This window comes from Sporosarcina sp. HYO08, assembly GCF_001563475.1.
In the GTDB taxonomy this organism is placed as follows: domain Bacteria; phylum Bacillota; class Bacilli; order Bacillales_A; family Planococcaceae; genus Sporosarcina.
This window is the reverse complement of the sequence record NZ_LPUT01000001.1, coordinates 57,672-115,342: the sequence shown is the minus strand read 5'-3', so window position 1 is coordinate 115,342 and position 57,671 is coordinate 57,672. Positions and strand designations below refer to the sequence as shown.

Below are 57,671 nucleotides of genomic sequence, written 5' to 3'. Positions count from 1 at the left end.
AAAGAGCTGAACGAGCAATGGTGTACCCCGGATAGCAGACACATAAACTCTTGCAATGATTTGTAACAGCTTACTAGGAGAAAGCCGAGCGAGCGCTGTTAACACAGCCAGTATGATGCCGAATAAAAAAGACAGCAATGTTAAAGGAATCGTATAGAGAATAGTTCCCTCCAACAAAGGCCGGAGGGAACTAATGGCAATATCCATTAACTTTTGAACTCTTTCTGGGTCGGCAAAAATATTATTTAAGTACATTTTCACCAAACCATTTCTCGGAAATTTTGTCGTATGTTCCGTCTTCAATGATCTCATTCAACGCTTTGTTTACTTCTGTGATTAACGTTTCGCTTCCTTTTCTAAATAAGAAGCCACTTTGCGACGCGTCTTCTGAAGTTGCGACAATTTTAACGGCAGCATCCGGCTTATGCTTTTTAAAATCTAAGTACGATAGTTTGTCGTTAATCGTCACATCTACACGCTTCGTCAGGATCAGCTCAACGGCCTGGTTAAATCCTTCGATTGCTTCAATCTCTGCTCCGTAAGATCTCGCCAAATCACCAAAGTTACTCGTTAACGTCTGTGCCGATTTTAATCCCTTCATGTCCTCAAAGCTTTTGATGTCATTGTTATCTTCACTTGCAATTAAAACGGCAGCTGATGAAATATAGGGTTCTGAAAAATCATACTTCTCAATGCGATCCTCACGAATTCCTACCTGATTTGCCACCATGTCAAATCGTTTCGCATCAAGTCCCGCAAACATCGCATCCCATTGTGTTTCCAAAAATACCGGTTCAACATTGAGACGTTTTGCGACTTCAGTTGCGAGTTCAACATCAAATCCAGTTAAGTCACCTTTCTCATCATGAAAACTAAAAGGCGGATAGATTCCTTCGGTACCAATCACAAGTTTCCCTTCTTTTTGAACCTTTTCCCAAAGATCTCCAGTTGCTTTGCCATTATCTTCTTTCGAACTTTCTGTGTTGTTCCCATTATTGGCATTCCCGCATGCAGCTAACAATAACAGCAAGCTAGCAAGCAGAAGAAACCAGATACGGTTCTTTTTCATGTTGTTTCCTCCAATGTCTTGTACTTTACTTGGTTTTTTGTATCATACAACATTCAAAGAATTTCGTCAAAACAATTTTCCTAAGAGGAATTTTCTTACTCTAGAGGAGTCATCGAAATAGCCCAACTTTCACATCAAAACTTATCGTACATTTACAATTGAAGATATAATTGATACACTAACTCAAATGGATAGTAGATTGAATATTCGATGAAAAGAGGTTTTAATGATATGAACACATTCATCGAAGGTAAAAAATCACAAAGCACAATTGCAAATCTGTATTTATTAGTGATTGGCATTATTTTTCTTTCGGCGAATATGAGAGCCCCCATTACATCTGTTGGACCAGTTGCTGCATCGATCCGCGACCACCTTAGTCTATCTAATGCGATGACAGGGGCTTTGACTACCATTCCACTTCTAGCCTTTGCGCTCATTTCTCCCTTTGCACCTCGGCTTGCAAGAAGCTTCGGCATGGAAACCGTATTATTTTTTGTGCTCATTGTCTTAACTTTTGGTTCTCTTATTAGACCGCTTGGACATCTAACTGTCCTATATGGCGGAACGATTTTTATCGGTGCAGCAATTGCGATCACCAATGTGTTAATGCCAGCCTTTGTAAAAATGAACTTTGCAAATCATATTGGTCTCATGACAGGCATCTATTCCGTCGCCATGAATTTAACAGGTGCTATTGCCACGGCAATTAGTATTCCCGTTGCGATGGCAAGCGGTTTAGGATGGAAAGGTTCCATTGGCATCTGGTCAATCGTTGCCGTTATTGCATTAGTCGCTTGGATTCCGCAACTCCAAAAGAAAAACAATTCGTCATCCGATTCACAAACGGCAAAAAAAGCCCACTTATGGCGGTCTCCGCTTGCCTGGCAAGTGACGCTTTTCATGGGGCTTCAATCATTATTATTTTATTCACTCGTTGCTTGGCTTCCTATTATTTTACAAGATCAAGGCATGACCGCATCGCATTCCGGTTTCATGTTAGCGCTAGTACAGTTCACTCAAATACCATTTATGTTCATCATTCCAATCATCGCCGGGAAAATGAAAAACCAAGTGCCACTTATTTGGATTACTTTCCTATTCATGGTTGCGGGACTGTGCGGTATATTATTCGGCGGCAATCTCCTCATCTTGCCATCCGTCATTAGCCTTGGCATTGCAGGTGCTTTTGCATTTGCATTAGCGATGATGTTTTTTACATTAAAAACTGTTGACGCTCACCAAGCAGCAGACCTTTCCGCAATGGCGCAATCGTTTGGCTATTTACTTGCTGCCACAACGCCGCCCTTATTCGGCCTCTTATTCGACCTAACCGCAAGTTGGACAGTCCCGCTATTCCTATTAATTGGCGCTGCTTGTCTATTGTTGGTGATCGGACTTCAAGCTGCAAGGGATCGAACGGTTTAAAATTAGCAGATGGATTTGCAAAAGCTATAACAAAAAACTCAGCCGACAAGCGCTGAGTTTTTTAAGTCGTTTTTGTGATAGTTGCTTCCAGTTCTACTGCAACATTACCTTTGATTGCACGGCTGATCATACACGACTGCTCCGCTTTTTCGGCAAGTCTATAGGCTAGTGCAAGATCTTTTTCAGTTGCCTCCGACGTTAAAACGATATGAGGTTTATGAATAATTTTCTTATAGGTGATCACGCCATTCGTATAATCGACAACACCGACGGACTCCATTGTTAGTGCATCTTTCTCCAATTTACTGCGCTCCATTATCGCTGCAAGCGTAATAATATAACACGTCGCAGCAGCCCCTAATAACATTTCATCCGGATTTGTCCCAATACCAGGACCGTCCATCTCTTTCGGAATTGAAATTTCCGCTTTTAAATTACCGGCTGCCATCGATCCGACATCATTTCGAAGCCCCGGCCAGTCCGCTTTCAAATAAAAATAATGCTCTGCCATTTTTAAATCCTCTCTCCTCTACTATCTTTTACTTTAGTATACAAAAAAGCCGTCCACAACGTATGTGAACAGCTTTTGATAGCCAAATTAATTTACAATGACCGTAAATTCTTCATGCTCATGCAAATCATGTGCATCTTCCACATGTATTTGAATGTGATATGTTCCTGCTGCTGCAAATGTGTGCTTGCCGATATATTCTCCAGCTTTTGGTTCATCCGCCTCAATCCAGTCACGTTTGTCAGCATCTGCTTCATTCCAAATTTCATAGCGTACCCGTGCTTTTTCTAATGGCGTAGAATCTATTTCTATATGAACAACTAAGTCAGTAGATTCAGTTATAGAAATGCTTTCAGGCAGATCAAAATGCATTGAAAAACCTTCAGTGTGTCCATGTTCATCGCCTTCGTCATGCGCTTCTTCATAATGACCGCCGTCTCCGACAACAACTTCCTTTTTCGGCATCGTATGCATGCCTCTAGCATCTACATGAACTTGAATATGAAAGAGTCCATCGTGGCCAAAAGACGTTTCAGCCGTATAAAGACCATTTTCCTCATTCGTCGCATCAATCATGATGCTTTCATCTTTTTTGCCTTCTTCCCAAACTTCATAAACAACCTTATCTGCATCTTCGATTTTTTCTTCACCTTGTGTGACAAGAGCCGTCATTTCAACGGGACTATCCACATCTGCCTTCTCCGTTACCGTTAACTCGACTGCGATTGGCTGTGGCGCCTCTTCCGTGGCATTGTTTTGTTCATCTACTTTTTGATTGCACGCCGATAAGATGACAAGTACACTTACTAGTAGCAATAACCATAAATTCCGTTTCATCAAATCGCCTCCTACAAGTATTATGCTTAACTATTGTTTATAAATCTAGTATGATATGTCGTGAAATACCGTTTACTGCCAACGTCTTTCACAGCATTTTCATTTAATATTCATATTACTTTCACATTTTTAAGCGAAAATAGAAGTACTTAGTATTTATTTGAAACGAGGTTTTTTATCATGCACCCATCAACTATAATGATTATCGATGACGAACAACAAATGAGATCACTCATCCGTACATTTTTAGAAAAGGATGGCTATCATGTTGTTGAAGCGACGGATGGCATGGAAGCACTTGAACTCATTGAAAAAGTTTCTCCGCATTTATTAATTGTTGATGTAATGATGCCCTATATGGATGGATTTACGCTTGCAAAAGAAGTAAAACGAATGTCTAATACTCCTTTAATTTTTCTATCTGCAAAAGGAGAAGAATGGGATAAAATCCATGGCTTGAAACTTGGCGGGGATGATTATATCGTAAAGCCTTTTCAGCCCGGTGAACTGCTGGCAAGGGTAGAATCTGTTCTCCGCCGTACTTATCAACACAATTTCACGGCTGACACGTTGAAAGTGGGTCCTCTTGTCATTGATGATGACGCGCACTCCGTGACACTAAATGGGAAACCTATTTCGTTAACACTAAAGGAATTCGGTCTCCTACGGCTGCTCGTTAAAAACAAGGGCCGTGTATACACAAGAGAACAGCTACTGCAAACGATTTGGGGAGAAGATCATAAAGGCAGCGCCCGAACTGTAGATACACATATTAAAACATTACGACTAAAACTAGGGGCGGATGGCGAGCTTATTGAAACAGTTTGGGGCATCGGCTATAAATATGGGGGATAAGTATGAGGCGCATTAAATTTGGTACGAAAATGCTCCTTTCTCTCGTTGCCATTATTGGATGCACCGTCATTTTCTCATTCTTTTTTATTCATTTTTTATATTCCCGATTGTATTTATCGACAATTGAGGAATCGATTTTGTATCAAGGCAGCCAACTTGTCATGCTTTCCCAGCATGACACATCATTGATCGAATCAAGTGATCCTATTCAATGGCATAACTCCATGACGGAGTATGAAATCCTTCAATTGAATCACTTGGAAGAGCTTCCTGCACTCTTTCCGGATATCTTAAACGATCAGGATTTGTTGAAGGATACGATCGTTAAACAGTTGGAAAAAGAATCTTATGCGTTTGTTGAAGGTTTTCTAAATGAAAACAAGCAAGAAGTGTTAGGTGCTGTCTTTCCTATCGAAAAACAGGGAGCAACCGCCGGATATTATTTTATCTTTACAACGCTCGCTTCCATTCCAAATGCGTTTAGAGAAAGTCTGCCGCTGCTCGTTGCATTTGGGATTTTATTTTTCTTTATCCTTTTTCTCGTATTAAACCGCATTTGGTATTCCATTCTTGGTCCACTTCAAGAATTGCAAACCTTATCAAACGAAGTGTCACGCGGCAATTATTCAAGTCGGATTCAAACAGATCGGGACGATGAAATCGGAAAAGTGATGAAGGCATTTAATTCAATGAGCTACTCTCTTGAACAGCAGGAAGAGCGAAAAAAAGAATTTTCATCAAATGTTGTTCATGAGCTTCGTACACCGCTTACATACATTAGTGGCTACACACATGTATTAAAAGATAAAATACATTCATCCCCTAATGAAGCAGACAGTTATTTAACAACGATTGAAAAAGAAGCGGAGCGTTTAGGTAAATTAATAAATGACTTGGCGGAGTTAAATCATTTGCAAGAAGACATGTATGTGATCGATCGTCAGCCGATTGCGCTGGCACAGTTATTCTTGGATACGCTGGATTTGTTTAAAATTCATATCGCGGAAAAGAAATTGCGGCTTGCCTTGTCAGTTGAAGAAGATCTAATTGTGATGGGTGATCCGAAACGTGTTCAACAAGTTTTTTATAATTTACTTGATAATGCGATTAAATACTCGTCTATCGGTGGAATTCTTGCCATAGTCCTAAAAGAAGAGCACTCTTTTGTAGAGTTTAAAGTGCGAAACGAGGGCATTCACATTCAACAGGAAGATTTGGCACGCATCGGAGAACGGTTTTTCCGCACGGATAAAGCACGGACCCGCACAACCGGAGGCACAGGGTTAGGGCTTTCCATCGTGAAAGAAATTATTCGTCTGCATGACGGAACATTTTCTATATCAAGCGATTCAAAAATAGGGACAATCATCACTGTGAAATTGCCTGCAATGGAATGGGATGAGAAAGGTTGACTGGCTAGAATGCCAGTCAACCTTTTTATTTCAGATAAATGTAAGGTCGAATGATGATTCTGGCGGACTTTCTTTCTTTTCGGTATGATAGTCTGGAAAGTAGGTGTCGGATTTTGAGTCAACGCATGGGGAAGATTGGGTTATTTACTGGACTTATTTCGTTTGTACTATTAATTGTAAGTGTCCGAAATGTACTGGATCAAACACTTGTCTGGAAAAATTACTTAGCTTTTGGTGTTTTCGGTTTAATCGTTGGAACAGTAGCATTTCTTTTATTATTTTATGGCTTAAAAATTGCTTTTTGGATTTTTATGCCTGCCCTTGTGCTCGGATTTCTGGAACTTTTCCGAAATTTCATCTTCGTTGATAATGGATTTGGCGATTTAATCGGGATTTTGTCGTTGTTTTTATTTTCAACGTTTGGACTTGTTCTTGCGTTGGGTGTGCAGTTTGTTGTAAAACTTATGAGGAAAAACAAGTGATGTTGTAGCTTCTTACATAAAAGACGCGGCCGACTTTAACGCGGCCGCGTCTTTTATTTCGCTGATTCTTTTTTAATTTGCTTACTTCTTAACTGTCCGCAAGCCGCATCAATATCGGTGCCTTGTTCAAGTCGAACACCGCAAGGTATGCCTTTTTTCTTTAATGTTTCATAAAATGCTTTGATCGCCTCTGGTGTACTTCTGCGGTATTGATCGTGCTCATCAACGGGATTATATGGAATTAAGTTGACGTACGATAGGTGACGTTTGTTTTCAAGGAGTCTTGCGAGTTGCTGGGCTTCTTCAATATGATCATTAACATCATGCAGCATAATGTATTCGAATGTAATGCGACGGTTTTTAGATTGTAAATAGTAATCGATCGCATCCATCAGTTTTTCGATTGGGAAAGCTTTGTTAATCTTCATAATGCGTGAACGAAGCGCATTGTTTGGTGCGTGCAATGATACTGCCAAGTTAATTTGAATGTCTTCATCTGCGAACTCTTTTATTTTAGGCGTTAAACCACTTGTCGAAACAGTAATGTGACGTGCACCGATCGATAAACCTTTTTGGTCATTAATAACACGAAGGAAATTCATCAAGTTTGTATAGTTGTCGAATGGTTCACCAATTCCCATAACTACGATGTGGCTGACGCGTTCGCCCTGCCCTTTTGCATCGAGGTGGAATTGTACTTTCATAATCTGCTCGACAATTTCTCCAGCATCTAAATCACGGCTCTTCTTTAATAAGCCGCTCGCACAGAAACTGCAGCCGATATTACAGCCAACTTGTGTTGTCACACAAACTGAATAGCCGTACGGAAATTTCATGAGCACTGTCTCAATTAAATTGCCGTCCTCCAAGCGAAACAAAAATTTAATCGTCCCGTCTTTGGATTCTTGCTTCACTGTTTGCTCCAATGTTTGGATGACGAAATGATCCGCCAATAATTGAATGCATTCTTTATTTATATTTTTCATATCCTCAAAATTCGTCACGCGTTTCTTATAGAGCCAATCCCAAATTTGTGCGGCACGAAACTTCTTCTGTCCATGTTCGACAATCCATTCCGTTAACTGGTCGATAGTCAAACCGTATATTGATTTTTTCATTTGGATTCCTCTTTTCATTCAATCAATTGCGCCGTTGCGTAATTGCGATACTTACTTATACTACAGGAAAATTTTCAACCGAACAACAAAAAAATTAGACAACCTAGTTCTTCTTAGATTGTCCAATTCCCCATTATTCTGTCTTAGATTTTTCATTTGTCTGCTCTTGCTTTGCTTTCAGCATAAATGTCATCAGATTCAACAGTGCTAAAACTGCAAATAAGATGGCATAACCCGTGCGGCCATTACTGAATTGGGTCAAGGCAAAATACCCCATAAACACCATAAATGCAAGGTCTATATATTTTCTCATTGTTTAACTCTCCATTCTTTTAAATACAAAAACGCTACCATTCAATTTCCACATGAATTGTAGCGTTTTTTAAAGAATATTACAATGAACATGCATTCACAATCTGTTCTAGCTTTTCAAAAAATCTATTCATTTGTTCATCTGTCCCAATTGTAATGCGTAAATACTGATCAATCTCTGGCTTATTGAAGTATCGAACGAGTACGCCTTCTTGTTTTAGACGCTCATATAAATGCACTGCTGATTCCGCCCTATGCGTTGCAAACACAAAGTTTGCTTGCGATGGCAACACCGTAAATCCTAAACGATTGAGTCGTTCGATTGTTTGTTCTCGCGTTGCACATATTTTTTCCGTCGTTTGTCGAAAGTATGCCACATCTTCAAACGCTGCTGTCGCACCAACAAGTGCTAATCGGTCAATCGTATAAGAGTTGAATGAATCTTTAATGCGGATCAACGCCTCAATTAATGACGGGTGCCCCATGGCAAAACCGACGCGCAGACCCGCTAATGACCTCGATTTTGACGTCGTTTGAACGACGAGTAAGTTATCGTAAGTCCGCACCAATTTGACCGCCGACTCTTGCGCAAAATCTATATACGCTTCGTCAATAATTACAATTTTCTCGGGATTATTTTTCACAATCAATTCTATTTGATCCAATGTTGCATAAATGCTCGTTGGCGCATTTGGATTTGGTAAAATGACGCCGCCTTCGGATTGAAAAAACTGCTCGTGCGGCAAAGTAAAGTCTTTATTTAAAGACACTTCTTCGTATGGGATGTCAAAAATCTTTGCGTATACCGGATAAAAGCTATACGTAATAGCCGGAAATTTGATCGTCTGGCCCGGTTCAAAAAATGCCATGAAAGAAAAAGCTAATACTTCATCCGAACCGTTTCCAACAAAAACTTCTTCCTTAGATAAGCCGTTTTGCTGCCCGATCACTTCGCGTAAATGATCCGCTGTCGGTGAAGGATAAAGCTGCAAGCTGCGCTCCATTTCTTCATGGATGGCCGCAAACACTTTCGGGCTTGGCGGGTAAGGATTTTCGTTCGTGTTCAACTTAATGATAGTGGCATCATTCACTTGTTCCCCAGGTACGTATGGATCCGTCCGCTTCACCATACTGCTCCAAAATTTACTCATCCGTCTTCACTTCGCTTTTCATTCGTCTATTTCTTAAGACATTTTTCACATCATCCACTGCAACGTCCAATAATTCCATTAAGACAAGCGAGTGATACGTTAAATCCGCCAGTTCATTCGTTAGTTCTTCTTTGTCACGGTTTTTCGCACCAATGACGACTTCCGTTGACTCTTCACCAATTTTCTTTAAAATTTTATCGATCCCTTCGCGGAATAAATACGCTGTATAAGAGCCTTCGATCGGGTTTTCCCGACGGCGTTTAATTTCATCTACAAGATCGTGGATGACTTGTCGATTCGGTTGTTCTTCTTCAAATGCAGGTTCATAAAAACATGTTATTTTACCTGTATGGCAAGCAGGCCCCATCGGCTCCACTTGGATCAACAAAGCGTCTTGGTCACAGTCTACAGATAGTCGCTTGACGATTTGACGATTGCCGGACGTTGCACCTTTATGCCATAATTGTTGCCGAGAACGGCTATAAAACCATGTTTCTTTCGTTTCAAGTGTTTTTTGAATAGCTTCTTCATTCATATAAGCAAGCATGAGGACATTTCCTGTGCGATCATCCTGGATAATTGCAGGAATGAGTCCATCCTTATTGTATACAAGCTTTTCTAGTTCGATTGTCATTTTACTCATCCTCTGCGACATTTTCGCTTAAATACTTTTTCAAATCCGCAATGTGAATGTCTTCATAGTGGAATACAGATGCCGCAAGCGCCGCGTCCGCTTTCCCTTCAGTCAAAACAGCGGCAAAATGTTCTGGCTTTCCAGCGCCCCCGCTTGCAATGACAGGAATATTGACCGCTTCCGCAATCGTCTTCGTGAGCGCGAGATTGTAACCATCTCTTACGCCGTCTTCATCGATGCTATTCACAACAAGTTCACCCGCTCCAAGCTTTTCACCTTGGATCGCCCATTCGATCGCGTCAATACCGGTATCTTTTGTACCGCCGCTTGCGTAGACGACCCACTTAGAAGGAGCGATTTCTTTCACATCCATCGACAAGATGACGCGTTCCGAACCAAATTTCTGTGCCGCTTCCTTGATAATAGAAGGATTCGTTATAGCAGCACTGTTAATGGAAACTTTATTCCCGCCTGCATCGAAGATTTTTTGAATATCTTCTACAGTCCGAATACCGCCGCCAACGATGAACGGGATCGGCACTTCTTTTGCAATAGCTGCGATTAAATCGAGAAACATCGCCCGGTTTTTCGTAGATGCGGAAATATCATAAAAGACCAGTTCATCCGCTCCGTCCGCAACGTACTTTTTAGCAAGTGTCAACGGATCCGCAACGTCTTGCACGTCTAGAAACTTCTTTCCTTTTACGACCCTTCTGTTGTCAACATCCAAACATGGAATGATTCGATTACTTGTCATCATTGTCGTCCTCCAATAATTTTTCCAAGGATAGTTTGCCTTCATAAAGCGCCTTTCCGATAATCGCCCCATACATGTCTAATTTTCGAAGTTGCGCAACATCTTCCTCTGTCGTCACGCCGCCTGATGCCACGATGTCAATCGCTGTCGCTTCGTTCATCACTTGCAACTCATGGAAATTAGGGCCTTGCAGCATACCGTCTTTTAAAATGTCTGTATAAATAACAGTTTTGACACCGATTTCTGCTAACTCTTGAATAAGGTCCACCGCCTTCACATCGCTCGTTTCCGTCCATCCGTCTGTCGCAACGAGGCCGCCTCTTGCATCGATGGACACCGCAATTTGATCGCCATATTTATTGACTGCGTCTTTTAAAAACTGCTGATTTTGAATGGCCGCTGTTCCAATAATAACCCGGCGAACGCCTGCTTCAATATGTTGATCGACTATCTCCATATTGCGAATACCACCGCCAACTTGAACAGGAATCGATACAGCTTGGACAAGTGCACGGATCGCTTCTTTGTTTAATGAGTTGCCCGTTTTCGCTCCGTCTAAGTCGACAACGTGAATATATTCCGCCCCTTGCTTTTCCCATTCCTTCGCCATTTCAGTTGGTGAATCGTTATAAATGACTTCTTGATTGTAATCCCCTTGAACAAGACGGACACATTTACCGCCGCGGATATCAATTGCTGGAAATAAAATCATAATGCTGTCTCCTTTTAGATAACTTTTTAGTAACATCCATCTATTCCGACTTATAAAGAGCCTTTCGTCGAAGGAATCCCTTTAATATTCGGATTCAGTGCACTTGCCGTCCGCAAAGCGCGTCCAAATGCTTTGAAAATCGATTCGATGATATGGTGACTGTTTTTTCCGTACTGCAAGTTAATATGTAGCGTTACTTTTGCATGGCTTGTGAAAGCTTGGAAAAATTCTTCCACAAGCTCCGTATCAAACTGACCGACTTTATCCTTTAAACCTTCTACGTTATAAACAAAATACGGCCTGCCGCTAATGTCGAGCGAGACAGTCGACAGCGCTTCGTCCATCGGCACTGAAACAGTGGCATATCGCTCAATTCCTTCCTTGCCGCCAATCGCCGCATGGAATGCTTGACCGAGTACAATCCCAATATCTTCAACGGTATGGTGCTGATCCACTTCAATATCGCCATCGCATTTTACATTTAAATCAAATAGGCCATGCTTTGTGAAAGCCGTTAACATATGATCGAAAAAACCGACGCCTGAATTGACGTTCGCTGTCCCTGTGCCGTCGATCGCAAAGTCCAGTTCAATTTTCGTTTCTGACGTTTGTCTAGAAATTGTTTTACTCCGCATTACAGTCCCGCCTTTCGTATGTCGATTGAATTCGCGTGTGCTTGGAGCCCCTCCGCATTCGCGAGTTCAATAATATCTGCCGATACTTCGTCTAAAGCCTTTTTCGTATAATGAATGATGCTCGTTTTTTTCATAAAGTCGTAGACCCCTAGTGGTGATGAAAATACCGCTGTTCCACTCGTTGGCAATGTATGGTTTGGACCTGCCATATAATCTCCTAACGCTTCCGGCGAATAGTTTCCTAGAAAAACCGCACCCGCATTGTGGATTTTCGGCAATTTTTCTAAAGCATTTTCAACCATTAACTGTAAATGTTCCGGTGCCAGCTCATTGACGAACGTCCAAGCTGCTTCTAAATTTTCTACTAGAATGATGCGTCCATTATCCATAATTGACTGCTCAATGATCGCTTTTCGTGGGGCTTGTTCCATTTGTACCGCAACTTCTCGCTGAAGTTCCTCAGCAAATCTAGTGCTTGTCGTCACACAAATGGCTGTTGCACGTTCATCATGCTCTGCTTGAGCAAGTAAATCCGCGGCAGCAAACTGAGCAGGTGCGCTGTCATCCGCAACAATGCAAACTTCACTCGGACCCGCGATCATATCTATCGCAACATCCCCGTACACCCATTTTTTTGCACGCGCCACGAAGGCATTGCCGGGCCCCGTAATTTTCGCGACTTTTTGAATTGATTCTGTGCCGTAAGCAAGCGCTGCAATTGCCTGCGCTCCGCCGACTTTATAAACGATATCGACCCCCGCTTCTTTGGCAGCAACAAGTACGTGCGGATTTACTTTTCCATTTGGCTGGGGCGGCGTCACCATGGCAATCCTTTTGACGCCTGCAATTTTAGCCGGAATGGCATTCATCAACACCGTTGACGGATAGGCGGCTTTTCCTCCCGGAACGTAAATCCCGACACTACCGAGCGGAGAAACTTTTTGACCTAATAATACGCCGTGCGCTTGATCGATCAACCACGACTTTTCTTTTTGTTCCGCATGAAAACTTGAAATATTTTCTTTCGCCTTAGCCAATGCTTTTTGAAAACTGGATGAAACAAGTTGATCCGCTTCTTCATACTCTGCTTGTGTTACGGCAAATTGCTCCAGCTGAATGCCATCAAATTTTTCTGTGTATTTCTTTAAAGCAGCGTCGCCCTGTTCGCGTACTTCTCCAATAATTTCAAGGACTGCTTGATCGAGCCCAAAATCTGCTTGTTGCGTGTTTGTTTGCTGCATCTTTTCTTGCTTGTACTGTTCCAATGTCATGATTTGCATATTCATTTCACTCCAATACAGCTCTCAAATCCAAAATGAATTGTTGAATTTGGTTTGTTTTCGTTGCAAAGCTCGCTTTATTCACAATGAGTCTGGCACTGACGTCCGCGATATCTTGCAGAACGACTAAGCCGTTCTCTTTTAACGTCGTCCCTGTTTCAACAATGTCTACGATGACATCCGACATGCCGATGAGTGGTGCAAGCTCAACGGAACCATTTAATTTGATCGTTTTTGTTCGTATGCCATTCCGCTCAAAATATTCTTTTGCAATGGCGGGATACTTCGAAGCAACAGTGAGCGGTGCACTATTCGTAAACTGCTTATCTGGAAATCCTGCAACGGCAAGCTTACATTTTCCAATCCCAAGATCGAGCATTTCATACACATCAGCGGGATCTTCCATAATCGTGTCTTTCCCGACAATTCCGATGTCTGCAGCGCCATTTTCAACGTAAGTCGGTACATCCACTGCTTTGACAAAAATCAGCTTCACTCGCTCCGTGCTATCGATGAATACAAGCTTTCTACTTTTTTCATGAAAATCGGGGAACTTTATGCCTGACTGTTCCAAAAAATTCATCGCTTGCTTCGCCGTTCGTCCTTTCCCCATGGCAATTGTTAAATAAGACAAATTAGGCGCCTCCTTTCAATCCAACAAGCAGTGTTAAGAGCTCTTTTAAATCTTTGAAAGGTATAACCTGTTCTTGATCAGCTAATGAAAAGCTTCCTACTTGTAATCGTATTTCGTAAACCGTTTTTTGTAGATCGGCTTTTTCTTTTCTTATCGGAAAGGAAAGTACCGTATAATTTCTTTCACGCAGTTCATTGGCAATTGTGATCGCAAAGTTTAACTGTTCTTCTTCGTAAACGATTTTCACATCAATCGGGAACGCGGCAGAAACTTCTCTTTGCTCTGTCACTTGAACGAGCGATTCAATCTCACAGGCAAATCCGATCGCTGGAAGCACTGCGCCAAACTTTTCACCCAATTCATCATAGCGACCGCCCATTAATACCGGCTTCCCATATTTTTCAACAAATCCCTGGAAAATCACACCAGAATAATAGCCCATATGATTAATTAAGCCTAAATCAATAATGATATACTGTTCCAAACCATACGTTTTCAATGTAGCATGTAATTTCAGTAAATAATCAAGCGTTTTTTCCATATTTGTCGTCAACAATGTTTTCGATGCCCGTTTAACAACATCTTCAATATTGCCATATAAAAATGGGATCCGCTCAATCGCTTCCATCACTTCGGGATCTATTTGAAATTGTCGTAGAAATGGTCCGATTTCCACGACATTTTTTGCTTGAATGAGCGTTTTCAATTGATTGATTTGCTGCAGGGAAAGCGGAAGTCCTTGGACAAGCTCACTAAAAAATGCCGCGTGACCGATCTCAATTTTAATGTCTGTAAAGCCTAAGTCTTTCATTGTGTGACAGGCAAGCGCAATCACTTCTGCATCCGCTTCCGGTGAACTTTCACAAAAATATTCAATGCCTGCTTGTGTGCTTTCAATGGATGTATTGGTATCTTGCGTTTGACGGAAAACTTCTTGGACGTAAAAATATCGAAGCTCACTCGGTAATCGAGAAAAGTTTTGTGCCAACTCCCGTGTAATGGGGATCGTAACGTCTGGACGCAGCACAAGCACTTCCCCTGTTCGATCGATGACTTTCATCATCTCTGTTTGGTCAGTCGAGCTATTCACTTTGGAATATAGATCATATTGTTCAAAAGCAGAAGTTTTAATCCGCTTATAGCCGTAAGTCGTAAATCGTTTATTGATCGTTTTAATGATCCGTTCAAATTTTTCGTGATACTGTTGCATTCGTTTAGGATATAGTTCTTGATTGACCATTTCCACACCTCTACTTTATTACTTTACTAGACTAAAGTTATTTAGTACTATAATGGTATATTTCAGAATTGTCAACTAGGGGGATGAAAGATTTGTTTGATTATCATATGCATAGTGCTTTTTCAGCGGATTGCAACATACCGATGGAAGAAATGATTGAAGCCGCGATTCAAAAAGGTTTGACCGAAATTTGTTTTACAGATCATATTGATTATGAGTATCCAGACGATACAATTGTGTTCGATTTTGATCAAAAAGAATATGACGCGAAAATAAAGAATATGCAGCAGCAATTCGCCGATCGCATTCGGATTAAAAAAGGCGTTGAAATTGGGGTTCAGCCACATTTACTCGATCAATACGAAACATTAATGGAGAAGGGACAATTCGATTTTGTCATTTGTTCTATCCATACAGCGGACCGAAAAGAAATGCATTTTGGGGAATTTTTCAAAGGAAGATCAATTGAAGAAGCGTACGCGCTTTACTATGAGGAACTGTTCGCATGCGTTAAAAAGTACAAGCAATATAGTGTGCTTGGTCATATTGATCTTGTCAAAAGATATCGCAAGCAAGATTTTGAGTATCTGTTTCATGAAGAATTACGTGAAATTTTTAAAGTGATTATTGCGGATGGAAAAGGAATTGAACTCAATACGTCCGGAGTACGTTACAATATGCCGTCCGGAATGCCGAGCGATGATATTTTGAAGCTTTATAAGGAATGCGGCGGCGAAATTTTGACGCTTGGTTCAGACGCACATAAACCACAAGATATTGCATTTCAATTTCAGGAGTCATTGGAATTGTTTCAATCCATTGGTTTTAAATATATTGCTACGTTTGATCGTATGGAACCGACATTCCACGCGATCGATGAGCTGTTATAAAAATAAAAGCGAGTACACATTTTTGACTGTGTACTCGCTTTTACGTTTGGATATGACAGTTAGTTAATTCCATGTGCCACCATAGCGTCTGCGACTTTTAAAAATCCTGCAATGTTCGCTCCGACAACGATATTCCCAGGATGACCGAATCGTTCGGCCGCATCTATGCAGCTTGCATAAATATTTTTCATTACCGCTTGAAGTCTTTCATCAACTTCTTCAACTGTCCAAGAAAGGCGCATGCTATTCTGAGACATTTCCATAGCGGAAACTGCGACTCCACCCGCATTCGCCGCTTTTGCCGGTGCAAAAAGCACTTCATGCTCCTGGAAAAGATCAATTGCTTCAAGTGTACAAGGCATATTGGCCCCTTCTCCAATCGCTATCACACCATTCGCAACAAGCATATGCGCCGCTATTTCATCAAGCTCATTTTGTGTAGCACAAGGCAAGGCAATATCACATTTGATCGACCAAATTTTTGAACGGTCCTCATGATACTCTGCTTCTGGATGCTCTTTTGTGTATTCCCAAATCCGTTTGTTTTCCACTTCTTTTAATTGTTTAACGAGATCTAAGTCAATGCCATTTCTATCATAAATATAACCATCAGAATCACTGCAAGCAACGACTTTCGCACCAAGTTGCATTGCTTTTTCCATCGCATAGATCGAGACGTTCCCAGAACCTGATACGATGACTGTTTTGCCTTTAAAACTCAAGTTTTTAGCTTTTAACATTTCATCCACAAAGTAGACCGTACCGTAGCCAGTCGCTTCTTTACGGCCAAGACTGCCTCCATGATTCGGATCTTTGCCGGTGAAGACGCCTGCTTCATAGCCGCCTTTTAAACGATTATATTGGCCGAACATATAGCCAATTTCGCGACGTCCAACGCCGATATCACCCGCCGGAACATCCACATCTGGTCCGATGTATTTGCTAAGCTCTGTTGTAAAACTTTGGGTGAAACGCATAATTTCTCGTTCTGACTTACCCTTAGGATCGAAGTCAGCACCGCCTTTTCCTCCGCCGATTGGCTGGCCAGTTAAGGCATTTTTAAAGATTTGCTCGAAAGCAAGAAACTTCATGATGCTGCTATTGACAGAAGGATGAAATCGAATACCGCCTTTGTAAGGTCCTAAATCACTGTTAAACTGGACACGATACCCACGATTTACATGGACCTTCCCTTGGTCATCCTCCCAAGCAACACGAAATTGAATAATGCGCTCTGGTTCAGTGATCCGTTCAAGAATACCGTTTTTGATGTATTCGGGATGCTTTATAAATACCGGACGTAGTGAATCGAAAATTTCCCTTGTTGCTTGAAGAAATTCTTTTTCATCTGGATTTCTTTTTTTTACTAGGTCATATACTTCATGAACGTAGTCATTCGCTCTTTTTTTATAATCCGTTGTTACGCTTATTTCAATGTTTGTCATTCACCCTCATTCCTTTCCAAAAACATCCTATATCTATCATACATCGGCGCCATCGGAGTCATTTAAAAATTGGCAACAGCCGCCGAATATGAATCAGAGAAATTTTTGCTAAAGCAAAATATAGTATGATCGTATCCCCGAAAAAGTTATTGATAATTCGGAATCATAACTTCTTTTTAATTTATTATCACTGAAAATCGAATCATACACAACATTTTTTTATGAAAGAATGTATTAGCATAACAATTTGTGTCTAATTTATTAAAAATAATCATTTACATCATTGCGAATTAATAGTATTGTTTAAGTAGTCAGATAATAAGTCATAAGCACTGGAGTAAACCAGCCTCGCAAGGCAAATGTTTGGACACTTTGCACAGAAAGAGGGAGAGCGTTATGAAAGTGAAAAAGTTTTTTCGTGTTTCAATTGGTGGCATTGTAATGTTGGTCATGACATTTGCCTTCCTTCCCGCGCTACTCGTAAATCCTGACATCGAGATTCTGCAAAACTTTAGCAACTACTTAAACAAAGATTAATAGTTGAATCAGCCCAAAGTATAAAAAGCATCCGAATAGAAGTCATATTAAAACGAACCGCAGCAATTTGGCGGTTCGTCTTTTCTTTCCTTTTAAAGTTGACGAATATTGAAATTATCAGTGAGCAATAGCCAATTTTGAGGAAAATCCAAACCAAGTTTCCAATACATAATTCCACGTAATTGAAACTCTTTAATGAGATCGAATTTCGCCTGAATGCTTCGTGCGTCTTCAAACCATACTTCATGACGAACACCAGCGTCATCAGTATACGTAAAATGCGGTGCTTGCGCACGATAATCATATTGAATGGCAACTCGCTCATTTATTGCCCGCATAACAGCATTTTGCGGGCTAATCGCTCTTGCAGGCGGACCTCCTTCCGGCGGAAAAGGGGCGGACCAATCGTAGCCGTATAAATTTTGCCCGAGGAAAATTTTATGGCGCGGAATTTTCGTGACCGCGTATTCAACGACCCCGCGAACTTGGGGCAGCGGACTTACTGGTCCAGGATTACTAAACATATAGCCCCATTCGTACGTCATCAAAGAAACAAAATCAACGATTTCTCCGTGGGCTGCGTAATCATGCGCGCCGTAAATACCTGTTCGAACATCACTTGCCATCGGTGCAAGGGCTGTCGAAATGGTAAGACCTTCCGCATGAAAACGGTCTCTCGCTTTTCGTAAAAAACTATTATACAGTTCTCGGTCTTCTGGATGCATGATTTCGAAATCAAAGTGAATGTCCCGATACCCGACTTCTTTTGCAGTCTGTACGAGATTGTCAATCAAACGATTTTGAACTGTTTGATCCGTAAACACAACATGCGCCAAATCTGCACTGAACGCAAATTCTTCTAAATTACTGCAAACGAGTGCATTTGTAGCACCTGCTGCCCTGGCTATCGAGGGAATATCATCGATGTTAGGCGCTTTTAACGATCCATCTCGCTGTACTTCATAACTAAACATCGCCAAATAAGTAATCTGCGGCGACCGTCTTCTCACCTCTTCGATCATCGATGGTGCAATCGGTGTTCTTGGCTCAACGTAAAGCAATGCTTCTGCTGATCTTTTCGGTCTTGGTGGAATATAAAGCCTCTGCCCTACTTGCAATCCTTGACTTGGTGAAATGTTATTAATGCGCGCAAGTTCATTGACAGATACACCGTACATACGCGCAACAATTGTTAACGTTTGTCCGGCTTGTACCCAATGATAGCTGCCATCAATCGGAATCACCAATGCTTGCCCAACTGCTAACCAATAAGGTGCAGGAATTTCATTTGCTTCGGCAATCTCTTGATATGTTGTCCCATAAACTTGGGCAATACCACTTAATGTTTGACCCTGTTGTACAACATGGATCTGCACGTTCATCATCTGCCTTTCAAAAAATAAGGTATCCTCTCTACCTAGACTATTTTTTGAAATTGAAAAATATGCCTATCACGGAACTTTGCGGGCCCTCAATAAGCTGTATAGTTACAGTTCTTCAAACCATACTATTTTCGATTACATCATTAGGAGGATATGCAGTGACGCAAAATCAATTCGACAGTCAAACGCATCAAAATATGCACACAGGTTCGGTATCACAGCAAATGAACCACGGCGGGCATGAACTATTCGACGTTCACGAAGCGCTCTCTTGTACGGTCGCTTCTTTAAATCAGGCCATACTTCTACGCCCTCACGTCAAAGATCCTGAGCTGCTTGATATTTTAGATCGTCAATACCGATTTACATTAGACGAATACAATATTACGGTCGAAAGCTTTAAAACAGGTCGCGATCCTTCCCATCCGACTGGATCTTATCAAATGAAAAGCGGGAATGACTTTGTTTATGGTATGAAACCTTCTCAACCGAAAAAACCCATTCACTCGGATAGTGAATTGACCGATGAAATTATCTCTGGTTTTCTTCTGAGCAACTGTAAAGCTGGAGCTTCTGCAAAAACAATGGCGGCATTGGAAACATGCAATCCCGTCGTTCGAAGAGTACTCGCCGACTCAGTTCCAAACTGTATCGAAATGGCATATGAATTGGCCATTTATCAAAATAAACATCATTATTATCAAGTGCCGCAACTTGCCCAACAAGACATGCAGCAAATCTTAAATTCCTTTGCCTCTTCCCAAGGCCAGCCAGGCATGCCAACAGACAACACAATTCAATAAACTCCGACAACAAAAGAGATACCTTCTATATGTATAAATATAAGAGGTATCTCTTTTGTCACAAGTGGTTGAAGTTGAAATTCAATGTAATTATTTCAAATGATGAAACCCCTAAAAATAATTTCCAGTAAATTTATCCTTTAAGAAATGCGATAGCTATCGCAATGAAACCGCTTAATTAATTTAAATTTTCGGACAACTGGAAGTGCTCATCCCTTGTAATTTTTCTTGAATGTGTTTATATTATATAACAGAAACACAATATACTGAAGAAATGGGGTAATGGCTTTGACAAGTTCTTATCGTACATCCCTAGAAATGCATCAAGTGAACAAAGGGAAAATGGAGACAGTCTCAAAAGTGCCGCTTGAAAATAAAGTGGATCTGAGCTTAGCTTACTCTCCGGGTGTAGCAGAGCCATGCATCGAGATCGCAAATAACCCCTCCGCAGTATATGACTATACGATCAAAGGGAATCTAGTTGCGGTCGTCACGGATGGAACTGCTGTTTTAGGGTTAGGCGACATCGGATCCGAGGCAGCACTGCCAGTAATGGAAGGAAAAGCATTGTTGCTCAAACGTTTTGCAGATATCGATGCTGTTCCGATTTGTTTGAATACGACAGATGTCGATGAAATCGTTCAAACAGTAAAAAACATTAGTCCAACTTTTGGCGGTATTAACCTTGAAGATATTTCCGCGCCTCGGTGCTTCGAAATTGAAGAAAGGTTGCGCGAAGAATGTGATATCCCTGTCTTTCATGACGATCAGCACGGAACTGCGATTGTTGCAGCGGCTGGGTTACTCAACGCATTAAAAGTTGTTAAGAAAGACGCGAAAGACATTAAAATTGCTGTCAACGGTGCTGGAGCGGCCGGCGTAGCGATTGTTAAACATTTAAAGAATCTTGGATTCGATCATATTGTCATTTGCGATTCCAAAGGGATTATTTACAAAGGACGTCCAACTGGCATGAATCCAGTTAAAGAGGAAATTGCGGAGATCACAAATCCACATCATCAAACAGGCACTTTGCAAGATGCAATGACGGGCGCTGATGTCTTTATTGGCGTATCTGTCGCAAATCTCCTAACAAAAGAACTCATCAACTGCATGAATCCTGATCCAATTATTTTTGCTTTGGCTAATCCAAATCCCGAACTTGATCCTTCAAAAGCAGAAGAATACGGAGTTCGTATTATAGCAACAGGACGCTCTGATTATCCAAACCAGGTGAATAACGTACTAGCCTTCCCTGGCATTTTCAGAGGGGCACTAGATGTTCGCGCGTCAGAAATTAATGAAGAAATGAAACTTGCGGCGACTTATGCGATCGCTTCCTTAATCGATGAAGCAGATCTTAGGGAAGATTATATTATTCCAGATCCATTTGATGATCGTGTTGCAAAAATCGTTGCAGATGCTGTTGCAATTGCAGCAGTTGAATCAGGCGTGTGCCCCACCAGAAAAGAATTGGTGCTCCAATAAAAAAATAGAATAAAAAAAGGCGTCGTAAACGAAGTTAATTTATGTTTATGACGCCTTTATTCATTATTTTTCTGTTTGTCCTTTTAGATCAACATGAAGACTTCCATCGGCTTGTATTTCTGCATAAAAGACCTGTTCGATTTTACCTATCCCTTTTTTCTTTAATTGTTCAAATACCCACTCTTCCGTTAAATTCAATTCATGCAAATTCTTTTTATCAATTTGACCATTTACAATAATTTCAGATGGCATATATTTAGGTTCAGGCGCCGGGGCGTTCACATCTTTTTTCGTTGCATTTTCTTGTCCAGCTTTTTTTAAGACGCTTAAGTTTCCATTCGTTTCCAGTATTGCATAGTGCACATCTGTAATCGAAAATATGGACTGTTCACGAAGCATCATATTCAAATCGCTAAGATGCAGCCTTAACTTCTTCATCGCTTGTTCTATGATCTTCCCCTCATAGATTACAATAGTCGGCCGATCATCCAAAACAATGCGTGCTTTTTTTGATTTAAACGCGATAAAACTCATTAAAATCGTTAATAATGTCCACCAAATCATAGATATGAGTCCGTTCAGAAAAGGGGTTTCGGATTCCCCTGCAATATCTGCGGCAATTGAACCAATTGTAATCCCCGTGACATAATGGAAAAATGTCAATTGAGAAATTTGCTTCTTCCCCATTAATCTTGCAAGAATAAGAAGCACGATAAAAGCAACGGTCGTTCTTAATATCATTTCCCAAAAATCCATTTTCAATATTTCATCCAAATTCATATAGATCCGAGCCTCCTCATTACGAAGAGTGTGCCACCATTAAAAGGAGACTATACATCAGGATCAGAATAGAAAAATACCGGAAGCTTTTAAAGTGCTAAGTATTATCAACTACAAAATTGAAATCTATGGTTCTAATCAAAAAAAATCCCAAAATGAGAAGTTTCCATTTTGGGATTACTTTGTTAATCGCGTTTCACTCTTAAAATCGCACCCGTATTGGCATCTACTTTCACTTCGTATTTCTGCCCTTCTCTTGTGCGAATGTTAATTTCATAAATTAATAGGCCATCATCATATTCCAATTCGGCTTTAACGGCATGACCAGGGACTCGTCGCAAAGCAATTCCAATTGCCTCTTCCATAGAAATCCTTCGATATTGTGGATTTCGCCAATTGCTATTCCACTGATTTTGCTGATCATATCGCTGCTGATTTGTCACTTAATCTCCCCCACTCTTCTTTCCTCATCTTTATTGTATTCTGGAACAACGAAGATGTGAAATTTAATTGGAGGGATCTTCCGAATCATGTCGACTCCCCTTTGCCCACCGCGCTCCTGTTTTATTCGGATCAATGAGTAAATTTGTCATAGGGGAAGATATTGATCGATAACCTTCCTCAATTTTGTCGGTTAAATGATTTGTCCGCTCATAAAGAATGAAACGAAAATAATCAAGCCGTCTTACTATTTTTTCAATTAAACCTTCTTGTGCATCTAGGCGCTGAAGCATGTCATGCTGTGTGGCTTTTTGCTCGTTCATTTCATCAGACAACTGTTTTTGTTTCGTTAGCTGCTCGTTCAGTTTGTTGACGTGATCCTCATTCAACCGAACGATTTCATCTAGATGTTTGACAATCGAATACGTTTCTTGTTTTAACTGATGAACATCGGCGACCCATTGATCAGTAGACAAACGATCTTCCGTCACTTGTTCCTGAAGTGCTGTGTGATTTTTTTCCAGTTTTTCAATTGAGTCCATCACCGAATGCTCAAATAGATCATGCCGCTCGCTATGATCAACTAGTTCTTGCAATTGTTGACGTATCGCTATCAATTGATACAATTGCATTTTCTTTTGATCCGCTAAAACAGTATCGAGCGTTTCTAATCGCTGCTGAACTGCACGATTCTTTTCACGCTGTTCATGCTTCCATTCCTCCAAAGGCTCTATTTTCGACTGCATTTGATTATGTCCAACGACTGCCGACGCATTTTGGAAAACTTCTGGATGACCATCATGATTGAAAAACACTGGCACTTCAAGCACCTCCTATCGTCTAGCTTATGCAAGACTCTATAAGGAAGTCCTTACAACACCCATTCATACGGTGTTTCTTGGTAAACATAATAGTTTAGCCAGTTTGAAAACAACAGGTGGGTATGTGAACGCCATGTATTCAAAGGTTGTTTCGTCGGATCATTATCCGGAAAATAGTTTTCCGGCATTTCAATGTCGAGACCTTTGTTTAAATCTCGGGCATATTCCTCGCCAAGAGTTTCCGCATCATACTCCAAGTGACCGGTAATCATCACATGCTTTTCATCTTGGGATAGAATAATGAATGCCCCTGCATCTTCAGAAGTTGCAAGTAATAAAAGTTCCGGATGACTTTCAATTTCTTCAATGGAGACAGCCGTGTTCCGTGAATGCGGTGCACTAAACACATCATTAAATCCACGCGCAAGTTTAACTGTCGGGTCCGAAAGTGTATGCGTATAAACACCCGAGCATTTTCGGGGCAAATCGAACTTATCAATCCCATAATGATGGTAAAGAGCTGCTTGTGCGCCCCAACAAATATGTAAAACGGACGTGACATTTTCCTTTGACCAGTTCATGATATCCGTCATTTCTTGCCAATAGTTGACGTCTTCAAATGCCATTTGTTCGACGGGCGCTCCGGTAATTATGAGCCCATCGAAACGGCGATGCCGGATCTCTTCAAATGTCGTGTAAAACGTATCGAGATGTGTTTTGCTGACATTTTTAGATTCGTGTGTTGCCGTATGCATGAACGTAACATTCACTTGTAATGGTGTATCGCCAAGCAGTCTTAAAAGCTGCAATTCTGTTCGTTCTTTTTCCGGCATTAAATTAAGTATAAGAATATGAAGCGGTCGAATATCTTGTGAAAAAGCACGTTCTTCATCCATAACAAATACTTTTTCCTTCTTCAATATTTCACGTACGGGTAATTCCTTTGGGATTTTAATCGGCATAATATACTTCTCTCCTTTTTCTATCTTACAATTCCGCAATAAAACACCCTCTTTTCCGATAGATAAGAAAAGAGGGTGTTGAAAGCGCTCAAACCTTATCTCTCAAGACCTAGGTCTTGTTGGAGGTAGCACCTTTCTGACAGTGTCAGAGGTTGCTGAAGCTTCACCGGGCCAGTTCCCTCTGCTTCTCTTGATAAGAATATTCAGTTAGAAATAAGTATACCACTAAAATTTCGAATGTAAATACCGTTTCAAAGATTGCTAATATTGGAACTGTACAGTGACAACAGCAATTATTTCGATCTGCCCTTGCTCAATCGGGGTTGCCGCCGTCTCCTTGGCAGCAAAAAGAAGCCGGGCCGACCTCCCACCCTGGCTTTCTTCACTAATTTTAATAGGTGTTGGATTCAGCTGTAGCTGCATCGTTTCGGCAATCGTTTGCGCCTTACTATATGCATTTTTTAGCGCAAGGCTTAATGCCTCCTCGTAAGCTGTTTGTTCATCCTGAAGGCCAAATTGTAACTGCGTGACACGATTAGCGCCATTTTGGATAGCGATGTCAATAATTTCTCCTATACTCTCGACCGATTCCGTTTTCACGGTAATTTGATTGACCACTTCATAGCCTCTAAATCGTTGCTGCCCTTCCACATAGTCGTATTGCGGTTGAACTGTAAATGCAGTTGTTTGCATATCTTCCTTCGCTATTCCTGCCGATTGAAGTGCCCCGATCAATTGTTGCATCGTTTGTGCATTTTGTTGCTGTGCAGTTTGCAACGATGGATTTTCTGTCCGCACTTCAAATTGGATATGGACAACGTTTGGCGTCTTGGAGATTTTCCCCGTTCCGGAGACGGTCATCGTCCGCTGTCTAAAACGAGGTGTCGGTTGGGCGTATGGATAATACAACTACTTGCCCCCCTTTCAAGGTCTATTATTCATTGTATCGATTTTTTCAATAAAAAATGACCCATAGCTATTTTTGCTACAGATCATTTAAACTTATCATTTCATTCCTTCATCATATCTTGCAATTGAAAATCCACGGCCCAAAATTTCAGATGCATTTAGGAATATGACAAATGATGTTGGCTCATGTTGCAAAAGTAATTTTTTAAAGTAGATGGCTTCTGATTGTTCGACGACACATAGGATCATTGTTTTTTCCTCATTGGAATAACCACCAATCGAACGGATTTTTGTGAGCCCACGATTAATTTCGTCTTTAATAATCGCTTGTACTTTTTCCTCTTGATCTGTGATGATCATAACTAGCTTCGTCGGTGAAGTTCGAAGCTGCACAAAATCAATCACTTTGCTCGTGACATAAATGGACATTAGTGCATACAAGGCAAGTTCAAAATTAAAGACAAATGCGGATGCAATGACAACTACACCATCTACGAACAACTGTGAAAAACCGCTCGACAAGCCCGTATACTTTTTCACCAACTGCGCGATTAAAGCAGTACCGCCTGTTGAACCATTTCCCCGGTAAACGATCCCAAGGCCGATGCCGAGCAGTATGCCCCCATAAATGGAACTCAGTAAAGGGTTGTCCACCGACAGTTGAAGATCGGCTGTCAACCAAATGACAAATGGTACAAAAAAAGTTCCAACTAATGTTTTCATGCTAAAATCTCGTCCAACGAGAAGGACGCCTAGAATGAGCAACGGAATGTTAATAAGCCATTGCACATAAGCGGGATTAAATTGAAAAAGCTCATACAATATCGTACTAATCCCTGAAACTCCGCCAGCTGCAATTCTAGACGGCAATAAGAAAATATTAAAGGAAAGCCCAACAAAAGCAGCCCCCACAATAATCTGTAAATAATCGTAGACAATCGCCTTTTTCATCAATAACCATCACCTTTCATCCATTCCATTCTATCAAATGAAGTGGCATCTACTATTCTTTTTCAATAGTGGGAATAAACACTACATTCGGACTCCCCTAACCGTTTTTCCTATACTGACTTTAAGTTATACTAAAATAATATATATGTAACCTCACGAGGTACCTAAATTTTCTTTAGGACAATTAATAATGCTAAAGCGGATCCGTTATTGAATCTTTAAAATGCCGATTTGATTTTTCCACGACTTTATATTATAATCAATATACAAGCTGCGTTGTACGTATGGATTTTAAGTTTTAACCTTTAAGCTGTAAAAGGGAGTTTTATCTAGAAATTGGAATGGCATGCCTAACATTTAGATTAGGACAAACAGGAATATTTCTGCGAACACCCACTTTGAGGAGTGGTGGTTTAAAACTTTCTAAACAATATACGGCAAAGGCGGCTTTCTTTTTTTATTAACTATTCAACCAGTTTCCATGGGAAGCTGGTTTTTTTATGTTCAGGAAATTGTGGAGGTGGACGCCATGTTAAAGCGACTTGTCATCACGGGATACAAGCAACACGAACTCGGTATATTTGATGACAAACACCCTGGTATTCATTATATCAAAAAAGCAATTACCGCCCGATTGATTCCACTCATTGAGGAAGGATTAGAATGGGTCATTATAAGCGGTCAACTCGGCGTGGAAACGTGGGCAGCAGAAGTCGTCATCGATTTGCAGGAACAGTACCCCCATTTACAGTATGCCGTCATTACGCCTTTTTTGGAGCAAGAAAAAAATTGGAACGAGTTAAAAAAGGAAAATTATGAACGGCTTGTATCCTTAGCCGATTTCTACACAAGCTTAACGAAAAGACCGTACGAAGCCCCGTGGCAATTCATCGAAAAAGATAAATTTTTACTCCGTAATTCAGATGGACTTTTAATCGTTTATGACAATGAAAATGAAGGCTCCCCAAAATTCATGAAAAAAATGGCAGAGACATTTGCAGAACAAAAAGATTATGAAATTATGATCATAACGGCAGATGATCTGCAAATGATTGTAGAAGAAGAACAATGGAATCATTGGCAGTAAAGAATGTGCTGGCACCTCTAATCGGCACCAGCACATTCTTTATTTTTGTCGTTTTTGATCATTTCGATTATGTTTTTTCGCGGCGTCATTTTGACCGATGACGTTTAAATCGTCTACACTGCGATCATAGCCATAGCCGTATTCTTCGCGGTCGTTCTTTTTTTGCCCACTCTTTTTTGTCGGCATGATGTCACCTCCATTTTCAATTAGAGTGGGCAAAAATAGTGGTCTTATCCATCCCTTCAGACTGCAAACAAACTTCAGAAATTATGAAAGTCAGTCGAATGAACTAAGAGAGGGACAACGATTAATATTAAATAATTGGGGTAAGATATTTTTATGTTCATTACATCAACTTAGAAAAAGGAGATTAAGGTTGTGAAAGTAAAAAAATTATTTTACTCGTTTTTTATGTCTTGTCTCGTTTTATCCCTAATGGCTTGTGGGACTACTTCACCCACTAAAAATGATGCTACAAATGAAGATACTTCCAAAAATGAAGATACTTCCAAAGAAGAGAAAAAATCCAATGAAGCACATACAGCCCATTGGTCTTACGAAGGGGAAACTGGACCAGAACATTGGGGTGACTTAAGTCCCGATTATGCAGCATGTGCAACCGGGAAAGAGCAGTCCCCGATCAACATCGAAACTGCACAAGTTATAGAAGATAAAAAAATTGCGAATTTAGATATTAAGTATAAACCTACTGAGTTCTCCTTAAGTAACAATGGACATACGATTCAGGCTAACCCTACAACCCTGGATAACACTTTTGTTGTTGACAATAAGGAATATAAGTTAGCACAACTCCATTTCCATACACCAAGTGAACACCAAGTTAATGGGAAAAATTTTGATATGGAAATACATTTTGTCCATAAGGATGAGAATGATCAGTTAGCAGTTCTTGGCTTAATGGTTAAAGAGGGAGCAGCAAATCCTTATCTTGAAAAGACTTGGAACGTCATTCCTACAGAAGTAACAACAGAAGATGTTAAATTGACAGAGCCCATTGATTTAATGAGCTTATTGCCAAAAGATAAAGATTCATTTCATTATAATGGTTCTTTAACGACTCCTCCATGTTCAGAAGTTGTTAAATGGGTTCTGTTGGAGAACCCTATGGAAATGTCTAAAGAACAAATCGATAAATTTCAGGAAATTTTCCCTGATGACCATCGACCTCCCCAACCTTTAAACGAACGTGAAGTAAAAAAGAAGACTGAATAGGTTTCTTAATGAAATAGCAGAAAAAAGAAATTGGCGAATTAACAAAACCCTATGGGGATTCCTTTAAGGAAAAACAGGGCTGTCCAGAAAGTCAGTGAAAATTGACTTTTCGGACAGCCCGTTACTTTTTAAACAGTTGTTACTGGACTTTCTTTTTTGCATTCCTCAATAAATTTCTCGAAAATGCGAAGTGAGACCGCATCATCTTTTTTCAAAAGTTGTTCAGGATGCCATTGTACGCCGAGGATAAATCGATGGTTTTCACTTTCCAGCACTTCGATAATGCCATCGGAAGCAACTCCTGTCACGCGGAAACCAGGCGCAGCATCTTTTAACGCTTGATGGTGAAAAGAGTTGACGACAATCTTTTCTTTCCCTGCGATTGTTTCAAGTAAGCTCCCCTGCGTCAATTGCACAAAATGTGTTGCATGATCATTTGGCGCTTGTTGAATATGCTGGATTAGCTCACCAGTACTTTGTTTGTAAATGTCCTGAAGGAGCGTCCCCCCAAATGCTACGTTAATCACTTGAAGCCCTCGACAAATACCAAGTATCGGCTTATCAAGCTTAGCCATTTCCTTCGCAAGAACAAGTTCACTCGCATCTCTTTCCGGTGATACGCCCCCTAAAGCACGATGCGGTTCTTCATGAAACAACAACGGGTTTATGTCATGACCGCCCGATAATAATAACCCATCCAGCATGCCCGCAATTTGCGCAGCGTTTTCTTCAACGCCTACTGGTACAATGAATGGTAGTCCACCCGCTCGAATAATTGCTTGAACGTATTCACTTTTCAAAATCTGTCTTCCGTCATCTTTCACATCTGTTGTAATCCCAATGACAGGTTTCATACGTATCTCATTCCCCTTTTATTCTCTATACTATGCGGATAAGCTATTGATGAACGCTTCAATTTCCGCTTGTGTTTTACGATCCTTACTGACAAATCGGCCCGCTTCTTCCCCGCTATGGTAAGCAATGAAGCTTGGAATGCCAAAAATATCTAGTTCCGCGCAAAGATCGATAAACTCATCACGATCGACATAGACAAAATGATATTCCGGATAATCTGCCATAATCCCCGGTAAAATCGGCTCAATGACTGTACAATCAGGACACCAATCCGCCGAAAACATAAAAATTGTACGCTCCTCGTTTTTCAGTTGTTCAAATTGCTCCATTGACTGCAATTTTTCCATCTTGTTCACTCCTCTGTAAAATAAACGACTACTCTAGTATTGTATCAAAAAAATTCCGCATTTTCTTTTTATTTGTTTCTTGCTGGAAATACTCATGAAAATAAGCAATCAGGGAATTCTAAAGAAACGTATCGTACAGGAGGTTTTTACATGCGTCATTTGTTTGGGATTCCGATCTATTTACTTGCCTGGACATTTCTGTTTTATACGGTTGTATCGGCAAATGAAAAAAAACCGGAAGAGGATTTGATGGACGAGCGGATGTCTCTTTATGTGCAATTCGAAAGTCCCCAAGTGCCTTGGTTTCATTTAGCTGCCGTTGACCAATATGAACGGAACATACAACAAGTGCGAAATGATCTTCCGAAGAGTGAAGGATCCATTGCCATCCAATTCCCCGCTGATTACTGGGTCGGTCCTTTAAATCCAGATCGTACGGATACTTCCATCGAGTCTATTGCGTTTTTTAATGGTTACGGATTAGATGGAAATGGAGATCGTCTGGCGGATGCTACTCATCCCGAAGATATTTTGCATACAATGGCTACTTTCCTGGGCGAACATGATTCATTTGAATCTGCTTTAATGGCCTATTACGATAAAGAAGAAACTGTCAACCAAATCGTAACGATCGCCAAACTATACGAGCAATTTAAAACGATCGCATTGGATGAACACGCGTTTCCAATTCCGGTTCAACACCATTACTCCTACAGAAGCACATGGGGGGCAAGCCGCGGCTGGGGCGGCCGAAGAATTCACGAAGGGACTGACCTATTCGCGGGATACGGTACACCTATACAATCTACTTCTTACGGCGTCATTGAAATTATGGGTTGGAATGAATTTGGCGGTTGGCGTGTCGGTATCCGCGATAATCATAATTCCTATCATTATTTCGCACATCTTTCCTCTTTTAACAAAGACTTAAAAGAAGGAGATGTTGTTGCACCGCGTACCATCATTGGCTATGTTGGCAGCTCTGGATATGGTAAAGAAGGAACTTCAGGTCGTTTCCCACCGCATCTGCATTATGGTATTTATAAATACAATGGCCGTACTGAATGGGCTTTTGATCCCTATCCTGCCTTACGTTCGTGGGAACGAGAAGATCGTCTAAATCACAGAAAGTAATTAATTTGTCGCATTAAAAATTAAAATATTGTTGACATTTCAAACCGATCTGTTATTATGAATTTTAAATTAATAATCAAACTATTTTGATGGAGACACACTTTGTGAATGGAAATCTTCAGAGAGCTGATGGTTGGTGGAAATCAGCGGTTTTCGCATAAAGTAGCACTCCGGAATAGATAGGCTGAACACTGAGTAGGCCTATACGATAAATGCACGTTACGCATATTCATGAAGACTGTCTTCGTTTTGAATTAGACAGTGAATTAGGGTGGTACCGCGTGAGCAAATTAAAGCTTCTCGCCCCTTACGAAAGTAAGGGATGAGGGGCTTTTTTTATATTTCATAAAATCTAAAGGAAATGGGGAAATGTCAATGTTACAAGATCAGCAATACTTAAGAATTCCAGGTCCAACACCTATTCCACCGTCTGTCGAACGAGCGATGGGTCAGCCAATGCATGGACACCGAGGACCGGAAGCTACTGCAATGCTCGAAAACATTCGAACAGGATTGAAAAAAGTGTTTGGTACGAAAGAGGAAGTTGTCATTGTTGCCGGAAGTGGAACGGCTGGACTTGAAACTGCTGTTGTCAATGTTGCAAAACCTGGGGATGAAGTTTTAGTCCTTGTCACGGGGGCATTTGGAGATCGATTTGCTAAAATCTGTGAATCCCACTCGATCAAAACACACCGTCTTGACGTTGAATGGGGGCAAGCTTTTGATCCGGAAAAAGTGAAGCAATTTGTTCAGCAACATACTGATATTAAAGCCATCTTTTCTACTTATTGCGAAACGTCAACGGGCGTTTTAAATCCTATCCACCAATTAGCAAAATCTGTTCGTGAAGTATCGGATGCATTGATCATCGTAGACGGCGTTTCTTGCGTTGCTGGTGTTGAAACGAATATGGACGAATGGGGCATCGATGTGATGGTAACTGGTTCACAAAAAGCATTTATGCTTCCGGCCGGTCTTACTTTCATTGCCGCAAGCGAGCGTGCATGGAACATCATTGAAGCCAATCCGCATCGAGGATTTTATTTTGACTTGAAGAAATACCGTGATCAGTTACTGAACAATACGACACCATTTACACCCGCCCTCTCTTTATTGTTCGGACTCAAACAAGTCCTCCAGCTATTTGAAGAAGAAGGATTGGAGCAAGTGTACGAACGCCATACGCTCATGATGAAGATGACACGCGAAGCGTTTAAAGCATTGGACATCCCGTTACTCGCAACGGACAAAGATGCTGCTCCGACAGTAACGGCCGTACAGCCAATTGACTTTGACGCAGATGCATTTCGTAAACTATTAAAACAAGAATTCAGTTTAACAGTTGCGGGCGGACAGCAGCAGCTTAGCGGAAAAATATTCCGCATCGGTCATATGGGCTACTGCTCCCCTGCAGATATCTTGCAAACGATTAGTATGATTGAAATTGCTTTAGTGAAAATCGGCAAAAAGATTACACTGGGCCAAGGTGTTGCTGCCGCACAAAAAGTGTACGTAGAAGGAGAGAATAACGAATGACCTATAGAGTATTAATAAGCGATCCACTAAGCGAGGATGGCATCTACCCATTAAGACAAGCTGAAGGTTTTGAAATTACAATTGACACGGAGCATACACCTGAAGAATTGGCGGCAAAAATTGCCCCTTATCATGCGCTCGTTGTCCGAAGCCAAACGCAGGTGACACGGGAAATTATTGAAAGCGCGAAGAATTTGCGAATCATCGCAAGAGCGGGTGTCGGCGTCGACAATATTGACTTGGATGCCGCGACGGAACAAGGCATTATCGTCGTCAACGCTCCTGACGGCAATACAAACTCCGCGGCTGAGCATACAATGGCAATGATTATGGCGTTGGCGCGTAAAATTCCGCAAGCCTTTAACTCATTAAAAAACCAAATATGGGACCGCAAATCATTTATCGGTGTAGAGTTGAAAAATAAAACGCTAGGCGTCATTGGCCTTGGTAGAATTGGCGCAGAAGTTGCCGCACGTGCAAAAGGACAACGAATGAGTGTCATTGCTTACGATCCGTTTTTAACGGAAGACAAAGCAAAAAAACTAGGCATTCGCTGTGGTTCTGTTGAAGATATCATAAAAGCCGCTGACTTTATCACGGTCCATACGCCGCTAATGAAAGAAACGAAGCATTTACTGAATAAAGAAGCCTTTGCCATGATGAAAGACGGTGTCCAAATTATTAACTGTGCACGCGGTGGAATTATTGACGAGGATGCTTTATATGATGCGATTGTTGAAGGGAAAGTTGCGGGTGCTGCATTAGACGTTTTTGAAACAGAGCCATTCGTAGACCATAAATTGTTAACTTTGCCTGAAGTTATTGCTACGCCACATTTAGGGGCAAGTACAATCGAAGCACAAGAAAGTGTCGCAATCGATGTCAGTAAAGACATTGTCAATTTCTTGAATGGTGGATCAGTTCGAAATCCCGTCAATTTACCTTCCTTATCAAAAGAGGCACTTGCCAAAGTCGAACCCTTCTTCGATTTAGTAGACAAGCTGGGTGTCTTCGTTTCACGATTAGCAGAAGGTGTTATTGAAGAAATTAATATCTACTATTCCGGTGAACTTGCGGAATCCGACGTTCGTCCGCTCACAAGAAACACCGTGAAAGGTATTTTAAAACGAAACTTAGGCCATCACGTAAATGACGTCAATGCTAGATTTCTAGCTGAACGTTTCGGCATCAAGGTCAATGAGCATAAATCGACTACACCGAAAGGCTTCTCTAATTTAATTACGGTAGAAACGACGACGGAAAAAGGCGTTAGAAGCGTAGCCGGCACTTTGCTGAACGGCTTAGGCGCCCGTATCGTTCGTGTCGATAACAACTTAGTAGATGTCAAACCAGCCGGCCACTTATTATTCATTAAACATATCGACCAGCCAGGTGCAATCGGCCGTGTCGGTACACTGCTTGCCAAAGAAAATATCAACATCGCGACGATGCAAGTGGGTCGTTCCACAGTCGGCGGAAATGCAATTATGATGCTCACCGTCGATAACCAAGTCAACGAGGAAAACGTGGAACACTTGAAGATGCTAGAAGATATCTTCGACGCCATTCCGATTGACTTGTAAATATAAGAAAAGATTGGTTAAGGGGAACTGATTAGGCGTTCAGGGGAACTCATGAGACGTTTCGGGAAACTCGTCGGGCTTTCCGGGAAACTCGCGAGACGTTCCGGGGAACTCAGTGAGCATTCAGGGAAACTCGCATTTCAAACACGAAAAAACCTCCGGCGCACAAATACGCTGGAGGTTCTTTTCCCTGCCAATTACTTCAATTCATCCAAAATCGGCAGCAATTTTTCCAAATGATCGATTTCATACGTCGGGGCATGTTCGGCAGTCATTTCATCGCCTTCACGGTTAATCCACACAGAGCGAATCCCCACACGTGATGCGCCTAAAATATCCGTTAATAAATTATCACCGACCATGATCGCTTCATCAGCCGTTGTTTCACACGTATTTAATACATGCTCAAAAATGGATGGATCCGGTTTACCGACCCCAAAGCCGCCTGAAATGACGATATGACTGAAATACGGCGCAATTTCCGGTGTAATTTCAAGCTTTGTTTGCTGTAAGCTTGGTGAACCGTTTGTGAGTAATACGAGTTCGTATGTATCTTTTAATGCATCCAAGACGCGAAACGTTTCTTCATAAACAAATGGATGCTTTCTTCGTTCTGCTGGAAACAGCTCCGCAAGCTCTCGTCCCAATGCCTCATCTTCAATACCGAGACGCTGCAACCCTTTCGTCCATGCATCCTGGCGATACCCAGGCATCAGCTCTTTCATTTTTTGAAAGGATTCCCCTTCATCATTAAAAACGCCCCAAATGCCTTCAAATGGATTGATGCCAATTAACTTCGTAAACTCGAAAGTTTCATAAGAAGCATATAGTTTTCGCGCTTCATCGCGCACTGCTTCTTCGAGTACCATCGGATCGACATCAACTACTTGCGCCGCCCGTTTACATGTTTCATGAAATGCGGTTTCCACACTTTTTCGATCCCAAAGTAACGTATCGTCCAAATCAAAAATCACAACTTTCACCATACGACTCTTCCCCCTTTGATTCTGACTATAAGTATACAGCAATTCTGAATCATCGCCAGATTCATTGTACAAAATTTGGGATACAATAAAAAGACAATGAGCAAGGGAGGCATTTCCAGTGCAATCACACTACTTCATCGGCATTAAAATGCCAATATCCATAGAAGAACAAGTAGAAGCTTTTCGGGATCAATATCAATTGCGGTCACATTACAAAGTCATCCCGCATGTGGAAGATTTGCATATCACTTTGTACTTTTTAGGTTCAGTCAATGACAATGATCTGCCTGCTTTACAACAACGTTTAGCAAGCATCGCCGAGCAACATTCAGCTTTTACTTTACGATTAAACGAACTCTCTTTTTTCGGTTCTGCATCAGGTCCGCGGGTTGTCTATATTGCTGCAGATGAAAACAATCTGTTAACAGCTTTACAAAAAGAAATTGCACAATCGGTCACAAAACAGCTTCAATTACAACCGGACAATCGATTTACGCCGCATGTAACGATCGCCAAGAAAAAGAAATCGCAAGACAAACATCCGGTTCAAAAAGAAACAATGGAGCCGATTAACATCCCAGTCGATGCTTTCTCGCTCTTTAAAATCGAGCCGCAACAGACGCCTAAGTATAAAGCAATCGCGACATTCACATTAAAGACAAAAAGTTAGAAAAAGCACGCTGCTTTTTCTAACTTTTTATGTCGCCTCTTTTTCTGTAAAAACATAGTAAACAATAAAAATCATAAAGCAGATCGCCATTGTTAAAAAGCCCCAGCCAAGTGTCAATTGGTCGATTAATAAATAATTATTACACAGTTGAACAGGTGCTTTAATATATAAAACGCCGAGCGCAAAAAATAGTAATGTAAACGTTGCGAACACGATTTTTTTCACAAACAAACTAATTTTAAACCAGCTGTCCCGCAATGGAACACCACATAAAAATGGCAAGCTGATGAATTTGAACACTTCCACCGCTGGAACCGTCAATGCCTCATCCATTGTCCGCGGAATCATCCAATAGGAAAAAACAATTGAAAATAAAAGAATGCCCGGAATACCGTCTTCATTCCACTTCTCAAAAAATCCAGGATACCTTTTTTGAAAAAACGTAGCGATAAAAAATCCGGAAATGACCAACAAAGGCATTTGCATATGCATATGAATAATCATAATTGATTCAAACAAATGCGCGATTGGCGGGATGGCTAAAAAGAGCAACAGCGCAAGTCCATAACCAGCTTGTGTCATAGCGAATCACCCTTTTCATCACCGACGATTTGCACAATCTTTTGCGCAGCTTCTTCGATTTTCGTATAATCCATCACTTCGATTAAAGTGCCTTCTGGATCGATCAAATAAAACGCAGAGTTATGCGCGTAATTTCCATATTCATCCGGTATTACGATCACGCCGAATTCGTCGAGTAATTGTTTCAACTCATTAGGGTCTTGAATTCTTGTCATGCGCCATTGATCCCCATCCGCATTTGGAAACATCGTCTTATACGTGTCCAATGTTTCCGGATCATCTTTTTCCGGATCAAAGCTAATGCTTAAAAACTGTATATCCTTGCCGATCATTTGTTTTGGGAGCAGGTCATACACTTCTGACATATTCATTTCCAAATCAATACAAACGGTCGTACATGATGTATAAATAAATGTTGCCAATACATACTTCCCCGCAAATTCATCCATTGAATATTGTCGTTTATTACTATCCTCAAATGTGACATTAGGAAACTGCGGCTTTTCCGCCATTAGTTTATTAACCCGAGCCGTTTCAGCCGTATAGGCCGTAAAACCATCCGTACCGATGTAAAAAAGTGCAAACCCGAATAACAAAACAACAATGACAGCGATCGTATGACGTTTTTTTGCTTGCATGAAACCCACTTCCTTCTGTCATTTTGTCCCTTTTAAAAAAGCAAAGAAGAGATAACTGCGATTAGCTATCTCTTCTTAGTGAATGTTCATTACCAAGTTCGAATTGGCGGTGAACCTGGAGGCGCATTAACAATCATATCCACTAATGGAATGACATAGCCCATTGAAACGACTAATAGCATAAGAACAATCCAAAGTCCCCAACGATCTGCCCAAAGTGCTGGTTTTTTCCCTTGCGGCTCTTCTTCAGTCTCTGCAATTGGGAATTCAGTTTTTCCTTTTGGTGCAAAGAACATCATATTAAATACTGCGTAAACTTGAATGATGACGCCGACGATCAATAACGTGCCGCCGATTGCCAATAGAATCATATACGGATCCCATCCCAGTGCAACTGCATGGTCACCATACGTTGTGTACGATGTACGACGCGGTGAACCGAGTAATCCAACGTAGTGCATCGCCCCCGACATGAAGAGCATACCAACTGTCCAAATAATTGTTTGGATAATCCCAATTCTATTCATTTGCGGTGTTAGGACACGTTTTGAAATATGTGGAATCAACCAGTAACTAATTCCGAAAAATGTTAGGACAACTGATGTTCCGACAGTTAAGTGGAAATGTCCGACAACCCATAATGTGTTATGCACAACTTGGTTCAATTGGTTCGTAGTTTGAGCGATTCCGCCCGCCCCAGCCGGCGCAAATGCTGCCATCGCAATGAAAGGAGCCAAGAATCGCACATCGCCCCATGGCAATTTTTTAAACCATCCGAGTAAACCTTTTCCACCTTTTAAGCGCCCTGTACGCTCAAACACCGAGAACATTGCGTAAGCAGTCATTAAAGATGGAAAACCAATGGCAAGACTCATAAATACGTGCATGTATTTTAGTGCTTCTCCCATTCCCGGGTCAACGATTTGGTGGTGGAATCCACCTGGTATGTTTGTAATAACGAGCAGGATGACAACGACGCGTGTTAACGTATCGCTAAAACGTCTGCCGCCAATAATTTTTGGAACGATTGTATACCATGCTGAAACAGCTGTTAAGTACCAAATGTTAACGAGTGTGTGACCGAAAGACCAGAACAATGTACGGCTCACCATAACGTTTATCGTTTCAAGAATTCCGGCTGACCAGAAGATCAGCATAATGACTTCAATCGTAACGCCGATGCTTCCGAAGAACAATAGAACAAATACACCTGTCGCGAAGAAGGCAAAGATTGGAATTTGTTTTCCAGGATTTTGCTTTCTCCATGTGGCTACATTGATAAATGCGCCGAATGCGCACATCCAAACTCCGATGACGATTAAAGCCAGCCCGATATAAAATAATGGGGATGCAGCCATTGGCGGATAAAACGTGAACATGACAGTTGCGTCATTCATAATAATTGGAATAACCGCGCAAACAAACCCAACAATTTTTAACCAAAAACCAATCCATGCCATCCGTCTAACATGGGGCAATATACCGCCAAGCACTTGCGATAGCCCTGCGTAAAAATAACCGATTGTAAAGAAGGCTGTTAAGACGAGTACGAGTAAGATCCCGTGCGCTGTTAATACCTGATAATACGTAAACCACGAAGGTAATTGAATAAGTCCTGCGCGCTCCAACCCTTGAAATAATCCTAAAAACCCACCGATCAATAATGCGATAAATGCAACAGTCATATATGACTTCGATAATTTAGCGTCTTCAGCAACGACTCCCAATGCCTGTTCTACCTTTTGCTTAAGTGATCGTTCCGAGGCGCCTACATTCACTGTTGTCACATTTGGTCCCTCCCTTATTTAACCGTGATGGTAGTCCCCATAATTTGGTGACCGATTCCACAATATTCGTTACAAAGCACTAAATACTCGCCTGGTTCTTTGAACGTTTGTGTAATTTTTTGAATATGCCCTGGAACTACCATTGCGTTAACGTTTGTTCTTGCGATTTGAAAACCGTGGATAACGTCTTTAGTTGTTAACGTAAACGTTACTTTAGCCCCTGCAGGCACTTCGATTTCATGCGGTGTGTAGCTAAATGCTTGCAAAACCATGACAACTTCATATTCATTGTCGCCCGTTTGAAAAACACCCGGGTTATCGAATGGTGCCGTTTCATCCACTTTTTGCGGATCAATTGTTTCCTTGTGACTTGGCGGACCTAATTCTAGCGCAAACGCTTGATAACCAACGATTAACATAAAACCCATAATGATTCCGAAACTTAAGGTAAGCCAGATCTTTTCACTGCGTGGCATTTTCTTTCCCCTCCTTAAACTCTAGCATTAAAGACAAACATGAGAACAAGATACGTAAATACGATGATTGCCATAACAATACTTAATGAGAACATTGTGCCGCTATGCGATAGTTCTTCCGGTTGATTTGATGCTTTCTTTTTGATGTCCACTTCTCTTGCTTCCATCAAATTTCACCTCCGTGTTCTTCTTACTTCTATAGTATTTGATAATCATTCTCACCGATGTGATATTTATCACAAAGGAAATTCACATACGCAGCCTTTTTATATTTTCAATAAATAACACCGATTTCTCCGGTAATACCCCTAAGTGTCTTAAGGCTTATAAATGCTTTCGTTACGGCGTTCCTAAGCATTGCTCAATTCATAACAGGTATAATTTAATGAGGACTTTTCTGCAAAATATAAAAGTGACAATTTTCCGAACGTGGATGCTTTTTTATTGAGAATAAAAAAATCCCATCGTGGAAGAGTATACGTACTCTTCCACGATGGGATTTGAAGGTTTATTGATCTAATTCTTCCTTTATTTTTGGTGGATAAATATAATAGCTACCCTCTACTTGTTTCACTTTCCCATCTTTCCGCAAGTGTGAAATCATACGGTTGACGGATTCCCTCGTTGTACCGATCATATTGGCTAAATCGGTATTTGTAAATTTAGTATTTAACTTTAACCACCCATCCTTTTGCTCTGTTCCATGCGATTCACTTAAACGCAATAACAGCAACAGGATGCGTTCATTTGTACTGCGAAGGGCCATTTCTTCTAATCTTTTATTTGTATCTACGATGAGATCACCCAGCATTCTGAATAATTTCACCGAAATATGTGGATTCGCTATGAGTACTGCTTCAAAATCCGTAATGGAAATGGAATAGAGTGCCGTATCTTCAATCGCTTGTGCATGCGCCGGATAATTTTCTTTCCGGAAAAAACCAACATTCGGGAACATATCCCCACGCTGCTTCACACAAATAATCTGTTCTTTTCCAGCTAAATCATTACGGAACACTTTTACTTTTCCCGAAGCAACGATATATACATGAGTGATAGGTGTGTCATGTAAAAAGATCATGCTTTTATCTGGATAATCTTTTTTTCTCATTAATTCCAGAAATGGCTCGATTTCCTCTTCGGATAAATCTTTAAATAACGAGATATTTTTAACGATGTTTTTTAATTGATCCAAATTAATGCGCACCTCCTAAACGATCACCTTACTATATGCTTATTTTAACATATTTACTTCTATTTAACTTTCTTAAAGGCGTAAAATCATCAAGTCTTTAAGAAATAATACTATAGAAAGCATAATATTCATGCGAAAAACTCGTTGCTTTGCAGGAGTATCAAAACTAATAAATGCTATTTACTTCCGATCCAGGCTGAAATGGTTATAATTTGTGATAGATGATCATTCGATTTAACAAAGAGGAAAAGGGGGACGGGTGCATGTGTTTAATTACGCTACATCTGAAAGAACATCCAATTTATAAACTGATTGTTGCCGCGAATCGAGATGAATTTTATAATCGTCCAACTGCGCCGGCACATTTTTGGGAAGATGAACCGACGATACTCGCGGGACGGGATTTATTGAAAGGCGGTACTTGGCTTGGCGTAACAAAAACGGGGAAATTTGCTGCGCTGACAAACTTTCGGGCACCGTCCGAAATGATGCCAAAAGAAAAATCTCGCGGTGAAATTGTCAGTAACTATTTAAAAAATCAGATTGCACCGAAAGATTATCTTGAAAACATACAAAAAGACCAACATCTTTATCCAGGTTTTAACATTTTAGTCGGGAATCCGGATGACCTCTATTACTATTCTAACCAACTGCCAACTATTGAAAAAGTAACCCCCGGCACTCATGCTCTTAGCAATCATTTACTGAACACACCTTGGCCGAAAGCCTTGAAAAGCCGATCCAATTTGCGGAATTACGTGCTCGCCAATAAATCGATTGACACTGATGTTCTGTTTGACCTATTGACGGATCAGGAACAAGCACCGGATGAGCAACTGCCAGACACCGGGATCGGTTTGAATCACGAACGCCTTCTCTCTCCACTATTCATCCAAATGCCGGAATATGGTACACGCTCATCCTCTGTATTGCTGATCGATCAGAACAACACCATCACATTCGTTGAACGAACGTATCAAAATGGGGCATTTGCTAATGAAAAACGCTTCGAATTTCAAGCATAAAAAACATCTTCAGCTATTCGGTTGGCTGAAGATGTTTTCATTATTTCTTATAGTGGACAATCCATTCTCCGTGCTGTTGTTCAATCGCTACACCGAACCATCCATCTTCAAGCAGACGTTGCTGGCCTTCTGTATCACCCATCGGCAGTAGATGGGATTCCTGATCCCCCTTCTTACTAGAAGAATGCATTAAGTCCTTCATTAAAATATAACGCAGCTTTCCGCCATATTTCATTTTAAGAGAAACAATTTGCATTCCTTGTGCAAACTTGTCTTTTAAGCTTGCGATATTATAGGGGGCAACTGTTGTACAAATATAGCGGTAGCGATTGGGATCGACTTCCCCAAAAATAATTTTCCCAAGCAACTGCTGTAGCCCATTGCCGCGATATGCCGGATCCACATTCGAAATTTCCGAGTAGAGAACAAGAGACAGCTCATCTGCTGTAAGTCCCGCATCAATGCCCAAATGCTCCTTGTCATTTCCTGGATCCAGCATCGCACGAAACGCAATAAGCCGATTCCCATCATAAGCGCCGATCATTTGCCCATTGCCCTGTAAGATATGAAGAAACTCCTCTTCTGACAAAGGTTGTAAAATTGCATTTGTCGTTAACGCGGCAATTACTTTTTCTTGTAATGCCATGATTTCCTTCAACTGTTCAGGAGCCAATCGACGAATCGAAATTTCTGCTCCATTTTTCAATACATGCTTTTCGTTCATCCGCTCACCTTCTCTGAAAACACCGTCAATTCTTTCAACACTTCCTCATCTACATCGACGCCGAGACCGGGCTTGTCTGTCAAGCGGATGAACGGCACGTCGTAATGCAAGTTGCCGACATCTTTACTGAATTTTAATGGTCCTGTTAATTCCACGCTCGTAATGACTTTTTTCGCGAATGAAACGTGGAAACCTGCTGCTGAACCGACGGACGATTCAACCATCGATCCGACTTGGCATTCAATGCCAGCCATTTCTGCCATATGGGCAAGTTTTGTCGCTGGGTAAATACCACCGCATTTCATCAGCTTAATGTTCACTTTATCCGCAGCACGTTTCGCAATAATTTCACGCATTTCACGCTTGCTGCGCAATCCTTCGTCAATCATAACCGGCACCGTACATTTCGACTTCACTTCTACCATGCCGTCAAAATCATCGGCAAGTACCGGCTGTTCGATCCAGTCCAAGTCACAATGCTCAAGTTTTTTGAGTCCTTGCAACGTGCTGGCACTATTTTTCCATCCCTGATTCACATCGACGCGAATCGCAATTTCTTCGCCAACACGTTCACGAACCGCTTCAATTCGCTTCACGTCTTCCATCACTCGTGTGCCGACTTTCATTTTCAACGAACGGTATCCTGCCGCCACACGTTCTTCCGCTTCGTTCGCCATATCTTCTGGCGATGCAATGCTGAGTACGTGCGTAATCGGAAATTCTTCATGGTATCTTCCGCCAAGCAAATCATAAACCGGAACACCAAGTGCTTTCCCGACTGCATCGTAGCACGCAATGTCGATCGCAGCTTTCGCAGTTGGTACACCGTAAATTTCAGCATCCATGATTTCATGGATTTTTTCCATTTGAATCGGATTTTGACCGATCAGTTTTGGCGCAAGTGTATTTTTCAACACTTCAAACGTGCTATGCCAGCTTTCCCCTGTCACGTGTTCATCCGCTACCCCTTCCCCGTAGCCGACGTGTCCAGTGTCCGTTGTGATTTTCACAATGATAGAAGGCATATAATCATAGCTTGCATAGCTAATGATGAAAGGTTCATATAAAGGCAAATGGATTGCAAAAATTTCAATTTCAGTTATTTTCATCTTTTTCTATTCCTTTCTATTGGCAATTCTCATGACCCATTGTATCATTGTCGTTAAATAGTCGCTATATATGGAGGAGAAATTTTTGATTATAAAAATCGCCATGATTGGTCCAAAAGATTTTTGTGAACGAGCTGAACAACTTGTGTCAAATTTAACAGATCTTGCACTCGAATCTTATATATATGAAAAACCGGAAGAAGCGGCAGGTCTCATTCGGACGTTAAAACCTTGCGATGCAATACTGTTCTCAGGCTCACTGCCGTATCACTACGCAAAAGAAGCACTGCAAGCCATTTCAGTTCCTATCGTTTATTTACAACAAGACGAGACAGCGATTGTCTTAACACTGCTGCGAATGTCCGCGGAGAAAAAACTAAACATGAGTGAAATTTCAATAGATATTCGTGATCAAAAACATCTTCAACATATTTGGCATGATTTAAACGAGGCAATTGCTTTGCCATCTGTCCATGTATTGGATCGCCACGCAGCTGTCGAAGAAGTGACTGCTTTTCATGAGGAACAATTTACAAACGGACAAGTAAAAATGGCCGTTACAAGTATTCATGCCGTCTATGAACAGCTTGCCTTGCGTAATATTCCCACTTTTAAAATGATCGACCCAGCCAGTTCGATTTTGCGTTGTATTGAAGAAGCGAAGCAGAAAGCCATTTTACATAAAAGTAAAGCTGCACAAATTGCGGTTGGAATGGTGAAAAGTAAAACGGAAGAAGTACTCCCCGCAAAGTTCGTTCAACAATTAACAGTTAACTTGCAGGCACATACAACCGACAATGAAGGTGTTTATTCTCTATTCACAACGATGGGCAATATTGACGCTTCATTGAAAGACATGGCATTCTTAATGCTGTTAAAAGAATATGCAGGACAAATGAAACTTGCTTTCGGCTGCGGAGAAACCTCTATCGAAGCGACTGAAAATGCGCGGCTTGCCTTACAGTTTGACCATTTGGACGATGCATCTGGCTTTTATGTATTGGATTCGCAAAAAAAGCTGCACGGTCCATTTCCACAAGACCCGCAGACAATCGCGTTAAAAGTGCACGAACCGCTCCTTGTTGAAATGGCAGAGAAAACAAAGCTTAGTTCAACGAACATTTCAAAGCTCATCCTATTTAACCAATCACGTCAAACGAAGCAATTTACAGCGAATGACTTAGCCCTTTATTTGAACGTCACGCGCAGAACGGCGGAGCGTATGTTAAAGAAACTTGTTGCGTTTGAGTATGCCAAAATCGTTGGAGAAGAAATGGCTTATAAACAAGGACGGCCACGGGCTTTATATGAATTGAATTTTGCGATGTATAGATGAGGGAGCATAGCTTTCATGACCTAGCAAATCTGCTATAGTTAAAAGAGAGATAGGAGGTCTGCCTGGTGAAAAGAAAAAATCTGATCATAACAATAAGTACTTTAACTTTTATTGGTTTGTCATTTTCAGTTTGCTCGCTCTCGTATTTTAATAATCAAGAAATTAACCTCGCAGTGGAAAGATGCTTTGCAACAGGCGGCATGCCCATCATAGAAAGTGATACTTTTGCGATCAATTACTCATTTTCGTGTGAAACTAACAAATAAGCCAAAAAAGAGCCTCCATAGAGACTCTTTTTTTCATTCAGGATTCTAAACCAACATTTTCGTTTTTCAGTTCTTGTTCTTTCAGTTCTTTCTTCTCTTGTTCCGTTAACTTCACGATTGTTAAACCAGTCATCGCGTAGAAAATCGAAATAAGCGGAACGACTAAGTTTAAGATTGCATATGGTCCATATTGAACAACACTGACGCCAAGCGTTCCGAGGATGAAGACACCGCATGTATTCCACGGAATGAAAACCGACGTAAGTGTACCGCCGTCTTCTAATGCACGGGACAAATTTTTCGAATGAAGTCCTTTCTCCCTGTACGCTTTACTAAACATGCGCGCCGGAACAACGACAGAAATATATTGTTCTGAACAAGATGCATTCGTCAAGAAACAAGCACCGATCGTTGATGCGATTAAAGAACCTGTAGATTTTACAATTTTCATTAATTGTTCCATCAATGCCTTCAACATGCCAGAAAACTCTAAAATACCGCCGAAAGTCATCGCAACGATCGTCATAGAAACGGTGTACATCATCGAATCCAATCCGCCGCCATTGAAAAGTGCATCGACCATTTCATTCCCCGTAGCGATCGTAAAACCGCTTTGCAATGCTTCAAGACCACTAACAAGTGTGTCTCCTTGTACGAAAACTTGAGATAAGAATCCTAAGATAATTCCGATGATCAATGCCGGAACAGCAGGCACTTTCGTTGCGACAAGTACAATGACTGCCAATGGAATAAGCAATAACCATGGTGAAATAAGGAAGCTTTCCTGCAAAACTTTCGCCGTTTGCGCGATTTCAACTGCTTCCATTTTCGATGTCGCAAATTTATTCCCTAAAAATGTATAAACACCGAGTGCGATCGCTAGACCCGGAATTGTCGTGTATAACATATGTTTAATATGGTCAAATAAGTCCGTTCCAGTTAATCCGGCAGCTAAGTTCGTTGTATCGGATAACGGGGACATTTTATCTCCAAAGTATGCCCCAGAAATAATCGCACCTGCAATCATCCCTGCCGGAATCCCCATACTTAGACCGATTCCCATTCCTGCGACACCGATCGTTCCCATCGTTGACCAAGAACTCCCGATTGCAAGTGAAACGATACAGCAAATGAGGCAAATCGCAACGAGGAACCAGGATGGCGTAATAATTTGCAACCCGTAATAAATCATCGTTGCGACAATTCCGCCGCCCATCCAAGAACCAATCGTGAGTCCGACTAACATAATAATGACGACAGCTGGGAGTGCCAGCCGAATCCCTTTATACATCATTTCCTCAATTTCTTTCCAAGTGAAACCGATCTTCCACGCAACGAGTGCAGCCGTCGACGTTCCGACGATGAGCGGCATGTGAGGCCCTTGCTCCAACTTGACAACTGTTATAATCATCACAACGATCATGAGTGCTAATGGAAGTAAAGCTAACCAAAAACCAATTTTTTTCTCACTCTGCCGTTCCATCCTACTCTCCCCCTAGAATAGAGTTTTCATAAAATTAATAAGTGTCGCTATTTAGTCGTTATTAGCATAATAGTTGTAAGAGAGAAAATTGTCAATCAGTTTTCACAAAAAGATGTAAACGGTTTCAATTCACCCCTGAAAAAGAAAAACACGGAAGATCGCAGCCTCTTCCGTGTTCCTTCATAATGGTTCGTGCTCCCTGCCAGAATGATCCATAAAAACGTTCTGTAACAAATATAAAATCATCGCCAACGTAATGGCCAAAAACCCCCAGCCCAATGCTTTTTGCTCTAACTCCAAGTAATTGTTGCACAATTGAATCGGTGCATCCATGTATAACCAGCCCATTAATCCAAACATCGACAGGAAGTTTAAAAAAACAAAGCTTTTTCCATTCGTTTTTAGTTTAGTCCAACTATCTCTAATGAATAGTCCAGCAACGGGCAGGCTAATAAATTTAAACAATTCTATCCAACCGCCTAACAATGCTTCGTCCATCGCACGCGGTAGCATCCAGTACATTAAAATAATCGATACTAGTAAAATACCCGAAACGCCATTGCCATTCCAATTTGCAAAAAAACGTGGGAACTTTTGTAGCACGCCTGCCCCCATCAACCACCCCGCAAGTATGAGCAATGGGATTTGAACGAGCATATGGATCACCATCATCGACTCCAAAAAAACAATCGTAAAAGGAATTCCTAACAATAGAAACAAAATCCCCCCGCCAATCATTTGTTTCATCTTGAAACTCTCCTTTCACGATTGTTGCGCCACTTATTTCAAATCATACCTTGCTGCGCACGTCCGGTTGTAGGCAATGCCTTTCTTCGAACAACAAGATAACGTACAAAATGAATGATAAAAATAGACAATGCAAGGGCAACTAAAATACCGGAGTAGGCGCCAAATTGTGCCGGGCCCATCCACTCTGGAATATGTGTTGCAAAACGTCTTGGTGTACTGATTGCACCCGAAACAAGAAACGATCCGCTTACGCCCAACATGGATAATAAATAAACGACGAAAGCGAATCGATCCATGCCATTTGTTTGAATGCTGCTATCGTTTTTAGCTAAATAATACATAAAGCCGAATACCATCGCGACAACCCCAAGCCCCATATACAAATGGAAATGACCCGGCACCCATTTCGTGTTGTGCATGACATGGTTAACGACAATCGTCGCATCAACAATTGCAGGAATCGCCCCCGAAGTCCAACCGAACATTGATAAAAACATCAGAGCAGATGGCATTTCCCACTTAATGCCAGATTTATAGACGATCATTAATGCGCCGTATGCGGTAATGATTAAGACTGGCAATCCGTTTGCATAAGATAAGACTTGCCCCATAACTAAAATCCATTTCGGCATCACAGAATCCATCAGCAAATGATGCGGATAGACAATCATTGTTAAAATCGTTGACGACGTCCAGGCAATTAAAAATGGCTTATTAGATTTCCAAGGTCGATTCGTCGCCCGTGATAAAATTTCATACACCGCAACGACTGCCATGTAAATGGTTGAGTTAGCAAAAATATGACCAAACGCATAGGTTAAGTTTTTCGCAAGTAAAGGATCAAATGTAATTGCTGGATTCACGACATTAATAATATTCATAACAAGAACTGTCGCTCCTGCCGTTAAAGCGGAAATATTCACGATTGTCACCATTGTACTCGCTACAACAGCTGCCGGCGGTGCATCCAGTTCGGATTTCTTCCCAGCAATGACATCCCAGCCGAGCCCTTTTCCTAGACTTCCGTATTTTTGAATAATTGCCCTTCCCGTATCGATAAATAATAATAAAAAGCCAACCCCTATAAGCAGCATGCCGCCGAGGTAAAGCAGTGCGCCAACTGTTCCCCATGCGCCTGCCGATAACGCCGGAAGTGGATATAAAAATGTCCACCCACTTGCATATTCAAAAGAAAACACACCGATGATTACCATCACAACACCGATTAAAAAGCAAATTAGATTTGTATTAAAAATTTTTTTGGATAAATTGACATAATGATCGAGAAAATACCACATCACTGCGCTGCCTGCCAAAGCCGCCGCACCGATCATACCGGTTCCATGTATTGTTAACATTTGATAAAATGCCGCAGCGCTAAGCTCGATTACCCCACCTTGCGCCAGTAACATAATTACGCCAAAAACGATCATTGCGACGATGACAACCCCAGAAATAATAAGCTGTAAAACGACTTGATTATTTCTTGTCTTTAAAACAGTATTTGCCCCCATCCTTCCTGCTCCTTTCCTATTCTTTTACAACGAGCTGATCGACCATAATGTGGTGTGCCAGACCACAATACTCGAGACATAAGATTTGGTAAGTTCCTGGTTTTGTGAAGGTGATGTATACGGTATTCGTATACTCTGGCATTGCTTGTGTCTGGGCAATCAAGTTCATGTCTTCATCGTAAATGCCAAAACCATGCGTTACATCTGCCGTTGTCACATCAAATTCTACAGAGTCGCCCACATTAAATTCACGTTGGCTAATGTCAAAGCCAAATTGAAACGCTTCGACACCTACTACGATCGGTTCAATTCCTTTTCCGTAAACCGGCTGGTTGTACGGAAGATTTCTTAATGTGTAAACGCTAACAATCGCTATCAAAACAACGAGCGAAATGCCATACACTTTCCGTACCTTATACCATTTTTTAACGATTGGTTCGTAGTTCTCTCTCTGGCCGGATTTCAATGCGACAAATACGAAAACAAACGCAATGGCCAACATACAGAATAAACTTACGACCCATGCAATGAATTGAATCATCTGTCTACATCCTCCTTTGATGGTTAAGCACATACTTCCAACTAAACTGAATCAAGTGAATTGTTACCAAACCATGACAATTTAATCGTACGGACAATTTCCAGAAAGGGCTGTGATTTTTATCACAACTGGTTCGCAGAGGTCATCCTAGCAAGGTTTCCATGGCAGGGAATAAAAAAACAAACATGAGGGAGTTGCCCTACATGTTTGTCAACAGATTATTTAGATTAAATACCCATGGGCGTTTTATTTATTCCTAACAATGGGCGGCCATCCTCCCAGTTGATCCGCACCGGTACTTGGAACGTTTCACTTAACAAATCTTCTTGCAATACCTCCTTTTTCGGACCAGCAGCAACGATCTTGCCATCTTTTAATAGCAAAACATGGGAAATTCCTTCCACCAACTCTTCTATATGATGTGTCACGTAAACAACATGACATTTATTTTCAATCACTTGGTTAACGGACTGAAGAAATTGTTCGCGGGACAATATATCCAATCCCGAGCAAGGTTCATCTAATATAAGCATTTTTGGATCGCTCATAATGGATCGCGCAATAAGGACACGGCGCTTTTCCCCTTCTGATAATAATTGATAAGACTTCCCTTTCAAATGGGTTAAGCGTAACTGTTCAAGTAAGGCATTAGCCCTTTCCCAATCCTCCTGCAATACTTTCTCGTGAATGCCAAAACTAGCAAATTTCCCACTGACGATGATTCTTTCAACCGTTTCATTTTGAAAAAACTGCGCAAATCGATCTAGCGAATTGCTGACAAAACCAATTTCTTTTCTAAGTTCAGGTAAACTCGTTTTGCCAAATTGTTTGCCAAGCACATGCACTTCACCCGATGAAGGAAACTGATAGGCGGAAATGATATTCAACAACGACGTTTTACCGGACCCGTTTAATCCTAGCAGCCCCCAATGTTCCCCCTCTTGTATCGTCCAATTAATATCTTGTAAAATTTCCTTATTTCCTTTTCTAAGCATCCCATTTTCAATTGAAATAATGTTATTCATTCCAAATCCCCCACTTTGCCAATTAACGTTCCTTTCATATTACATGAATGGTTGGAAAGATGCGAAAAAACCGCCCTAAAATTCAGGGTATTCCCTAAATTTTCGGACGGTTTTTTTGATGTCATTTAATCTTCTAAACTAATTGCGGCTTCTACTTCATCCCAAGTAATGCCAAGTGCTTCTGCAACGCCTTGCCCATAAGCTGGATCTGCTTTGTAGCAGTGCATAATATGACGAAGTTGAATGAATTTCTCAGCAGGCCCAATATTTCGTGCCGTATTTTCAAACAATACTTGTTTCTGCTCATCACTCATCAAGTTAAAGAGTTTACCAGGCTGTTCGAAATAGTTGTCATCATCTTCCTCGAAATTCCAACGATCGGCATTTCCGAACAGATCAAGTGCCGGCTCTTTGTATTCCGGCTGCTGCTTCCATTCGCCATAGCTGTTTGGTTCATAATGGATCGTGCTGCCCATATTGCCATCTACACGCATCGCACCATCACGGTGGAAGCTATGGAATGGACATCTTGGCTGGTTCACTGGAATTTGATGGTGATTTACACCTAAGCGGTAACGCTGCGCATCGCCGTAAGAAAATAGACGCCCTTGCAACATTTTATCCGGTGAAAAGCCAATACCAGGCACAACGTTTGCCGGTGTAAATGCCGCTTGTTCTACTTCCGCGAAATAGTTATCAGGGTTTCGATTTAACTCAAATTCGCCGACTTCAATTAATGGGAAATCCTTTTTATACCAAACTTTTGTTAAATCGAATGGATTATACGGCATATTGTTTGCTTCTTCTTCTGTCATCACTTGAATATACATTTTCCATTTTGGGAAATTGCCTTCTTCAATATTTTCATAGAGATCTCGCTGGTGGCTTTCGCGGTCTACTCCAACCAGTTCCGCCGCTTCTTCATCCGTTAAATTCTCAATGCCTTGCTGTGAACGCATATGAAATTTTACCCAAACGCGCTCGTTGTTTTCATTGATCATACTAAATGTATGACTCCCAAAGCCATGCATTGTACGGTAAGATTTAGGAATACCACGTTCACTCATAACAATCGTAACTTGGTGCAATGCTTCTGGCAGGGAAGTCCAAAAATCCCAGTTATTATTAGCACTACGCATGTTTGTACGTGGATCACGTTTTACAGCATGGTTTAAGTCAGGGAAATGTAAGGGATCTCTAAAGAAAAAGACAGGTGTATTGTTTCCAACAATATCCCAGTTTCCTTCCTCTGTATAAAAACGCATTGAGAATCCTCGAATGTCACGCTCAGCATCGGCTGCCCCGCGCTCGCCGGCTACTGTGGAAAAACGAATGAACATATCTGTTTTCTTGCCGATTTCCGAGAAGATTTTAGCTTTTGAGTATTTTGTAATATCATGAGTCACTGTGAAAGTCCCGTAAGCTCCTGAACCTTTTGCATGCATCCGGCGCTCTGGAATCACTTCGCGATCAAAATGCGCCATTTTTTCCAAGAACCAAACGTCTTGCAGCAACATCGGTCCTCTTGGTCCCGCTGTCATGGAATTATGGTTGTCCGGCACCGGCGCCCCCGCAGCCGTCGTTAATCTTCTTTTGTTATTTTCTTGTTTACTCAATTATTATCACTCCTACATAATAATGATTATTATCTAGATACAATTCTAATGATAACAAAACCGAAAACAAAATACCAGAAAAGCACTTTGGATTTTTAACTTGAAAAATGAGTAAAGGATTAGGTGCGTTTTTTTAATGGCACGCACAGTAGTCGGAATATTCTTAACTATAATTTTAATAGATTCCTAGGTATTGTCAATAATTTAGATCGGGATTCCAATAAAAGCTTGTTCGTTCTCTTTGAAAGAACGAACAAGCTTTCCTTAATCATTTTTATAAACTTGTTTCAACTGCTGTATCATAGCGTTTTTTCTGAACATCGATTTCACGAACAGCTGGGATGATAAAGCGATCCGCACCGAAATATGCTGCACTTTTTGCTGTGAGTAGTAAAACGACCGTTATTAGTAATAATGTAGGATTTATACTAATTGTGCCAGCCCATAAGAAATTCAAGTTCATGAAACCAGCCGCTGCTAACGCAGGAACTGTTAACGCCCCAAGTATTAATCCTACTCCAACAAGCAACTCTCCCCATGCAACAAGAAAACTAAATAAACCTGCATTCGGCAATGCAACATTTTCTAGAAACGAAGCATACCAGCCTTGTACAACTGGATTTTCACCTTGTGATTTTGCAATCGCCCCTTGCAAATACCCGCCTGCATCAAATCCGCTAGTTACTTTTCCGAATCCTGCTTTCAACCACTGTACGCCGAGCCATATGCGTAAAACTGTTAGCAATGCAGCAACGACTTTATTCTCTAAGATTTGTTTCATTGTCATCTCTCTCCTCTGTTTTAGTTTGTTATAACCTTTCTTGACTGTACTATAACGCAAAAACAAGGGACAACACAATACATTTGTGAACTTCTTCACAAGGTTGTCAAGAAGTTTTGTCATGGTTGTGAACGACTTCACAAATCCTTTTTATTTTATTCATAATTGGAGGGATTTACTGCCTTCCTCCTTCAATTCTGTGGATGGAATGTGAAATGACTGGTTACTGCCTAAATTTATGATCCGAATGAGCTAATTCTACCACTCACTCATTTTTTAGTTGTATGAACTGTCAACTGACTGCAAACACTAATTCTACAAACAAAATATCATTGAAATGTCGCGCGACAAATGAGAGTCGCACGGCAATTCAACCGAAGGGAGTGCGGAATATGAATACAGCATCCTCCATAATCACTCACTATAGACATCTTGTGACAGTCCTTTTCCTATTGGCCGTAGCAGACGCCTACTTCACAGACCTCGGGCTACGTAATGATCATGTGACAGAAGCTAATCCGCTAATGGATCTTTTGTATTCAAACAGCGTTTTGGGCTTCTATCTCATTAAAATCAGCTTGCCGTTAGCCCTGCTCTTTATAATTTCAAAAATTCAACCGAAAAGATATTTAAAACTATTAATAGGTTTTACTTTATTGTTGTACAGTTTCGTTCTTAGCCAGCATTTTTTATGGATCTATTTATTGGTATTCCTATAACTCTTTCACAAAGAAAACTCCATCGCTCAATCACGATGGAGTTTTTTCACGCTTATATTCCAAACAATTTCATCATAATCCACGCCGACGCATAGAAGATCATGAATTGAACACCAGCGCCAATGCCTAATATACGGTTCATTAATCCTCCTACCGCCGCAACCGTAAATGTAACAAAGATACCGACAAGCTGCCCTTCATGAAAGGCTAGTAAACAGGCAAGGCCAATAAACATTGCAATAATGGCTTCTTGGCTAATGAATTTCATAACAAGGACAGAAGCTTTTCTTGCATAATTCATTGAAAACGGATAGGCAATTAAAGAAGCTACACCTAATCCAATCGCTCCATAAATAAAAAATTCCCACGCTGTTAAATGAGTATGCAAATTATTGATCGGATCGACCGTGAAGACCGGCGGTGCATTAAAAAGTGGTGATGCCGGTCCGAGCGCGACTGGACTTAATGGAATCCCAAATGCAATAAGCGGGATAATTGTTTCTGCAATATACGTTGATTCTGTTACGCCGTTCATGACTGATAAGCTTGTTGTTGACTTTTTATAAGCACCTTTTGTTCGTGAAGCGACCGCTTCCCCCATTAGTGACGTCATCCCGACCGGACTAAAGACGAATGTTAATGAGGAAATAAAGCCCGTAATTGCTGTGAATGCTTGCTGTCTGCTAGATAAGATTTTTAATGGATTCGGGAAGAAGCCTTTCCAAGCTTTGGTTTCCGGCGCCAAATGATATTCTTTTGGCTTATGCTTTCTAACAGAATGCTGTGCCGCCGAAGACGACGCGATGAGAATGTCAGAAAACATCGGACCAATGGCAATGCCTAAGAAAAAGCTGATCGCCAAATTTTTATCCAAAATCGAAAAACTAATCAGATTTAAACTTTTAATCAAAAAAGCAAATGGCAAAATCATTAAGACACTTACCCATTTTCCTTTTGAAAAATAGGCAATTAAAATGGCAGCAAGTGTAAAAATAATGCCTGCTGAAGCTTTAAAGAAATCCGCAAACTGTCCTAAAAAATGTCCTAATAAAACAGCCGTCGGCAAGGCAATAAAGGCACCAATAATACCGCCAGAAATCATTTTCCGTAGGGCAATATGCGGCATGCCCATCCTTCGAAGCGTATCCGCATGGTCAATTAACGGAACTGCCAGCGTATCGCCGGGAATACCCATTAAAGCAGTTGGCACCGCATGGGTTAAATGTTTAGCAAGGACCCCCGCCATAAAGAAAGAAAATACCGCTGCGGGCGGCGCACCTAATAAAATAACTAATAACGTCAGCGGTACCATAATTGCTGTTTCATCAGTTCCAGAAACAAGGCCGATTAATGTAAATACCACAGCTCCAATTAAAGCAAATAAAATTACAGTTACGAGTAAACTCATTTTCGACTCTCCCGTTCAAGGGCTTTAAATTGTTCATAAATCCCTAGCTCTTCTAATTCCTTTTTCGTGATTGGATCATTTTCTATATATTGGAGTTCTTCATGCGGGTTTAAATTCAAATCATGAAAAGCCTCTCGCATACCGTTGACAGAAGATTGTTCCTCTACTAATTTGCGGTTCGGTTTGAAGACAAGAGAACAGATGAATAATGAAAATAATCCTCCTAAAATGCCTACGAGGAGCGAATAAGATGTTACCATATTTTCACTCGCGACAGTTGAAAAAAATCGAAGCCCAAGATTGTATGCCCCTAAACTTACGAGGATATTAAAAATAATCGCAATGATTAATGACTTTGGCAGAATGGTATCCCCTAATATTTCAAAATAAACCTTTTTTCCACCTGATGTTGGATGGTGCTGCGGCACGTAATTCACCTCGCTACTTATTTTTTTGTCGATAACCATCTAATTATAGCGAATCATTGTCCGTTTTACATAATAAAAGCCCTAAAAGCACGTTGCTTTTACGGCTCAGACATAATTGATCTTTATTATAATTGCTGCTTCATTTGTTCATACTCTTCTTTAACAGCTTTCACTTCTTCTGAGGGCGCGGGTGTTAAAGAAACCCAACCGTGCGTAAACATTAAATCGAAAATTTTTCGATACTGTTCGGATGTGGCTTTTAATAGGGCGAATGTAGTGGAGTAAAGCTTTTCATGACTTACTTGCTGTATGGCTGACAAATACGTTTCTTGTAATGATTTCTCTATGGACAGTAAATTTTTCATCAAGTCATAATCATTTTGCATGGCTTTTTCTGGTAATGGTGTTTTAGGATTTTCTATTTTCTTTGCCGTCATGACGATCCACCTTCTTTCGCATTTAATAAAGGTAGTAAATTATTAAAGTGCGTTAAATGCATTTGAGCAGCTTCGGAAAACTGATTTTTCAAGTCAGGCAATTGACAAGTTTGTGCCGCTTGCCGATATTGTTTAATGGCATTTACATTTAAACAGAGCATTTCCTTTAGATAAGTAATATCTTGAATCGAAATTATTTCGGGCGGTGTAAAGTAAAGCGGCAGTTTTTTGCTAGTACCCGCTTTTTCCTCTTGTTTCTTTTCCTGGTTTAAGTTTTGATCGTCACTTGATGGATCTTGTTGCTGTTGCTGTTGCTGTTGCTGTTGCTGTTGCTGTTGCTGTTGCTGTTGCTGTTGCTCATTTTGCTCACTTTCGCTTTGGTGTTGACAGTTTTTCTGGCCCTGTTGATCATTCTGCTGTTCTTGATTGTTCGTTTGTTCGTTTGGCGAGGATTGTTCTGCCGATGGATCTGGATTTCCGTTCGTTTGATCATTTACACGGGATTGCCCAGAATCATTTTGTTGTCCGACAGCTTGGTCTTGTCCTTGCTTTTCTTGTTTTCCTTGTTCACATGACTGCTGACCTGCTTGTTGACTTTGTCCTGGCTGCTCGGGTTGTGTAAAACCTTGTTGTATTTGTTCGGGTGACTGCAAAATGGAATCTGATGAAGATTGGCTTTGATCTTGGTTTGGCTGTCCTGATTCATCCGATTGCTGTGGTTGCGCTGCTTGTTCATTTTTTTGTTGCATTTGTATTTGTAATTCTAATTCTTGTATTTGAAGTTGAAGCTTTTGCAGCATTTTCGACTGAACATCTTGTTGCTGTTGCCCTGCATCCACCGTGTCGTCTCCTCCTTCTGCCATTTTGCATAGTATGAAGCCAATCGTAAGAACTATACAAGACTGTTGGGAAATGCACGCATAACAAAAACAGAAGGGAAACGAAACCCCTTCTGTTTTTTCAATTAGCCAACAACAAGTTCTTCTTTTGGTGAAACAATTTCTTGCACTTCAGTACCATCTAACGTTTCTTTTTGCATTAACGCTTCGACTAACCGATCGAACTCGTTTGCATGTTCTTTAATAAGCTGCTCCGTTTTTAGAAGCGCTAGATCAAAAATTTCCTGCATTTTCACTTCTTTTCTGCTTTCATTAAACGTCAACGTAAATCCGTCAGACAGAAGACCTGTATCGACCATTTGTTTAATGATATCTTGCGCCTGCTTCACATCTCCACTAACGCCGATGCTATGCTCACCAAGAACTGTACGTTCCGCGACGCCTCCCGCTAAAATCATACAAACTTGATCGAACAATTCACTATAGGTCGATAAATGCAGTTCTTTTTGAATCGGCGCTACATATCCAAGCGCTTGTCCGCGCGGAATAATCGTTGCTTTTCGAACAGAACCAGGTTTTGTAACAGCTGCTACTAAGGCGTGACCCGATTCATGGATTGCAACACGGCGCTTCGTTTCGATATTATTAAGTGTGCGTGACGTACTGCCGAGAATGGTACGATCAATCGCAAAATCTAAATCATCCTTATCGATGACTTCACGACCGTCCCGGATTGCACGGCGGCTCGCCGTTTCAAATAACGAGCCAAGTTCGGCACCTGAAAAACCGGATGTACTTTCTGCAAGCACATCCAGCGATGCATATACTTCTTGCGCCAATCGCTTGCCTTTCGTATGAATATCGATAATTTCCCTTCTGCCGTTTGTATCTGGCAAAGGAACTTGGAAAGTAAAGTCAATACGGCCTGGACGTAAAAATGCATCGTCTAACAGGTCTTTTCGGTTTGTTGCGGCAATAAATAAAATACCAGCATTGTCATTACCGCCATCTAATTGTACTAAAAGCTCTGTCAATGTTTTTTCCGCTTCTTCCCCGCCATGTGCTTTTCGCTTGGCAGCAAGCGC

62 protein-coding genes, 1 other RNA gene, 1 riboswitch and 1 other annotated feature (2 of these 65 cut by a window edge) are annotated in these 57,671 nt (G+C 41.0%); of the genes, 17 read left to right on the top strand and 46 right to left on the bottom strand.

The features are described 5' to 3' along the window. Both AU377_RS00565 and AU377_RS00560 read right to left on the bottom strand, forming a co-directional pair. Nucleotides 1-255 carry the beginning of an amino acid ABC transporter permease gene (locus AU377_RS00565; RefSeq protein ID WP_067402514.1) on the bottom strand. Its footprint begins 450 nt before the window's first position, so only the first 255 of its 705 coding nucleotides appear in the window; it begins with the start codon at nt 253-255; the stop codon falls past the left edge of the window. Beyond that, nucleotides 242-1,069, bottom strand: coding sequence for an amino acid ABC transporter substrate-binding protein (locus AU377_RS00560; RefSeq protein ID WP_067402511.1), 828 nt, complete (start codon nt 1,067-1,069; stop codon nt 242-244). The genes AU377_RS00565 and AU377_RS00560 overlap by 14 nt, the downstream gene beginning before the upstream one ends. 231 nt (nt 1,070-1,300) lie before the next feature. On the opposite strand from AU377_RS00560, the gene AU377_RS00555 reads away from it, so the two are divergent. Continuing rightward, nucleotides 1,301-2,497, top strand: a complete 1,197-nt coding sequence (locus AU377_RS00555) for an MFS transporter (protein WP_156450344.1) — start codon at nt 1,301-1,303, stop codon at nt 2,495-2,497. Between the two features lie 61 nt (nt 2,498-2,558). On the opposite strand, the gene AU377_RS00550 is transcribed toward AU377_RS00555, so the two are convergent. After that, a complete protein-coding gene (locus AU377_RS00550) occupies nt 2,559-3,008 on the bottom strand; it encodes an OsmC family protein (RefSeq protein ID WP_067402505.1) in 450 nt (149 codons plus the stop codon). A gap of 87 nt (nt 3,009-3,095) precedes the next feature. Further along, on the bottom strand, nt 3,096-3,845 hold the full coding sequence (locus tag AU377_RS00545) for a FixH family protein (protein WP_067402502.1): 750 nt from the start codon (nt 3,843-3,845) through the stop codon (nt 3,096-3,098). A 180-nt stretch (nt 3,846-4,025) separates the two neighbouring features. On the opposite strand from AU377_RS00545, the gene AU377_RS00540 reads away from it, so the two are divergent. The 3 genes from AU377_RS00540 to AU377_RS00530 all read left to right on the top strand — a co-directional run bounded on the left by AU377_RS00540 (nt 4,026) and on the right by AU377_RS00530 (nt 6,594). After that, a complete protein-coding gene (locus AU377_RS00540) occupies nt 4,026-4,700 on the top strand; it encodes a response regulator transcription factor (RefSeq protein ID WP_067402499.1) in 675 nt (224 codons plus the stop codon). Nucleotides 4,701-4,702: 2 nt separating this feature from the next. Further along, nucleotides 4,703-6,112 carry a cell wall metabolism sensor histidine kinase WalK gene (locus AU377_RS00535; RefSeq protein ID WP_067402496.1) on the top strand — a complete coding sequence of 470 codons (1,410 nt, stop codon included), beginning with the start codon at nt 4,703-4,705 and terminating at the stop codon, nt 6,110-6,112. A gap of 113 nt (nt 6,113-6,225) precedes the next feature. Beyond that, entirely contained in the window at nt 6,226-6,594 is a 369-nt protein-coding gene (locus tag AU377_RS00530; RefSeq protein ID WP_067402493.1) for a hypothetical protein, read from the top strand. A gap of 53 nt (nt 6,595-6,647) precedes the next feature. Here AU377_RS00530 and rlmN read toward each other — a convergent pair whose 3' ends face one another. The 10 genes from rlmN to hisZ form a co-directional block, all read right to left on the bottom strand. Next, nucleotides 6,648-7,712: a 23S rRNA (adenine(2503)-C(2))-methyltransferase RlmN gene (rlmN, locus tag AU377_RS00525; RefSeq protein ID WP_067402489.1), complete on the bottom strand. Its 1,065-nt coding sequence runs from the start codon at nt 7,710-7,712 to the stop codon at nt 6,648-6,650. A 133-nt stretch (nt 7,713-7,845) separates the two neighbouring features. Next, complete coding sequence (locus AU377_RS00520; protein ID WP_067402485.1) at nt 7,846-8,025, bottom strand: hypothetical protein; 180 nt, start codon at nt 8,023-8,025, stop codon at nt 7,846-7,848. A gap of 79 nt (nt 8,026-8,104) precedes the next feature. Further along, a complete protein-coding gene (gene hisC / locus AU377_RS00515) occupies nt 8,105-9,175 on the bottom strand; it encodes a histidinol-phosphate transaminase (RefSeq protein WP_067402482.1) in 1,071 nt (356 codons plus the stop codon). After that, on the bottom strand, nt 9,168-9,818 hold the full coding sequence (gene hisIE / locus AU377_RS00510) for a bifunctional phosphoribosyl-AMP cyclohydrolase/phosphoribosyl-ATP diphosphatase HisIE (protein ID WP_067402479.1): 651 nt from the start codon (nt 9,816-9,818) through the stop codon (nt 9,168-9,170). The genes hisC and hisIE overlap by 8 nt, the downstream gene beginning before the upstream one ends. Further along, entirely contained in the window at nt 9,811-10,566 is a 756-nt protein-coding gene (gene hisF, locus AU377_RS00505) for an imidazole glycerol phosphate synthase subunit HisF (RefSeq protein WP_067403859.1), read from the bottom strand. Before hisF ends, hisIE begins: the two co-directional genes overlap by 8 nt. Next, nucleotides 10,556-11,278 carry a 1-(5-phosphoribosyl)-5-[(5-phosphoribosylamino)methylideneamino]imidazole-4-carboxamide isomerase gene (gene hisA, locus AU377_RS00500; RefSeq protein ID WP_067402475.1) on the bottom strand — a complete coding sequence of 241 codons (723 nt, stop codon included), beginning with the start codon at nt 11,276-11,278 and terminating at the stop codon, nt 10,556-10,558. The genes hisF and hisA overlap by 11 nt, the downstream gene beginning before the upstream one ends. A 50-nt stretch (nt 11,279-11,328) precedes the next feature. Then, nucleotides 11,329-11,913 (bottom strand): imidazoleglycerol-phosphate dehydratase HisB, encoded by a 585-nt coding sequence (gene hisB, locus AU377_RS00495; protein ID WP_067402472.1) that lies wholly within the window; start codon nt 11,911-11,913, stop codon nt 11,329-11,331. Then, a complete protein-coding gene (gene hisD / locus AU377_RS00490; RefSeq protein ID WP_067402469.1) occupies nt 11,913-13,193 on the bottom strand; it encodes a histidinol dehydrogenase in 1,281 nt (426 codons plus the stop codon). The genes hisB and hisD overlap by 1 nt, the downstream gene beginning before the upstream one ends. 7 nt (nt 13,194-13,200) lie before the next feature. After that, a complete protein-coding gene (gene hisG, locus AU377_RS00485; protein WP_156450343.1) occupies nt 13,201-13,827 on the bottom strand; it encodes an ATP phosphoribosyltransferase in 627 nt (208 codons plus the stop codon). Nucleotide 13,828: 1 nt separating this feature from the next. Then, entirely contained in the window at nt 13,829-15,067 is a 1,239-nt protein-coding gene (gene hisZ, locus AU377_RS00480; protein WP_067402466.1) for an ATP phosphoribosyltransferase regulatory subunit, read from the bottom strand. An 83-nt stretch (nt 15,068-15,150) separates the two neighbouring features. Between hisZ and AU377_RS00475 the strand changes: the two genes are divergently transcribed. Continuing rightward, nucleotides 15,151-15,957: a histidinol-phosphatase HisJ family protein gene (locus tag AU377_RS00475; protein ID WP_368664414.1), complete on the top strand. Its 807-nt coding sequence runs from the start codon at nt 15,151-15,153 to the stop codon at nt 15,955-15,957. 59 nt (nt 15,958-16,016) lie between these two features. Here the strand turns inward: AU377_RS00475 and gdhA are convergent, their stop codons facing one another. Next, nucleotides 16,017-17,402 (bottom strand): NADP-specific glutamate dehydrogenase, encoded by a 1,386-nt coding sequence (gene gdhA / locus AU377_RS00470; protein WP_067402460.1) that lies wholly within the window; start codon nt 17,400-17,402, stop codon nt 16,017-16,019. 629 nt (nt 17,403-18,031) lie between these two features. Continuing rightward, nucleotides 18,032-19,315 carry a LysM peptidoglycan-binding domain-containing protein gene (locus AU377_RS00465; protein ID WP_067403853.1) on the bottom strand — a complete coding sequence of 428 codons (1,284 nt, stop codon included), beginning with the start codon at nt 19,313-19,315 and terminating at the stop codon, nt 18,032-18,034. 164 nt (nt 19,316-19,479) lie between these two features. Between AU377_RS00465 and AU377_RS00460 the strand changes: the two genes are divergently transcribed. After that, on the top strand, nt 19,480-20,124 hold the full coding sequence (locus AU377_RS00460; protein WP_067402456.1) for a spore coat protein: 645 nt from the start codon (nt 19,480-19,482) through the stop codon (nt 20,122-20,124). A gap of 318 nt (nt 20,125-20,442) precedes the next feature. After that, entirely contained in the window at nt 20,443-21,612 is a 1,170-nt protein-coding gene (locus AU377_RS00455; protein ID WP_253724358.1) for an NADP-dependent malic enzyme, read from the top strand. A gap of 63 nt (nt 21,613-21,675) precedes the next feature. On the opposite strand, the gene AU377_RS00450 is transcribed toward AU377_RS00455, so the two are convergent. The 6 genes from AU377_RS00450 to AU377_RS00425 form a co-directional block, all read right to left on the bottom strand. Beyond that, nucleotides 21,676-22,392 (bottom strand): DUF421 domain-containing protein, encoded by a 717-nt coding sequence (locus AU377_RS00450; protein WP_172794001.1) that lies wholly within the window; start codon nt 22,390-22,392, stop codon nt 21,676-21,678. Between the two features lie 185 nt (nt 22,393-22,577). Next, nucleotides 22,578-22,835, bottom strand: a complete 258-nt coding sequence (locus AU377_RS00445) for a PepSY domain-containing protein (RefSeq protein ID WP_067402451.1) — start codon at nt 22,833-22,835, stop codon at nt 22,578-22,580. Nucleotides 22,836-22,898: 63 nt separating this feature from the next. Further along, on the bottom strand, nt 22,899-23,654 hold the full coding sequence (locus AU377_RS00440) for a hypothetical protein (protein ID WP_067402448.1): 756 nt from the start codon (nt 23,652-23,654) through the stop codon (nt 22,899-22,901). Nucleotides 23,655-23,704: 50 nt separating this feature from the next. Beyond that, a complete protein-coding gene (gene metA, locus AU377_RS00435; protein ID WP_067402445.1) occupies nt 23,705-24,616 on the bottom strand; it encodes a homoserine O-succinyltransferase in 912 nt (303 codons plus the stop codon). Nucleotides 24,617-24,708: 92 nt separating this feature from the next. After that, a riboswitch (SAM riboswitch) is annotated at nt 24,709-24,816 on the bottom strand. A 61-nt stretch (nt 24,817-24,877) separates the two neighbouring features. Next, nucleotides 24,878-25,525: an SIMPL domain-containing protein gene (locus tag AU377_RS00430; protein WP_067402442.1), complete on the bottom strand. Its 648-nt coding sequence runs from the start codon at nt 25,523-25,525 to the stop codon at nt 24,878-24,880. Between the two features lie 96 nt (nt 25,526-25,621). Beyond that, nucleotides 25,622-26,476 (bottom strand): YitT family protein, encoded by an 855-nt coding sequence (locus tag AU377_RS00425; RefSeq protein ID WP_067402440.1) that lies wholly within the window; start codon nt 26,474-26,476, stop codon nt 25,622-25,624. A gap of 265 nt (nt 26,477-26,741) precedes the next feature. Here AU377_RS00425 and ssrS point away from each other — a divergent pair. Further along, a non-coding RNA gene (gene ssrS / locus AU377_RS00420) (6S RNA) lies at nt 26,742-26,930 on the top strand. A gap of 75 nt (nt 26,931-27,005) precedes the next feature. Beyond that, nucleotides 27,006-27,563, top strand: a complete 558-nt coding sequence (locus tag AU377_RS00415) for an SLOG family protein (RefSeq protein WP_067403848.1) — start codon at nt 27,006-27,008, stop codon at nt 27,561-27,563. A 39-nt stretch (nt 27,564-27,602) separates the two neighbouring features. On the opposite strand, the gene AU377_RS15610 is transcribed toward AU377_RS00415, so the two are convergent. Next, nucleotides 27,603-27,749 carry a hypothetical protein gene (locus tag AU377_RS15610; protein WP_172794000.1) on the bottom strand — a complete coding sequence of 49 codons (147 nt, stop codon included), beginning with the start codon at nt 27,747-27,749 and terminating at the stop codon, nt 27,603-27,605. Nucleotides 27,750-27,941: 192 nt separating this feature from the next. Between AU377_RS15610 and AU377_RS00410 the strand changes: the two genes are divergently transcribed. Beyond that, the gene (locus tag AU377_RS00410; protein ID WP_253724343.1) at nt 27,942-28,796 is read left to right on the top strand and encodes a carbonic anhydrase; all 855 of its coding nucleotides are present in this window, start codon (nt 27,942-27,944) and stop codon (nt 28,794-28,796) included. A gap of 128 nt (nt 28,797-28,924) precedes the next feature. On the opposite strand, the gene AU377_RS00405 is transcribed toward AU377_RS00410, so the two are convergent. Then, nucleotides 28,925-29,650, bottom strand: a complete 726-nt coding sequence (locus AU377_RS00405) for a gamma-glutamyl-gamma-aminobutyrate hydrolase family protein (RefSeq protein WP_067402437.1) — start codon at nt 29,648-29,650, stop codon at nt 28,925-28,927. A gap of 30 nt (nt 29,651-29,680) precedes the next feature. Then, nucleotides 29,681-29,998: a thioredoxin family protein gene (locus tag AU377_RS00400; RefSeq protein ID WP_067402434.1), complete on the bottom strand. Its 318-nt coding sequence runs from the start codon at nt 29,996-29,998 to the stop codon at nt 29,681-29,683. Between the two features lie 150 nt (nt 29,999-30,148). Between AU377_RS00400 and AU377_RS00395 the strand changes: the two genes are divergently transcribed. From AU377_RS00395 to serA, 3 genes are all read left to right on the top strand, one after another. Beyond that, complete coding sequence (locus AU377_RS00395; RefSeq protein WP_067402431.1) at nt 30,149-31,132, top strand: M23 family metallopeptidase; 984 nt, start codon at nt 30,149-30,151, stop codon at nt 31,130-31,132. Between the two features lie 77 nt (nt 31,133-31,209). Further along, nucleotides 31,210-31,443, top strand: a binding site (T-box leader). Nucleotides 31,444-31,507: 64 nt separating this feature from the next. Continuing rightward, nucleotides 31,508-32,668 (top strand): alanine--glyoxylate aminotransferase family protein, encoded by a 1,161-nt coding sequence (locus AU377_RS00390; protein ID WP_067402428.1) that lies wholly within the window; start codon nt 31,508-31,510, stop codon nt 32,666-32,668. Then, a complete protein-coding gene (gene serA, locus AU377_RS00385) occupies nt 32,665-34,251 on the top strand; it encodes a phosphoglycerate dehydrogenase (protein WP_067402425.1) in 1,587 nt (528 codons plus the stop codon). Before AU377_RS00390 ends, serA begins: the two co-directional genes overlap by 4 nt. Before the next feature lie 197 nt (nt 34,252-34,448). Here serA and AU377_RS00380 read toward each other — a convergent pair whose 3' ends face one another. Further along, entirely contained in the window at nt 34,449-35,237 is a 789-nt protein-coding gene (locus AU377_RS00380; RefSeq protein WP_067402422.1) for an HAD family hydrolase, read from the bottom strand. A gap of 118 nt (nt 35,238-35,355) precedes the next feature. On the opposite strand from AU377_RS00380, the gene thpR reads away from it, so the two are divergent. Then, complete coding sequence (gene thpR / locus AU377_RS00375; RefSeq protein WP_067402419.1) at nt 35,356-35,907, top strand: RNA 2',3'-cyclic phosphodiesterase; 552 nt, start codon at nt 35,356-35,358, stop codon at nt 35,905-35,907. A gap of 27 nt (nt 35,908-35,934) precedes the next feature. Here the strand turns inward: thpR and AU377_RS00370 are convergent, their stop codons facing one another. The 6 genes from AU377_RS00370 to AU377_RS00350 all read right to left on the bottom strand — a co-directional run bounded on the left by AU377_RS00370 (nt 35,935) and on the right by AU377_RS00350 (nt 40,585). Further along, the gene (locus AU377_RS00370; RefSeq protein WP_067402416.1) at nt 35,935-36,489 is read right to left on the bottom strand and encodes a hypothetical protein; all 555 of its coding nucleotides are present in this window, start codon (nt 36,487-36,489) and stop codon (nt 35,935-35,937) included. Continuing rightward, nucleotides 36,486-37,127: an SCO family protein gene (locus AU377_RS00365; RefSeq protein ID WP_067402414.1), complete on the bottom strand. Its 642-nt coding sequence runs from the start codon at nt 37,125-37,127 to the stop codon at nt 36,486-36,488. The genes AU377_RS00370 and AU377_RS00365 overlap by 4 nt, the downstream gene beginning before the upstream one ends. An 89-nt stretch (nt 37,128-37,216) precedes the next feature. Then, a complete protein-coding gene (locus tag AU377_RS00360; RefSeq protein ID WP_067402412.1) occupies nt 37,217-38,914 on the bottom strand; it encodes a cbb3-type cytochrome c oxidase subunit I in 1,698 nt (565 codons plus the stop codon). A gap of 14 nt (nt 38,915-38,928) precedes the next feature. Next, nucleotides 38,929-39,390: a cytochrome c oxidase subunit II gene (locus tag AU377_RS00355; protein WP_067402410.1), complete on the bottom strand. Its 462-nt coding sequence runs from the start codon at nt 39,388-39,390 to the stop codon at nt 38,929-38,931. Nucleotides 39,391-39,404: 14 nt separating this feature from the next. Next, complete coding sequence (locus AU377_RS15415) at nt 39,405-39,560, bottom strand: hypothetical protein (RefSeq protein ID WP_156450342.1); 156 nt, start codon at nt 39,558-39,560, stop codon at nt 39,405-39,407. Nucleotides 39,561-39,898: 338 nt separating this feature from the next. Further along, a complete protein-coding gene (locus AU377_RS00350) occupies nt 39,899-40,585 on the bottom strand; it encodes a Crp/Fnr family transcriptional regulator (protein ID WP_067402408.1) in 687 nt (228 codons plus the stop codon). 263 nt (nt 40,586-40,848) lie between these two features. Here AU377_RS00350 and AU377_RS00345 point away from each other — a divergent pair, with 263 nt between their 5' ends. Then, entirely contained in the window at nt 40,849-41,610 is a 762-nt protein-coding gene (locus AU377_RS00345) for an NRDE family protein (RefSeq protein ID WP_067402406.1), read from the top strand. A gap of 40 nt (nt 41,611-41,650) precedes the next feature. Here AU377_RS00345 and AU377_RS00340 read toward each other — a convergent pair whose 3' ends face one another. Further along, complete coding sequence (locus tag AU377_RS00340; RefSeq protein WP_067402403.1) at nt 41,651-42,334, bottom strand: hypothetical protein; 684 nt, start codon at nt 42,332-42,334, stop codon at nt 41,651-41,653. Beyond that, nucleotides 42,331-43,443, bottom strand: a complete 1,113-nt coding sequence (locus tag AU377_RS00335) for a mandelate racemase/muconate lactonizing enzyme family protein (RefSeq protein ID WP_067402401.1) — start codon at nt 43,441-43,443, stop codon at nt 42,331-42,333. Before AU377_RS00335 ends, AU377_RS00340 begins: the two co-directional genes overlap by 4 nt. Before the next feature lie 85 nt (nt 43,444-43,528). Here AU377_RS00335 and AU377_RS00330 point away from each other — a divergent pair, with 85 nt between their 5' ends. Then, complete coding sequence (locus AU377_RS00330; protein ID WP_067402396.1) at nt 43,529-44,779, top strand: hypothetical protein; 1,251 nt, start codon at nt 43,529-43,531, stop codon at nt 44,777-44,779. A 303-nt stretch (nt 44,780-45,082) separates the two neighbouring features. On the opposite strand, the gene nhaC is transcribed toward AU377_RS00330, so the two are convergent. The 7 genes from nhaC to AU377_RS00290 all read right to left on the bottom strand — a co-directional run bounded on the left by nhaC (nt 45,083) and on the right by AU377_RS00290 (nt 52,755). Next, entirely contained in the window at nt 45,083-46,528 is a 1,446-nt protein-coding gene (gene nhaC / locus AU377_RS00320; RefSeq protein ID WP_067402390.1) for a Na+/H+ antiporter NhaC, read from the bottom strand. 180 nt (nt 46,529-46,708) lie between these two features. Next, nucleotides 46,709-47,275 carry a hypothetical protein gene (locus tag AU377_RS00315; protein WP_067402389.1) on the bottom strand — a complete coding sequence of 189 codons (567 nt, stop codon included), beginning with the start codon at nt 47,273-47,275 and terminating at the stop codon, nt 46,709-46,711. Between the two features lie 38 nt (nt 47,276-47,313). Continuing rightward, a complete protein-coding gene (locus tag AU377_RS00310) occupies nt 47,314-48,792 on the bottom strand; it encodes a cbb3-type cytochrome c oxidase subunit I (protein WP_067402386.1) in 1,479 nt (492 codons plus the stop codon). A 16-nt stretch (nt 48,793-48,808) separates the two neighbouring features. Continuing rightward, nucleotides 48,809-49,333: a cytochrome C oxidase subunit II gene (locus AU377_RS00305; RefSeq protein ID WP_067402383.1), complete on the bottom strand. Its 525-nt coding sequence runs from the start codon at nt 49,331-49,333 to the stop codon at nt 48,809-48,811. A 227-nt stretch (nt 49,334-49,560) separates the two neighbouring features. After that, nucleotides 49,561-50,358 carry an ABC transporter ATP-binding protein gene (locus AU377_RS00300; protein ID WP_067402380.1) on the bottom strand — a complete coding sequence of 266 codons (798 nt, stop codon included), beginning with the start codon at nt 50,356-50,358 and terminating at the stop codon, nt 49,561-49,563. Nucleotides 50,359-50,483: 125 nt separating this feature from the next. Continuing rightward, nucleotides 50,484-51,974, bottom strand: coding sequence for a catalase (locus AU377_RS00295; protein ID WP_082731864.1), 1,491 nt, complete (start codon nt 51,972-51,974; stop codon nt 50,484-50,486). 274 nt (nt 51,975-52,248) lie between these two features. Next, the gene (locus AU377_RS00290) at nt 52,249-52,755 is read right to left on the bottom strand and encodes a DoxX family protein (RefSeq protein WP_067402377.1); all 507 of its coding nucleotides are present in this window, start codon (nt 52,753-52,755) and stop codon (nt 52,249-52,251) included. Between the two features lie 284 nt (nt 52,756-53,039). On the opposite strand from AU377_RS00290, the gene AU377_RS15885 reads away from it, so the two are divergent. Continuing rightward, nucleotides 53,040-53,474 (top strand): DUF5658 family protein, encoded by a 435-nt coding sequence (locus tag AU377_RS15885; protein ID WP_368664413.1) that lies wholly within the window; start codon nt 53,040-53,042, stop codon nt 53,472-53,474. 52 nt (nt 53,475-53,526) lie between these two features. Here the strand turns inward: AU377_RS15885 and AU377_RS00280 are convergent, their stop codons facing one another. The 5 genes from AU377_RS00280 to AU377_RS00260 form a co-directional block, all read right to left on the bottom strand. Beyond that, nucleotides 53,527-54,882 carry a tripartite tricarboxylate transporter permease gene (locus tag AU377_RS00280; protein WP_067402372.1) on the bottom strand — a complete coding sequence of 452 codons (1,356 nt, stop codon included), beginning with the start codon at nt 54,880-54,882 and terminating at the stop codon, nt 53,527-53,529. Next, entirely contained in the window at nt 54,879-55,310 is a 432-nt protein-coding gene (locus tag AU377_RS00275; RefSeq protein ID WP_067402369.1) for a hypothetical protein, read from the bottom strand. The genes AU377_RS00280 and AU377_RS00275 overlap by 4 nt, the downstream gene beginning before the upstream one ends. Before the next feature lie 125 nt (nt 55,311-55,435). Then, nucleotides 55,436-55,747: a spore coat protein gene (locus AU377_RS00270; RefSeq protein WP_067402362.1), complete on the bottom strand. Its 312-nt coding sequence runs from the start codon at nt 55,745-55,747 to the stop codon at nt 55,436-55,438. Beyond that, nucleotides 55,744-56,586: a hypothetical protein gene (locus tag AU377_RS15410; RefSeq protein WP_067402359.1), complete on the bottom strand. Its 843-nt coding sequence runs from the start codon at nt 56,584-56,586 to the stop codon at nt 55,744-55,746. Before AU377_RS15410 ends, AU377_RS00270 begins: the two co-directional genes overlap by 4 nt. A 125-nt stretch (nt 56,587-56,711) precedes the next feature. After that, nucleotides 56,712-57,671 carry the 3' portion of an AAA family ATPase gene (locus tag AU377_RS00260; protein WP_253724357.1) on the bottom strand. The gene runs 696 nt beyond the window's last position, so 960 of the gene's 1,656 nt are visible here — the last part of the coding sequence; its start codon lies beyond the right edge, outside the window — the gene reads right to left on this strand; its stop codon occupies nt 56,712-56,714.

Bases quoted from the DNA above. Each gene is read 5' to 3' on its own strand.
- AU377_RS00310 (WP_067402386.1), bottom strand. From the start codon at position 48,792: ATGGGGGCAAATACTGTTTTAAAGACAAGAAATAATCAAGTCGTTTTA.
- serA (WP_067402425.1), top strand. From the start codon at position 32,665: ATGACCTATAGAGTATTAATAAGCGATCCACTAAGCGAGGATGGCATC.
- AU377_RS00400 (WP_067402434.1), bottom strand. From the start codon at position 29,998: ATGGAAAAATTGCAGTCAATGGAGCAATTTGAACAACTGAAAAACGAG.
- AU377_RS00475 (WP_368664414.1), top strand. From the start codon at position 15,151: ATGAAAGATTTGTTTGATTATCATATGCATAGTGCTTTTTCAGCGGAT.
- AU377_RS00315 (WP_067402389.1), bottom strand. From the start codon at position 47,275: ATGAAACAAATGATTGGCGGGGGGATTTTGTTTCTATTGTTAGGAATT.
- hisA (WP_067402475.1), bottom strand. From the start codon at position 11,278: ATGATTTTATTTCCAGCAATTGATATCCGCGGCGGTAAATGTGTCCGT.
- hisF (WP_067403859.1), bottom strand. From the start codon at position 10,566: ATGACAAGTAATCGAATCATTCCATGTTTGGATGTTGACAACAGAAGG.
- AU377_RS00520 (WP_067402485.1), bottom strand. From the start codon at position 8,025: ATGAGAAAATATATAGACCTTGCATTTATGGTGTTTATGGGGTATTTT.
- AU377_RS00270 (WP_067402362.1), bottom strand. From the start codon at position 55,747: ATGACGGCAAAGAAAATAGAAAATCCTAAAACACCATTACCAGAAAAA.
- AU377_RS00305 (WP_067402383.1), bottom strand. From the start codon at position 49,333: ATGATTCAATTCATTGCATGGGTCGTAAGTTTATTCTGTATGTTGGCC.
- AU377_RS00290 (WP_067402377.1), bottom strand. From the start codon at position 52,755: ATGAAACAAATCTTAGAGAATAAAGTCGTTGCTGCATTGCTAACAGTT.
- AU377_RS00380 (WP_067402422.1), bottom strand. From the start codon at position 35,237: ATGGTGAAAGTTGTGATTTTTGATTTGGACGATACGTTACTTTGGGAT.
- AU377_RS00535 (WP_067402496.1), top strand. From the start codon at position 4,703: ATGAGGCGCATTAAATTTGGTACGAAAATGCTCCTTTCTCTCGTTGCC.
- AU377_RS00345 (WP_067402406.1), top strand. From the start codon at position 40,849: ATGTGTTTAATTACGCTACATCTGAAAGAACATCCAATTTATAAACTG.
- AU377_RS00550 (WP_067402505.1), bottom strand. From the start codon at position 3,008: ATGGCAGAGCATTATTTTTATTTGAAAGCGGACTGGCCGGGGCTTCGA.
- AU377_RS00355 (WP_067402410.1), bottom strand. From the start codon at position 39,390: ATGCCACGCAGTGAAAAGATCTGGCTTACCTTAAGTTTCGGAATCATT.
- AU377_RS00300 (WP_067402380.1), bottom strand. From the start codon at position 50,358: ATGAATAACATTATTTCAATTGAAAATGGGATGCTTAGAAAAGGAAAT.
- hisC (WP_067402482.1), bottom strand. From the start codon at position 9,175: ATGAGTAAATTTTGGAGCAGTATGGTGAAGCGGACGGATCCATACGTA.
- hisD (WP_067402469.1), bottom strand. From the start codon at position 13,193: ATGCAAATCATGACATTGGAACAGTACAAGCAAGAAAAGATGCAGCAA.
- AU377_RS00335 (WP_067402401.1), bottom strand. From the start codon at position 43,443: ATGAAAATAACTGAAATTGAAATTTTTGCAATCCATTTGCCTTTATAT.
- AU377_RS00540 (WP_067402499.1), top strand. From the start codon at position 4,026: ATGCACCCATCAACTATAATGATTATCGATGACGAACAACAAATGAGA.
- AU377_RS00365 (WP_067402414.1), bottom strand. From the start codon at position 37,127: ATGCAAGCAAAAAAACGTCATACGATCGCTGTCATTGTTGTTTTGTTA.
- AU377_RS00405 (WP_067402437.1), bottom strand. From the start codon at position 29,650: ATGAAACCTGTCATTGGGATTACAACAGATGTGAAAGATGACGGAAGA.
- AU377_RS15610 (WP_172794000.1), bottom strand. From the start codon at position 27,749: ATGCCGACAAAAAAGAGTGGGCAAAAAAAGAACGACCGCGAAGAATAC.
- metA (WP_067402445.1), bottom strand. From the start codon at position 24,616: ATGCCGATTAAAATCCCAAAGGAATTACCCGTACGTGAAATATTGAAG.
- AU377_RS00340 (WP_067402403.1), bottom strand. From the start codon at position 42,334: ATGAACGAAAAGCATGTATTGAAAAATGGAGCAGAAATTTCGATTCGT.
- AU377_RS00390 (WP_067402428.1), top strand. From the start codon at position 31,508: ATGTTACAAGATCAGCAATACTTAAGAATTCCAGGTCCAACACCTATT.
- hisZ (WP_067402466.1), bottom strand. From the start codon at position 15,067: ATGGTCAATCAAGAACTATATCCTAAACGAATGCAACAGTATCACGAA.
- AU377_RS00280 (WP_067402372.1), bottom strand. From the start codon at position 54,882: ATGAGTTTACTCGTAACTGTAATTTTATTTGCTTTAATTGGAGCTGTG.
- gdhA (WP_067402460.1), bottom strand. From the start codon at position 17,402: ATGACAAACATTGAAATAAGCGTAACAACGGATTATAAAAAAAGAGCG.
- AU377_RS00545 (WP_067402502.1), bottom strand. From the start codon at position 3,845: ATGAAACGGAATTTATGGTTATTGCTACTAGTAAGTGTACTTGTCATC.
- AU377_RS00555 (WP_156450344.1), top strand. From the start codon at position 1,301: ATGAACACATTCATCGAAGGTAAAAAATCACAAAGCACAATTGCAAAT.
- rlmN (WP_067402489.1), bottom strand. From the start codon at position 7,712: ATGAAAAAATCAATATACGGTTTGACTATCGACCAGTTAACGGAATGG.
- AU377_RS00450 (WP_172794001.1), bottom strand. From the start codon at position 22,392: ATGAATTTGGATGAAATATTGAAAATGGATTTTTGGGAAATGATATTA.
- hisIE (WP_067402479.1), bottom strand. From the start codon at position 9,818: ATGAGTAAAATGACAATCGAACTAGAAAAGCTTGTATACAATAAGGAT.
- AU377_RS15885 (WP_368664413.1), top strand. From the start codon at position 53,040: ATGAACTGTCAACTGACTGCAAACACTAATTCTACAAACAAAATATCA.
- AU377_RS00560 (WP_067402511.1), bottom strand. From the start codon at position 1,069: ATGAAAAAGAACCGTATCTGGTTTCTTCTGCTTGCTAGCTTGCTGTTA.
- hisB (WP_067402472.1), bottom strand. From the start codon at position 11,913: ATGCGGAGTAAAACAATTTCTAGACAAACGTCAGAAACGAAAATTGAA.
- AU377_RS00370 (WP_067402416.1), bottom strand. From the start codon at position 36,489: ATGACACAAGCTGGTTATGGACTTGCGCTGTTGCTCTTTTTAGCCATC.
- AU377_RS00455 (WP_253724358.1), top strand. From the start codon at position 20,443: ATGCATCAAGTGAACAAAGGGAAAATGGAGACAGTCTCAAAAGTGCCG.
- AU377_RS00415 (WP_067403848.1), top strand. From the start codon at position 27,006: ATGTTAAAGCGACTTGTCATCACGGGATACAAGCAACACGAACTCGGT.
- AU377_RS00425 (WP_067402440.1), bottom strand. From the start codon at position 26,476: ATGAAAAAGGCGATTGTCTACGATTATTTACAGATTATTGTGGGGGCT.
- nhaC (WP_067402390.1), bottom strand. From the start codon at position 46,528: ATGGAACGGCAGAGTGAGAAAAAAATTGGTTTTTGGTTAGCTTTACTT.
- AU377_RS00395 (WP_067402431.1), top strand. From the start codon at position 30,149: ATGCGTCATTTGTTTGGGATTCCGATCTATTTACTTGCCTGGACATTT.